This window comes from Acinetobacter sp. WC-743 (assembly GCF_000335555.1).
Lineage (GTDB): Bacteria > Pseudomonadota > Gammaproteobacteria > Pseudomonadales > Moraxellaceae > Acinetobacter > Acinetobacter bereziniae.
Window position 1 is genome coordinate 1 of the sequence record NZ_AMFQ01000031.1, and the last position, 52,116, is coordinate 52,116.

The following is a 52,116-nucleotide window of genomic DNA, read 5'->3' on the forward strand; positions in this document are numbered from 1 at the left end:
ATCCGCAGTCACTGCGAAGTCGCCTGCAACTGGTGGATTTAATGGATCAAGCGCTTCACTGTAGTTCAGCGTTAAGGTCGTACCCAATGGATCAACTGTCGCATTGACAAAGGTTGGTGCTGTGGTATCTCCACCTGGAACCGTCGAATCGTTGTTGACTGGTGTTGCAGGTAAGCTCGCTGCATCATTGCCTGCTGCATCCTGAATTGCATTGACATCATTGCCTGCCGTTGGATCGGTATAACCCACTTCAACCGCTTGACCTGCTGTCACTGGTGTACCTAAAGTAAGCACAACAGTTGAACCATTCACACTCACACCAGTCACTGCAACAATCTGACCATCTGCTGTTACAGCAAAGCTGTTGATCAAAGGTAAATTAGCACTATCCAGATCTTTATTATAAGTTAAAACTAATTGAGTTCCTGTATTGTCCACTGTAGCACTAACAAAAATAGGGGGTGTAGTGTCTGTACCTGGAACTGTCGAATCATTGGTCACTGTTGTTGCAGGTAAGCTCGCTGCATCATTGCCAGCTACATCTTGAATCGCGTTGGTATCATTGGCTGTCGTTGGATCGGTATAAGCTATTTGAACACTTTGCCCTGTTGTAATTGGTGGAGCTAAAGTCAATATAACGTTATTGCCATTAATTGATACGCCAGTAACAGTTACGGATTGCCCCCCCGCAGTTACAACAAAACTATCTGGTGTTGGTAAATTTGTTGAATCAAGAGCTTCACTATAGGTCAGCGTTAACTGTGTCCCACTATTATCAACATTTGCAGATTCAAATTGCGGGTTTGTTACATCCCCAGCAGTAATATCAATGGCTTTAGGATTACCTCCTCCATCTGTTACTGTGACTGTAACCTTTTCACCATCAGCCAATGGACGAGTCAGTTGAATATCATCAACCACGTTATTCCCAGTGATCGTGCCTGTACCAATCACATTACCGTTGCTGTCGGTAATTTTTACTTGCCCTGGTTCATTTGAGGTAACTTCGATATGCGTTGCATCTTGAACCGTAGAAGTGATGATTGGCGCGGTTACATCCCCAGCTGTGATTTCAATCGTTTTTGGATTACCTCCTCCATCTGTCACTGTCACTGTGACCTTTTCACCATCAGCCAATGGACGAGTCAGTTGAATATCATCAACCACGTTATTCCCAGTGATCGTGCCCGTACCAATCACATTGCCATTGCTGTCGGTAATTTTTACTTGCCCTGGTTCATTTGAGGTAACTTCTATATGAGTTGCGTCTTTAATATTTGATTCAATAATTGGTGGTGTTACATCTCCTACCGTTATTACTTTTTCTGTTTGATTACCTGAAGTATCAATAACATCTACAATAATTTTGCTGCCATCAGTTAATGTAGTATTTAAATCAACATTTAGCTCCCCATTAGAACCTATTACTCCCTCTCCAATTGTTTGACCAGCTTCATTTTTTATAATAACTTTGCTACCTGGTTCATTTGAAACAATATGAACAGTGTTATTATCAACAATATTTACTTCAACTTCTGGTTTTGTAACATCCCCAACATTTATTGTTTCTGTTGTTTTATTTCCAGCATTATCAATTGCTGTAATTGTAATTTTTTCATTATCGACCAATGGTCTTGTCAAAGTAATATCCAGCGAACCCGCCTGATTTAATTGACCACTACCAATTGTTTTTCCAGTAGAATCAACTATGGTTATCTTACTTGCTTCATCCGCAGTTATTTTAATTTTTTGATTATCTAAAATCTGATGTGTTATTTTAGGAGCAGTCTTATCACCATTTCCAGAATGATTTGAACTTCCACCACTACTTCCTGCAGCTGCGGCTATGCCTATAATTCCTGCTGCACCTGCAACCCATGCCCATACTGGTACTGCTGCATGCTCACCAACCAAATATTCATGAAAATCATTAATACCCAGATAATCAATTTTAGTCACAGTGCCATTTGCATCAAATTCAAGGAATTCAAGTAAATAATGTTTTCCATCTGAAGTTTCTATAGTAAATTCTTTTGGTTTTTCTCCAATAAAAAAGTCTTCAATAACAACTTTTTCTCCGCTTTGTAAATACACCTCCAGATTATTATTAACTTTAACAATTTTGGCTATTTCAGCACTATCTAAATTGACTTTATAAACAGCGTGATGTTTATTCACTAAATCCTGAGTCAGAATTTTAGCCGTTCCTTTTTCATAAATTGTGATGTTTTTCATAATAGTTCTTCCGTCTTATAATTCACTCTTATGCAAAAAAGATAAATAAGTGCGACAAAATTCACAAGTGTATAGTTTTAATAATAAAAATGAATAACATTATAAAAAATATTAGTTGTCTATAATAACTAATATATTTAAAAGAATTTCGTGATGTGCTTATCATTTATTTATTTTTATTCAATATTTTTAGACTGTCTATACGCAATTAAATTTAATTATCGTTTTATATTCATCATTTGCTGTTGCTTTCATCATTTTTACAAATTTATTAATCTTTTATTAATAATCTTATATTCTGATAAAAACCATCTACAGCGTAAGCTGATTAACCATGATTTTTATAGACAAGTGATTTCCATTTAAAATTTACGGGTATTATTGAAACTTAAAAATTATTGATAAATTAAATTTTATATAAAAAATGTAATTTTTTTTATCAATGTAAATAATATTGCAAAAAAAACATATTATGCAAATTTAATAAATTAAGAATTTATTTTTATTTAACCAATAGTTTGTATTAAAAAAAAAAATGGAGTATAAAACTCCATTCTTTTAATAATATTAATTAAACAGTAAAATCATCACCCAAATAAACTTGACGTACTGTTTCATTTGCCAATACTTCTTCAGGAGTGCCTTCTGCAATGACTGCTCCCTCACTCACAATATAAGCATGCTCACAAATTGCTAAAGTTTCACGAACGTTGTGATCTGTTATCAAAACACCAATACCGCGATCTTTCAACTGCCGAATAATATCTTTAATATCTCCAACAGAAATTGGATCTACCCCTGCAAAAGGCTCATCCAATAGCATAAACTTGGGATCTGCTGCCAAAGCTCTTGCGATCTCAGCACGGCGACGTTCCCCCCCCGAAACACTCATGCCTAATGAATCTTTGATGTGGGTAATTTTAAAGTCTTCCAACAATTCTTTTAGACGTTGTTGTCGCTGTTGTTTATTGAGATCTTTTCGAGTCTCAAGAATTGCCATAATATTATCAGCGATCGTGAGCTTTCTAAAAATAGAAGCTTCCTGTGGCAGATAACCAATTCCTTTACGTGCACGTTGATGCATGGCTAAGTCGGAAATATCTTCATTATCTAAATGAATTTCGCCTTTATCCATACGAACCAAACCAACAACCATATAGAAGCTTGTTGTTTTACCAGCACCATTTGGACCAAGCAATCCGACTATTTGCCCGCTTTGCATACTAAAAGAAACATCTTTTACCACCCAGCGTTTACTATAAACTTTGGCTAAGTGTTTAATACACAGTGTTTGGCTTTGATTCGAAGCTGTCATTAATCACGTGCTCCAGGGAAAGACTTAGCACTGTTTGGTGGAATAATAATTTGCACACGTCCTTTAGATGAACCTGTTGTATTCGATGAACCCGAAGCTTCAACATCACCTTTGTTCATACTATATTTTAAAGTGCTGCTTCGGATACTTGCTCCATCTTGGTATAGATAAGCATTTCCAATCAGGTTGATAATACCAGTCTCAGCATTGTAAACAATTTTTTGTGCTTCACCGCGCGCCACGCCTTTTGCACTGTCTACCTGCTGTTGAAATTTTGCTGGTCCACCTGTCGCAGTAATAGTGCTAATTTGTTTACTTTTATTCAATTGAGCAACAATTGAAGACGCTTGTAGCTTCATTGTACCTTGTTCAATAATGACATTGCCGGTATAGGTTGTCACACCTGTCGCTTCACTATACGTTGCTTTATCAGCAACAAGTGAAATAGGCTGATTACGGTCTGATGGTAATGCAAATGCCGTTGCTGACAAGCTCAACATACTGATCGTACAGATCGCTTTTCTCAGGAAAGATTGTTTCAGTGAAAAGATCTTAATTAGGTACATACTTTCCTCGAATATTTGCAAATTCATATTGACCTTGGTTTAAATCAGCTTTTAAACCCTGACTAATAAATTCTGCATCAGGTGCATTGACAGTAACTTGGTGAGTTGTTTCGAACTGACGAGTTTTAGGATAGCCTGTTAATTCATCTGTTTGAAATTCCATCGTCCCACGTTCACCAAGTTTAGTTGCTTTAACCTGTCCAGATAAAACAACCTTCTCATTGTCATTAAATCCTCTAGCTTCTTTGGCAAAAAAAGTTGAATCAACTTGATTTTGATTAAACATTGAAGCATTGAGATTGCTGAGTTTAGACGTTTTTCTTTGTAAATCTTGTTCTAGATGATCAACTTGAGCACGAACATAAAGATTGCCCTTTTCATCGGTCTGGACCAACTGAATACCTTCAGCAGAATAGGTCATGCTTTGTGCTGAATTTCCATCCAGCTTTTTACCTTTCCCGCTGTAATAGTAATAGCCACCACTAATTGCCGCAATGACAACAGCGGTCACATATAGAACCTTAGTATCCATAAATTATATTCAACATTTGATCAATCTGAATTTAAGCTATTAATGCGGTATAGCTGTATATTTTTCAAGTAGTTCTTGGTAAGTGCCTTTAGCCATCAGCAACATATCGCAAACTTCCCGTACCGCCCCACGTCCACCCATTGCTTGTGTGACTAAATCTGCTCGACGGCGAACTTCAACATGACCATTAGGTACTGTAACTTTCATTCCAGCCAGTGCAAATGCTGAAAGATCAGGCCAGTCATCGCCCATGTATAAACAATCTTCAGGATCTAAATTAAGTTGTGCACATGCTTCTCTAAGCGCAACACCCTTATCTTCTCGACCTTGGAAAATCAAATCGACACCGAGATCAGACATACGTTTTTCTACGATGTGACTTTTACGTCCAGTAATGATAATGACTTTAATCCCAGATTTTTGGACCAATTTCATGCCCAATCCATCACGAATATCAAATGATTTGATTTCGTCTCCAGAATTGGTCAAAGTCACAAAACCATCACTCAAAATTCCATCTACATCTAAAACCAATGCTTCAATATGACGCGCTTGTTCTAATAAAACATAAGAAGCCATTGATTAATTTACTCCAGCTTGAATCAAATCATGCATACTAATAACACCAATCACTTTATGATGCTCATCGACAACCACAAATTGACTAATTTTCTTTTCATTCATTTTTTCCAAAGCTTCCACAGCTCGTGCTTCTTTAGAAATCGTTGATGGGTTTTTAATCATCACCTCAGACACAGCTAAATTCACATCAAAACCTTGTTGCTTATCAATTAAACGACGCAAGTCACCATCTGTAAAAATACCCAATAAAGTGTCATTTTCATCGACAATCGTGGTTAAACCCAAACGTTTATTAGAAATTTCATACAGTACTTTATTCATAGGTGTATTGGGTAATACTTTGGGTAAGTCATTGCCTGTGTGCATTAAATGTTTCACATGCAATAACAGACGCTTACCTAACGCTCCAGCGGGATGAGACATCGCAAAATCATCCGCAGTAAAACCACGTGCATCTAACAATGCCACTGCTAAAGCATCACCTAATGCCAATGTTGCAGTTGTACTCGATGTCGGTGCTAAGCCCAATGGACAAGCTTCTTTAATATTTCCAAGTGTTAGCGCCACATCGGCATTTTGTGGCATCGGACCTTTATCATCACCACTGATGGTAATTAATGGAACTTCCAAATATTTAATGAGTGGCATCAGCATCATAATTTCATCACTCTTTCCAGAGTTTGAAATCGCAATCAGTACATCACCTTTAACCAACATGCCCAAATCACCATGACCAGCTTCGCCAGGATGCATAAAAAATGAAGGCGTTCCTGTAGAGGCAAAAGTTGCAGCCATTTTCCGTCCAATATGCCCTGATTTTCCCATCCCAGTAATCACTAGACGACCTTGGCATTGCAAAATAATTTCGCAGGCGCGGGTAAAACGCTCATCGATTTGGGTCGCTAAAATTTCTAAGGCATGCTCTTCAATGCGCAAGGTTTCAAGCGCAACTTTTTGAAAATCAACATGATTTGACTTATTTTCAGAATTCAAAATGGACTTACCTTAACTCTAGACGAGTTTTGAATATCAAACGGAATATTTTTGCTATTTTAGCATAGCAATACAATAGCCTGCTTTCCTAAATGTATAAATTTCATTTTCTTAGAAAATTAACGTATAAATCTTTATGAAATATGGAGCTTAGGTTAAGATAAATCACCCTTTTGTTGAAACATTTAGAAAACCTATGCAACCATTTGTTCTTTACAACTCTGAGCAACGTAAAAAAGTTGAATTTGTTCCCCGTAAAGAAGGACATATCGACATGTATGTGTGCGGTATGACAGTTTATGATTACTGTCATATTGGACATGCTCGAGTGATGGTTGCTTTTGACTACATCATTCGTTTTCTACGCAGCCAAGGCTGGAATGTAAAATATGTTCGAAATATCACCGATATTGATGACAAGATCATTGCACGTGCCAACGAGAATGGTGAAAGTATTACGGCATTAACAGACCGTTTTATTCAAGCGATGAATGAAGATGCAGAAAATCTGGGCTGTCTACATCCAGATGAAGCACCCCGTGCGACCGATTATATTGATCAGATGCAAAATATGATTGGTCATTTAGTCAATAAAGGTGCTGCTTACCCTTCTGCAAATGGTGATGTGTATTTTGAAGTTGAGAAATTTGCCAAATACGGTCGCCTTTCTGGACGTAAACTGGATGATATGCAAGCTGGCGCTTCTGAGCGTGTCGATGTAGACGTTGAGAAAAAACATCCATTCGATTTCGTGCTTTGGAAACATGCCAAAGAAAATGAACCTTCATGGGCTTCACCATGGGGTAATGGACGCCCTGGTTGGCATATTGAATGTTCAGCAATGTCGACCTGCTGCTTAGGCAATCATTTCGATATTCATGGTGGTGGTTCAGACCTTTTATTCCCACACCATGAAAATGAAATTGCACAATCAGAAGCTTCTACAGATGAACAATATGTGAATTACTGGATGCATGTTGGTTTTATCAATGTAGATGGTGAGAAAATGTCTAAATCATTAGGCAACTTCTTTACCATTCGTGATGTGATGGAGAAGTTCCACCCAGAAGTGATTCGCTATTTTATTGTCTCTTCACACTATCGCAGCCCGGTGAACTTTTCTGACTTTGCATTAAAAGAAGCAAAAACAACACTTTCTCGTTTCTATCATGCATTTAAGGCATATCAGCAAGTGTATGCTGATCTATCTACAGATGTACTTGATGAAACATTTGTGGAACGCTTTAATATCGCGATGCGGGATGATTTCAATACTTCAGAAGCAATTGCAGTATTGTTCGAAATCATTAAAGAACTGAATCGTGCAGTTAAAGAAGAAAATGCAGAGCAAGCAACGCTTTATTATTCGACTTTACGCCATTTGACCAATATTCTAGGTTTAGTTCAGTACAATGTTGATGAGTTTTTAAAGTCTGATATTGGGCAAGAAGCATTGGGCTTATCTGAAGCTGATATTACAGATTTTATCCAGCAACGTGTAGATGCCAAAAAAAATAAGGACTTTGCGCGTGCTGATGAAATTCGCCAGTCTTTACTTGCTCAAGGAGTGGTACTCGAAGATACTCGTCAAGGTACAATTTGGCGTCGCGCTGATTAATTCAGTCATGTAATATTTTCCAATAAAAAACCTGATTAAGATCAGGTTTTTTATTGGTTTTATGTTTTTAAGCAGATTTCATCGTTCCTGTTTCTTCAAACTGCGCATGCCAAGACAAAGCCTCACGTAAAAGATGTGGTGTTTGCCCACCTAATACACATGCCCGTTCAAAATAATCCGTCAATTCATTCCGATAAGATGGATGTGCACAGCATTGTATAATTTTAAGCGCACGCTCCCGAGGAGCTAACCCTCTTAAATCAGCCAATCCTTGTTCTGTCACTAAAACATCAATATCGTGTTCTGCGTGATCACAATGACTGACCATAGGTACAACTGAAGAAATTGCACCATCTTTGGCAATCGACTTGCTCACAAAAATAGCCAAATGGGCATGGCGAGTAAAGTCCCCTGATCCCCCAATACCATTCATCATTTTGCTACCTCCCACATGTGTTGAATTTACATTTCCATAAATATCAAACTCTAATGCGGTATTGATTGCAATGATTCCCAAGCGCCGAATGATTTCAGGATGATTCGACAGCTCCTGTGGACGTAACACGATTTTATCTTTATAGCGTTCAAAATTTGTCATCACATGCTTGGCACATTCATCAGACAAAGTCATTGAACAACCTGAAGCAAACTTCATTTTGCCAGAGTCAATTAATTCAAATGTACAATCTTGCAAAACTTCTGAATACATTTCTAAATCATGAAAGTTTGAATGTGCAAAACCAGCAAAAACAGCATTTGCAATTGAACCAACGCCAGACTGTAATGGACCTAAGTTTTCAGGTAAACGCCCAAGTGCTACTTCATTTTCAAAGAAGTGTATCAAGTGCTGTGCGATAGCAAGTGTTTCATCGTCTGCTTGATCCATCTTAAATGAAGTATCTGGAATATCATTCAAAACAATGGCTGAGATTTTACTAGGATCGATATGAATACCAAAAGTTCCAATGCGATCACTCACTTGAGTAAGAGGAATTGGATCGCGATAAGGTCGCTTCTTTGGAAGATAAATATCATGCACCCCTTCCAGTATCGGATGAATAGTTGTGTCAATTTCAACAATTACCTGATCTGCCATTTCAACAAAATTTGCTGCATTTCCACATGAACCTGTTGGAATGATTTGTCCATCTTCAGTAATCGCAGTGGCTGCAATAATCGCCACATTGGTTTTTGCTAAATTATGATGGCGAATATTATCTGCAACTTCAGATAGATGTTGATCAATATACATGACCTCGCCTGCATTAATTGCTTTACGTAAAATAGGATCAGCCTGATAAGGGTAGCGACGTGCCAAAGCATGCGCTTCAGTTAAGCGACCATCTATACGGTTACCTAAACTTGCACCAGTCGCCAAAGTAATTTTCAAAGGATGCAGTTGCGCATAATCTGCCAATGCTAAAGGGACTGCTTTTGCCTCGCCTGCACCGCCAAAACCACTTACACCGACCACTGAACCATCTTTGATTAAACTCACAGCCTGTTCAGCAGACATTATTTTACTGTGCAGGCAATTTAAGCGTACACGTTCCAAACCGTTAATCATTTAAATAAATCTCAAAAATATGAAAATAAAGCATGAAAGCGCCTCCCCCCCCTGCGAACAGGGATGGAAGAGATTTTGAATTATTCGTTTATGAAAGGGATAGGATTAAATTAATTCAATGGCAATTGCTGTAGCTTCACCACCACCAATACATAGTGCTGCAATACCTTTCTTACCACCAGTGCGTTTTAAAGCATGAATAAGCGTGACAATAATGCGTGAACCAGAAGAACCTAACGGATGCCCTAATGCACAAGCACCACCATGGATGTTGACTTTATTTGCATCCAGTTGGAAAGCATCTATCGCCAACATGGCAACCATTGCAAAAGCTTCATTCACTTCCCATAAATCAACATCTTCAACATTCCAGCCTGTTTTCTTTAATACTTTTTCAATCGCACCGACTGGTGCAATCGTAAATTCAGAGGGGTGCTGAGAATGTGTCGCATATGCTGATATTTGTGCCAGTGGCTTTAAACCACGTTGTTTGGCTTCTTCACTTGAGGTAATCACCAATGCCGAAGCACCATCAGAAATTGAACTTGAATTCGCAGCGGTAATGGTACCGTCTTTCTTAAATGCTGGACGTAAAGTTGGAATTTTATCTGCTTTGGCATTCAATGGCTGCTCATCTTGCTCAACCACAACTTCGCCTTTGCGAGATGATACTGTAACAGGCACAATTTCAGCTTTAAAATAACCATTATTAATCGCTGTTACCGCTTTATTCAAAGAACCAATTGCATACGCATCTTGCTGTTCACGTGTATAGCCCTTTTTATCTGCCATTTCTTGCGCAAGAATACCCATGGACAACCCTGTTTCAGCATCTTCCAAACCTTCCTGAAACATATGGTCAATGACCTTACCATGCCCCATTCGATAACCAGCACGTGCTTTTTCAAGCAAGTATGGTGCATTTGTCATAGACTCCATACCGCCCGCAACAACAATATTCGCCGAACCTGCCTGAATTGCATCAGCAGCTTGCATGACTGCTTTCATACCTGAGCCACAAATTTTATTGATCGTGGTTGCACCCGTTGAATCTGGCAATCCAGCTTGGCGCATGGCTTGACGTGCAGGACCCTGTTTTAGACCCGCAGGAAGCACACAACCATAAATCACTTCATCAATATCTGTAGGCTGTAAACCTGCACGAACAATTGCTTCTTTAATGGTAACTGCGCCTAAATCTGGGGCTGTACAAGATGATAAAGCACCTTGAAATCCTCCCATTGCTGTACGTACTGCTTCAACAATTACGATCATTTTTATCTCCCTGTCCATTGATTTTAAATCTTGTTTTAAACCACAAAGAAGTAAACAACCTTATGGTTTGCCATTGTCAATCTCAAATTTTAAGCCTGTGCTGTAAAATAATCTTCAGGCAGTTGCATAATGAGATCAGCACCAGCTTGGATACGCTGTATTCTTGTCGCTAAGTCTGGAAGCACTTTAGCAACATAATACTGTGCTAAGACCAATTTGTTTTGATAAAAAGTGTCTGATTTACTTTGAGCCGCTTGAGCTATTCGTGCAAACATATAAGTAAAGCTCAACAAGCCAACCACATGTAAATAATCTACGGCAACTGCACTCGGAAAATCTGGACTCACTTTTGACTGCTCAATAATTATTTTCGTGATTTCGTCGACTTGAGCACAGACATCCAATGTGACCGCCTTAATTGACATTGCGTCCTCCATACTATCGGCAAATTCACGTATTTCTGTCAGATAGTCTGCGATAAAGGCACCATTCGATTTAATTGTTTTTCGTCCAATTAGATCGAGTGCTTGAACACCATTGGTTCCTTCATAAATTTGGGAAATTCTCAAATCACGAATACATTGTTCCATTCCCCATTCACGAATATAACCATGCCCACCGAAGCACATTTGCGCTTCAAGTGCCGCATCCAGTGCCTTATCGGTCAGATATGCTTTTGCAATAGGTGTTAGCAATGCCACACGCTCATTGGCTTTTGTTATGCAATCAATGTCTGTTGAGAATTTGGTGATATCAAGTTGTTGTCCAACATACACAGCAAATGCACGTGATGCTTCATTATTGGCACGTGAGTTGAGCAACATACGGCGCACATCAGCATGAACCAGGATTGAGTCAGCAGGCTTATCTGGAGATTGTTGACCTGATGCAGGTCGCCCCTGCAAACGATCTGTGGCATATTGCGCTGCATTTTGATAAGCAAACTCTGACGCACCGATTCCCTGAATCCCCATAGAAAGGCGCTCATAATTCATCATAATAAACATGGCTGCTAAGCCTTCATTTTCTTTACCTACAAGATATCCTTGAGCAGCATCGAAATTCATGACACATGTTGCTGAGCCTTTAATTCCCATTTTATGTTCAATAGAACCTGCAGTAACCGTATTACGCTTACCCAATGAACCATCTTGATTGATAAGAAATTTCGGTACGATAAATAAAGAAATACCTCGGGAACCTGCTGGAGCATGCGGCGTTTTGGCTAATACAAGATGAATAATATTCTCACTGAGATCATGCTCTCCACTGGTAATGAATATTTTTGTTCCTGAAATATTGTATGAACCATCATTATTAGGTACTGCCTTTGTTTTGATAATCCCTAAATCAGTACCTGCATGGGGTTCTGTTAGACACATGGTCCCTGACCATTCCCCGGTATAAAATTTTGGTAAGTAAGTGGCTTTTTGTTCTTCTGATGCTGCTTGATCAATTGCCATCCCTGCACCCACAGTCAACAGTGGGTACAACATAAATGAAGGATTGCAACTCCAAATCATCTCATCTGCAAGCACGGTCAGCATTTTAGGCATGCCTTGACCACCCCATGCTTCATTGGCACCTAAACCAATCCAACCGCCTTGGGCAAACTGTTGAAAAGCTTCTTTAAAACCACGTGGAGTTTTAACTTCACCTTGGTTAAATTCAGCACCGCCTTCTTCATCCGCACTACGATTTAAATCCAGAATGACATTTTTAGAAAATTTTGCCATTTCTTCTAATATTGCATTGGCAGTTGCCATGTCCAAATGCGCTAAATTCTCGTTCTCTTGCCAGAACGTTTCAGCCTTAAACACATCTTGAAGAATAAATTGCATATCTTTCAGTGGTGCATTGTAAATTGGCATGATTGCTTTCCTTGTGACATGACTTTTCAGTTGCGACTAAAGCCGTGTATAAATCTTTTTGCATTAAAAAAAACAAACACCTCATTCATCAACCTTGCTATTTTATATATAAAACATATATAAATTTACAAAGATTGATCAACATTAGAAGTTTACTTTCTTTAAACACCCCTTAGCTAAAGCCTTATATAATTTGTAAAAATAAAGAAATTACAAGTTTTTTAAGACAAAATTAAGTCAAAAAACAATAATCCAATTCTTAAAATAATGGAAACATATTTACATAATTTGACCTCATAGGTTCAATTTTATTGACTTTAAAAAAGAAAATTCTTTATCTTTTGCCAATTGATAAATCAATGATTTTTGACTTGGAATCTCAGGGTTCTTTTGAAATATTTTCTTGAAAATGACGACTATAGTTTTATTGAATAACTCAAATAGCTGATATACTCTGATTCTAGTTCTTCATCAGTGGTTTTGGATTAATAGAATGAGTTCAGTGCGCCAACAAAATTTTCTTCTCCGTAAAGAGAAAATTTTAGCAATGGCAGAAACCTTATTGCTTGATAATAATCAGGATATTACTTTAAGTGAGCTTGCCGCAGAACTTGATATTGCTAAAGGCACGATTTACAAGCACTTTAAAAGTAAAAATCAACTCTACCTTGAACTGATTATCTTAAATGAAAAAAGACTCTTAGATATTTCCAAAGCCTACCATCACGACATTAAAATTTATGTCTCTCAATATATGCTGTATAACATGCTGAATTCGAATCGTACGATTCTATTACATGTGATCGAAGAGCGCTTAACCAACAATGAACGCAAGCTCAAAGATTTATTTGAAGAACTTTATTCAATCCGTGAGCAACGAATTTTAGAGATTAAAGACCTCTTTGGAGCACATCTCAAATCATTAAACAGCATTATGTCGATCCGTGATTATCTGTCTTATATTTGGACAGTCACCTATGGCGCATCCCTACTGTTAAATTCAACCCATTATCAAAAGTCAATTGGCTCTCGTGAACGCTTGATTAAACTTTACGTCAATCAAGCCCTGATGACACCTGATAAATTAACTGATTCAGAAACCTCAAATGACTGATATTCATTGTTTTCTGATCAGATTCACTGTTTAGTTAAGACATTATGATTTGCTATATATCTAATTCGTTTTGAGGACTGAGTAACTGACTAGGTAATGGCATGGAATTTACTTGACTAAAAATTTCATAACACATATGTCTGAGCCACTGATGGCTGGTTTTATGGTGACAGGACATATGCCAATACTGTTTAATCGAATAGGTCGGAAACGAGATAGGTGCAGGAAAAATCTGTAAATTTCCTCGAGACAACAAAACTTCGCTCAAATAATACGGAACGGTTGCAATCGAGTCAGTATCTTGTACCACCAAGCCCACACCGAGATAACTTGGAATGCGCATCAACACATTGCGTTTTAAATCCAAATTCAATAGCTCATTGGCAATGTGATAATGCCCTACTCCTGCATCAATATCGATGTGAGATTCACTCAAATACTGTTCAACAGTCATACTTTGTTGATTTAAACGTGGATGATCTTTTGAAGCAATCACCACATAGAACTGTTCAAATAATTTTTGTTGATAGAATCCATTTTCCAATTGCGGTAAAAAGCCAATGGCTAAATCAATTTCTCCATTTGCCATTTGATAGCTGGTTTCAGAAGTAATGGCACGAACATTTAATTTAACATGAGGTGCATGTTGTTTGAGGTATTGAGAAATCTTTGGAAGCAAAACCAAATGTGAAACATCCGTCATAGCAACAGTAAACTGTTGATGCGATGCTGTTTCGTCAAAGTTCACACTAAAGTTATTGATAATTTCAACTTTGCTCAGAGCCTCGCTCACCAGAGGATAAAGCTGTTTCGACAATTCAGTAGGCACCATTTCATTACCAATCCGTAAAAATAACGGATCGTTATAGTGAGCACGGATTTTGTTCAGAATATTGCTTACTGTAGGTTGGCTCATTGCTAAATGGTCTGCAGCAACAGACACACTTTTAAATTTGTAGATATAGTAAAAAATACTGAGCAACTTACAATCTAACTCAAACACGAAATTACAACTCTCACATTTTTTGTATTCGGTGCTATATCTTCTGCTTTTTTATAAAAATTTCCAATGTTTTAATGTACCGATTTTAAACAATCAGACCAGTGATGAAAAATAGGTACATTTGACTTGTATTCATTTCTATTCTTTTACAAATAAATCAACCATTAATTCATCGTCTGAATCTGTATAACGATATTCAGAAAAATCTGAGATGCCTGATTCTCGAAGAATATCTTCATCAATCAACAATCGCCCAGTCAATGCACGTTGTTGGCTATTCAATATATGATAAGCAGCATCCGCCATGATATTTGGTTTACGTGCCTTACTGAACAACGCCTTACCACCTAAAGAAAACTCAATTGCAGCAGTTGCAATGATCGTTCTTGGCCAAAGTGAATTTACACTGATTCCATAGCTAGCAAACTCTTGATTCATCCCCAAAGTCAACATACTCATACCATATTTAGTAATGGTATATGGTGCATAACTAGCAAACCATTTCTCATCTAGATTCAAGGGCGGAGAAAGATTGAGGATATGCGGATTATCGCTATTTTTTAAATAAGGTAAAGCAGCTTGGCTACATACCATCACCGCACGTGTATTGATTTGATACATCAAATCAAAACGATTTGGGTCAAGTAGTTCAACACCAGATAATTTAATTGCACCCGCATTATTGATTAAAATATCAATCCCACCAAATTGCGCGACGGCTTGCTGCATGGCTGCTGCCACAGCAATTTGATCTCTCACATCCAATTGAATTGCCAACGCCTTCCCACCTGCTGCTTCAACCTCTTTCGCAACAGTAAAAATCGAACCGCCCAATTTTGGATGTTCTTCTGCAGATTTTGCAGCAATCACGATATTCGCGCCATCTTGAGCAGCTTTTAGTGCGATTTCACGCCCTATTCCACGACTTGCACCCGTGATAAAAAGTGTTTTTCCTTGAAGTGACATAACATCCTCTTTGTATTTGTTTTACGGTTAGATCTGTTGACACTTCATAGATGCTGGAGAGATTCGACATTTTTAACCGACACAAGGCTTTTGAAACTCAATCGTTCTAAATCAACAAGAACTAAAGCTCGAGCAACAAAATATTCACGTCCCATGAGGTTATGATTAAAACTACAACAAACAATGCAATCCATGGTTGAGATGTCAACAAACTCTAATCTACTAAATTTTATTTTATTCTTATAGTATTAAAACTTCCAATTTATGTACTCACTAGTACATTAATTATTTTAATTTTATCTCGCCCAAAAAAAAGCTTGCATATGCAAGCTTTTGATATATTCCCATGAAAAATTTAAGCTGCCCCAACCTTTGGACTCGCGCCAATCTGCCATACAAAAGGTAAAGGCTCATGATTCACTTCCCAGTCTCCAATCACTTTTTCCTTATAAACTAAAGGATTATGTGAAGACACGACTCGTGCATTTCGCCAAAAGCGATCAAGCTGCTTAGATGTTGTACTGGCTGATGCACCCAATGCATTAAACAATTGACTGGTTAGCTCCAACACCAACGCAGAGATCACCACTTGACCTTGTGCCGACTCAAGTTCAGCATCATTATTCGCCTGAATATTTTTGATCTCAGACTCTCCAAAATGGCTAAGATACGCTTGTTGTAAAGCTTCTGCTGTTCGTAAGGTAATCGTTTCGCTGGCATAAGCTTGTGCAGATGCTTTACCGATCACTTGTAAAATTTGTGGATCATTACGAACCAGATCTGCATTGCCATGACTAAAGATACGATCACGCTTTTGTACTTCATGAATAAATGTTGCAACAGCTGATTGAGCAATACCCGACAAGGTCGCCAAATGAATGACTTGATAAAATGCTGTTTGGTATTTAAATCGTTGTTCAAAAGGCAATATATGATCACGCTCAATTGCAACATCAGTTAAGCTTAACGTACCACTACCCGTCGTCTTTTGTCCAAAACCATCCCAATCGTCCAATACCTGCACACCTGAAGCATGGCGCGAAATAGCAGCAATCACATGTTGATCTGTTGTTTCATCATAGGCGAATAAGTCTACCCAATCGGCAAAAATAGTGCCTGTTGAATAATATTTTTTCCCATTGACCAACAGTTGATTATTTTTTTGTTTTACCCTAGTGATCACATCCCCAATTTTGACTTGACCAATTTCAGTCCAAGCATTCCCCACCAGATCACCTTGAACAAAACGTTTAAACCACAGCGCTTGATCAGCAACTTTATGCGCGTTTAAACGATCTTCGACAAAGGCAAAATGCCCCCGTAATGCCTGCACGATATTAGAATCTGCTTTGGCAAGTTCGATAAGTAACTGGAACAATTGAGGTAGAGAAACACCATCGCCACCAAACTTCACAGGAACACGAAGTGCCCCAAAACCCGCTTGTTTTAACCAGTTGATTTGTTCATATGGCAATGAACGTTGCTGTTCACGCGCGAGAGTTCCTTCGGCGATTTTTTCGAAAATTGGACGATACTTTGCTGCGACTTTTTCATAATTGGCTGTGATTGATAAAGCATCATTAATATTGGTTTGAATATTTTGTTCACTCATACTGGCTCTCCATTATCCTATTCTTATCACTCTTAGCTCCACGCATGGCGTGGCAAGTGGATGTTATTTAAATAATAATTACCAACCAAGTTAAACTTCCAACGCACTGGGTCGTGTAGAGTATGGGTACGTGCGTTGCGCCAATGACGATCTAAATTCAACTCAGATAAAGTTGAACGAGTACCAGATAACTCAAACAATTTATTGGATGCCAAAATTGCAATTTCAGTAGTTAGCACTTTAGCCTCGGCGACCAACAATGTCGCTTCATTGGCGTGCTCTTCTGAAGGTTGAGCAATTGCTAAATCAATTGCATCACCTGCCAAGTCTAAAACGGCTTCAGCTGCTCTTAATTTAATTTTTAATTCACCAATATTGGCGATGGTATAAGGATCATCGGATGCTTTTTCCAAACCAGAGTCTACCCAAGGACGGGAATGCAATTTGACATATTGAATGGTTTCTTCAATCGCACCACGTGCAATTCCTGCATCGACGGCAGCTTGAATAAACTGAGAAATTGCTCCAGCCACTGTTGGTTTTTCAAATGCTTTATAGATCGGCACAATATATTGGGCATCCACTTGTACTTGTTTCAATACCACTGTGCCACTTGCTGTGGTACGTTGTCCAAAACCGGACCAATCATTAATCACCTCTAGTCCAGCTGTGGTTCGAGGTGTTAAAGCTACGACCGGCAAACCTTCTTCATTGACCGCAACTACAGGGACCCAATGCGCCAATAATGCACCCGTGGCAAAAAATTTTTGCCCGTTGATTTCATAGCCTTGTGCTGTTTGATGAATTCTCGTTTCCAAATCAGCCACTGTTTTGCTGCCTTTTTCTGAAAAGGCATTTCCTAAACGACGCCCTTTTAATATCTCTCCAAAGAAAAACTTTTGCTGTTCTGGACTTGCATCCAAACGTAAATGTTCAATGAATGCCCAATGGTTTTGTGCAATTTGCCCCAAGGATGGATCAACACTTGAAATCGTTTTGACCACTTCTGCTAAAGTTCGATATTTGACTTCAGCGCCACCAAAAGCTTTAGGAATATTGATTCCCCACAAACCACTTTGTGAATACTGTTGTATTTCAGCAAGAGGGAGACGGCGCTCATAATCACGTTGTGAAGCTTCTTTGGCAAACTCTTTCGCCAAAGCTTGAGCCACTTGAACAGCTTCTGCATCCGATCGAATCACATGTGCATCTTGATTAACTTCAAAAAAATGTAAAGGCACAGCCGTCTGAGAAGAAAAATTTTCTTGGTTTAAATCAGTCATTGTTATCACTCTTTAAAATAAGCATGCAGTTAAACTAGCATTATTTTTTTAGCTCATTTATATCAATAAATGCATTCATTATTCAAAACAAAATCATATGTTTATCATTAAAATTCATAATTAAGAAAATCAAAAAATAATGCCCACATGAAGTGGGCATAATATTGAATTTATCGTGTTGTATTTCTAAGAGATGCATCTCGCCTATTGTTTTATGGAACAGAAACATTTAAATATCACAGAAGCTTCAATAAAACCCTAAACACTCGCTTTAATTAAGGCAATTTAGAAACTAAATAGTCAATTTTAAAAAGACCTCTAAAACCAAGCAGAAACAGTTAACTGGCTTGTGCAAATTTGTCTTTAATTCCTTTTCTGAATTGTGCACCGCGATGACTTTCTGCCAGATGTGCGCCCTGTCCGAATAATTTTTCTCTTAATGTTCCAGTCCGATATTCAGTTTGATAGACCCCACGTCGTTGTAATTCGGGGACAATATACTCCACCACATCGATAAAAGTTTGATGTGCCAAAATATAAGCCAGATTGAAACCATCTACGTCAGTTTCTTCAATCCAGTGTTGCAATTCATCAGCAACCGTTTGAGCTGAACCGACAATTACAGGACCATTTCCACCAACACTATTCCATTGTGCAATTTCTTCTATCGTCCATACACGATTAGGATCTGCATTAACATAAGCATCTAACATTGATTGAATAGCATTGGTTTCAATATATTCCACTTTATCTTTTGCCTGATATTGTGAGAAGTCTACTCCAGACCAGCCTGAAACTAATGTTAGCGCCCCATCATAACTTCCATAACTTTGATATTCCTTAAATTTATCCTGTGCTTTTTGATCGGTTTCATCAGTCACAATAGACAATAATGTATAAATTTTAACAGCATAAGGGTCTCGCCCTTCCTCACGCAATTTCTGACGAATGCTCTGAACAATTTTCTTTGCAGCAATTTTTGAAGGTGGTGCAATAAAAATACATTCCGCATTTTGACTGGCAAATTTTTGTCCACGAGATGAAGCCCCTGCTTGGTACAATACAGGCGTACGCTGTGGTGATGGTTCACAAATATGAATACCAGGTACTTTAAAATATTTACCTTCATGCAAAATCGGGTGAACTTTGGTATGGTCTGCAAATTGACCAGCTTGTTTATCTCTTAAAACTGCTCCTTCTTCCCATGAGCCTTCCCAAAGCTTATACAGTACTTCTAAATATTCATCTGCAACGTCATAACGGTCATCGTGATTGAGTTGTGTGCTTAACCCCAGATTTTTAGAGCCACTTTCTAGATAAGAAGTGACAATATTCCAACCTACTCTCCCCTTAGTCAAATGATCCAAAGTACTGATTCTTCGCGCAAAGGGATAAGGGTGCTCAAATGAAATAGAGGTGGTGACGCCAAAACCTAAATGCTGTGTCACTGCTGCCATTGCTGGGACAATTTGTAACGGATCATTTACAGGAACCTGTACTGCTCCTGTTAAAGCATGCTCAGCACTTTGATGATATACATCATAAATTCCCAGCACATCTGCGATGAAAATCCCATCAAATAAGCCTTTTTCTAAAATCTTGGCGAGATCAGTCCAATATTCAATATCTTTGTATTCTGTAGAACGGTCTGATGGATGACGCCATAACCCCGGAGATTGATGTGCAATACAATTCATTTCAAAAGCATTAAAGCTAATTTGCTTAGTCATTTCTATTCAACATCGGTATTCATATTATTTTTATCCTATGCCATTTATGTCTATTCTTTTATCTTAATATCTTCGAAGATTATCATGAAATTTTTTATATTATTTTATGGCTTATTTATATTGTTTTCTCACATCTTTCCATATTGCTGTGTTTAAAACAAAAATAAATAACTTTGAAAGTAATACTACAATTTACTGAGTATAAATAATCAAGATGAAGTTTTGATTTTTTCAGCAAGTCTTCGACTGGCTTTAAAATCTTTATAGAAATATAAAAATAAACCACAAATTAATACGGCTGCACCAACAAATACCGTTATTGTCAGTTTTTCATTATTCAACATTGCCCCCAAAAACATGGCGATCATTGGTGTCATGACCGTTGTTAAGGATAAAGTCGTTGCTTTAATATTTTGAACCAATTTGAAGTAACAGAACATCGCCAACAATGATGCCATCAACACCGTATAAATCAGGGCAAATAAAGATTTAGTTTCTGGGATATGTGTTGGGGCATGTTGCCAGATAAAAGGAATAAGACAGCTTGCTGCTAAGGTTGAAACAAGAATTGAACCTGTTGCTTGTGCCATGGGTAGCACATCGGCATTGACCTTTTTGACCCAAAAAATTGACAAAGCATAAGTAAATACACTCATCAACATCAACCCGATACCGATAGGATGTACATGTTGACTTGCACTACCACTCATACAAATGATTGCCAAACCGCATACCGCGACCAGCATGCCTAACCATTGAATTCCAAGCAAGCGTTGACCAAAACCAAAACGACCAATCAATCCCGCCATAATCGGTGCTAAACCAAACATTAACGCAATAATTCCTGAACTCAAATAACTGGTTGCTGCATAAGTAAAAATCTGCGAACCAATCAAACTGAATGATCCTGCAAGGTAACTATGCAAAGCAATTTTATTGAGCGGTAGTTTGACTTTGAGGATTAAAAGTAAAAGTAATGCAATCGGCAATGCGATAAAAAAACGCAATACCAACGCCCACATCATATGCAAATCAGCCACACTCCAAACAATCGCCAAAGGCGTGCTTGCCCAAATGAAGACCAATAAAATATAGGTCGTCACTAGGTTAGATTTGGAAGGCATAATTTGTCCTGTAAGTCATCAGTTCAATTCAATGGATTGTCGAGTTAGAGATGATAAGATCAAACAATTATAAAAATTCAAAATAAAAAGCGAATGAAAATGGCTTAAATCGAAGTTTTCCGTTTCTGCTTTTGAATTGTTTGATCTAGGCTGCTCGAAAATTCACGTTTATCACGTTCAGAAATTGGCGGCGGTCCACCTGTTTGTACACCTGCTCCACGCAAAGTATCCATGAAATCACGTAAATGCAGTCGAGCTTTTACATTGGCTGAGGTATACACCTCTCCACGTGGGTGGATTGCAACACCCCCTTTCTCAATAACTTGAGCAGCCAAAGGAATATCTTGAGTAATCACAATATCATGCTCACCCATACGCTCAACAATCTCTTGATCGGCTTGATCAGCACCAGACATCGCCTGAATTGAATTAATTCGAACCGAAGGCGTGATTCCAACAGGTTGATTGGCAACAAAAGTGACTTCGAGTTGGTAACGATCAGAAGCGCGTAAAATCACTTCACGAAGAATTTTAGGAAGTGCATCTGCATCGACCCAAAGTTTAAATGGCAGCACAAAATATCTCTAATCAAGATTTTCAAGCATTTTAGCAAAATGCTTATGATGTGTCCTATGCTTATTATTTTATTTGTTCGTGCTACCTCAATATCATATTAATCTTCACAAGAAGATTCTTATATTGTTCATTTAAAATACAACCCGAGCCATTCTTGTCGAAAATTCGCTTTAATCTTCTGGTTTTTCTTATGATTTTACATTTCGTGACTTGAAATTTATACATCATCCTCGATTTAATAGAATAAGAGAGGCATTTAATACGTGAAAATGAACAATCAAAACAGACCTGAAACAATTATCATCGAAGATCAAAATTTTGGTAGCCATGTCGAACATTGGAATCTTTTAACTGAGAATCCAACAACAGAAGTGCCCAAATGGTTAGGTCTTGCTTTAGATGCGCCTGTTATGCCGATGGGTCTATGTTCACAAGAGTGCGATATGGATGTATCAACTTGGCTGATTCAAGGTCCAAATGGCTCTGCTGTGCAATTATGCCAAGTCATCGATGTTGAAAATAATAAGCCTAAAGCCGTCAAAACCGCATTTCCTAGTTTTGAAAGCCCATATCAATTAAATGCTTCTATTGATCGTATTATCACCTGTAAAACCAATACTCAAGCAGTACTGAGTTTAAAAGTTGGAACTAACAGTGTGGTCTACGCCTTTGATAGTTTATACAGTGTCAACAGTCATCAATACCTACAAGATCAGCAATATAGAGTTCAATTAAATGCATGGGCATATGAACTAGAGAAAGTTTCTGATCATGAACAAATCATTGTTGATGATCCTGCTTCAATCAAACATCATCGTGCATTGAATGATATTCTTTCACAAAACAATGGTGTTGCTCCAGAAAACTTGCAAGAGCAAATCGATGCATGGGAACCCAAATCTGAGGACGATAAAGCTCCTGTAACCGTTGATTTTTCAAAAATGGTAGCATATCTGTACGGTGAAACACTCGGACAAGAAGATGAAGCATGGTTCCAAGGCAAAGTCGTTGGAAAGACCCAAATGCAGTTTATGCAACAAGATTACACACTTTACGATGTGACCTTGATTCTTGAAGAAAATCAACCTGCGATTCTTGTTCGAATCGCAACCAAAGACCCTGCTTATAAAAATTTCGAAATTAGTCAATACATTCGTGGCAATATTTGGATTCAAGCCAATATTTATTCTGCTGCATAAACTTGTATAGCATTAAAAAAAGCATGATGAAGGTCCATCATGCTTTTTTATTACACGTTTTGTAACATTTTTGATATATTGAATTTTTGCTGTTCAATTTTTCTTGTTTTGAATTCAAAATAACGATTTATCCACAATTTAAATTCAAAATGAATTAATCTCCCCCAATTTGTTTGTTAATAAATTAAGCAATATAAGGAATTATTTTAATAATCAAGTGATCCCTATGTTTCTCAAAGTAGAGATTTATGAATTTATAAATAAATTTAAAAACAAACATTTAGACCTAAAAATTAAATTATTAAATATCATTGATTTGTATATAGGCTAAGCTCGTTTAGCATGCATTTCTGCGTATTTTTTCCGATAAAATTTTGAAACAGCCAAAGTTACCCACAAACCATCCACAAAACCCATGTTTTAAATTCATACTGTTTATATTTTTTTAAAGATAATAATTTCTCAAAAATTATAATAATTAGATTTAGCGCTTTATTTAACCAGCCAATTATGTTAAAAATACGACGAACCAGTAGGATTTAACAATAATTTAAAATCTAGGCTCAGTAATGAAAATTATACCTGAACAATCGACTAGTCTAATCAATCAAGTTAGTGGTTTTCACTTACGTTTGGATAAAGGAGCATGTTGCTTTTTTGTTCTGGGTATGTTTTTAGCTGCAATATTGATCCATATATTAGGCATCTTTCCAACGACTTAATGCGCAACATGATCTATTTACATAAAAAATCCCTCTTGATGATGATCAGAGGGATTTTTATTCGCTTTAATCTTCGCCCTTCCTTTCTCTAATCTTGAAGTTAAAGAAAGAATACCATCTCTAAAAGATGGCATGTTTTTATTCAGAACAGCCTATTAGCCATTACGTTGAGCGAAATCATCCATAAAGTTGACTAATGCCTGTACACCTTCTAAAGGTACAGCATTATAAATACTTGCACGCATTCCACCTACTGAACGGTGACCTGCAAGATTTAATAAATGATTTTCTTCCGCCTCTTTCAGGAACAATTTATCAAGTGCAGCATCAGCCAAGGTAAAAGGTACATTCATGATCGAACGGTTCTGAACTGCGATTGGATTGTTATAAAAATCGCTTGAATCAATATAACCATAAAGCAATTTAGATTTTTCAAGGTTGGTTTTATGCATTGCATCTACACCACCCTGTTCAAGCAACCACTCAAACACAAGACCAGACAAATACCATGCATAGGTCGCAGGCGTATTGACCATAGAATCATTTTTAGCTTGTGCACCGTATTTCAGTAAACTTGGAATTTCAGGTTTTGCTTGATCCAACAAGTCATCACGAACAATCACCAAAGTTAAACCTGCAGGACCAATATTTTTTTGCGCACCGGCATAAATCAGACCAAACTTTGAAACATCCAGTGGTGCAGATAAAATACTTGATGATAGATCTGAAACTAAAGGTTTATTGGTTTCAGGAATATTGGTAAATTGAATCCCACCAATCGTTTCATTGTCGGCATAATGAACATAAGCAGCATCATCAGACAAATCCCATGTACTTTGCTCAGAGATGGCTAATTTCCCCTCAATTGTTGTACCCGCCTCAACAATATGAATATCACCATAACGTTGCGCTTCTTGAGTAGCCTTTTCAGACCAAATCCCAGTATGGATATAATCTGCTTTTGAGTTTTTGCCCAATAAATTAAGTGGAATTGCAGAGAACTGAAGTGATGCGCCACCTTGCAAGAACAATACTTTGTAGTTCTCAGGAATGTTCATCAATTTACGTAAGTCTGCTTCTGCTTTTTCAGCGACAGCCACATAGTCTTTACTACGGTGGCTCATTTCCATGATGGATAAGCCTTTACCATGCCAATCCAATAACTCAGCTTGAGCTTTTTCTAAAACGGCAGTAGGTAATGCAGCAGGACCAGCACAGAAATTGTACGCGCGCATGATTTTTCCCTTTTATAAAGTGAAACGAATGAAATAGGCGCATTTAACCACAAATCGCCTTTTCTTGCAGTAGCTTTATCAGTCAATATTTCAATGTAATTGCATATTTAGAGCTAAGTTTTCAATAACAAAATTTGAATATTGTTTAAATTTTAGGGATCAAGTAGGTCACTGATTTATATTTTGGTTGTTCCGAACAATAGATGGGCGTTCCATTTAAAGATTCAGCGATACGACAGCTTGCATAGTTTTCAATTGCAACAGGATAAATAAAAGCTTCAAAATTAAAATGTCTTGAAGCCCAATCGGCAATTGCTGTCACGGCTTCTTTTCCATAAGCAAAGCCATGGCGATCTTCTCTAATCCAGATACCTAACTCAGGTCTTGATTGCTTTGCTTGATGAAAACCAACCAGACCCAAAAATTCATCATTCAATTGATCTCGAATGACAAAAACCCAATCTGACTCATCTTGAATGGTGATTAACCATGTTCGCCAAATATTTTCGAAAGCATTTTGATCTTGAGGTGGGTCCCAGGACATATACTTTGTCAATGTCGGCGTAATGCAGGCATAACACTCATCAGCGTCATCAGAAGTAAACGGTTTTAAACATAATCTTGTTGAACTGATCATATATTTGGGTTCTTTAGAGATATTGTTGGTTTGCAATCAAGTAGATGGATATAGCCATAAACCGTCTTGGCTTGTAGTAGACTTATTGGTCAAAATTGCCGTGTATTTTAAGTTTATAATCTATAATTCAATCAATTACTACTAGAGTCTGTTGATAATTCGTCTATGTTTGCGACTACACGTGTTTTTTAACTGATACTAGACACGAAATAAGAAATTTTGCCAGTTAATCCTGAATTTAACCCAATAAAATTGACTGGACCAGGGCTATACATCACACTCAAGGTATACAATAAGATTTCCAAAATAGTACCCAACTTCGATCTAAAATATTTTCAGATCATTAAGTTAAGTACTTTAAAATATTTTGTATTATACGTTTGTACAGCGCTAATTTTCGTTTTCCACATAGCGCGCAAAATTATCTAATATGGCTTGCCAGCCTGCACGCTGTTGTTCAACAGGGTATACAGTTTCAGGATCAAAGCTTATGCGAACCAATATAGCTTGGTCCTGTTGAGTAAAGGTAATTTCAGCTTGGCGCTCTCCAAATGAGTATGCAATTTTTTCATTTGGAATAATCTCTGTATAAGTGCCAGCAAAATCAAAGCCCATACTGCCATCCTTAGCTTCCATACGATTTGAAAACTCGCCACCGATGCGCAGATCATTTTTCGAATTTACCGTATGCCAATCAGGTGAAGCTGTATTCCACTGCTCTATATCCTGAGGGTTATTATAAATACGCCATACCACATCTATGGGTGCCTTAACTAAAGATTCCACGATAATTTTTGACATTTTCTTCTCCATAATTGTTTTTCGATTCGATTGTTATTTAAATATCGCCCCAGCGATTATAATTTAATCAACCCTATATACTGTATAAAACTACAAAACTACACATATTCTTAGGGCTATTTAGATTATTTACTCCAGCCTTTTCCATGTAAAATAGTTTTTAAATTTAGTCAGATGCAAAAGATTATGCTGATCAAATCACAACACCTTAAAAATAGAAAAGCATTATCCAAAACACTTCAACTTTCAACTTTCGGATATGTTTTTTACAGCCTGATCTTGGGGCAAATGAGTTTTGCTGAGAATTTAAGCTACAGCCAAGCAGAACAATATTTACTTGAAAATTCTTATACAACTCAAGCCAGTGACGCTTTAAATCGAGCATCAAAACTTCAAGCTGAGGCTGTAAAAAATATTGGTTTACCACGTGTAGACTTGAATGTCCGTGCTTATAAATTTCATACTGAAACAGACCTTCCATTAAACGGTGTGAAAAATAATCTCGAACAAACCTTATCGCAAGGTGTCAATGAACGTGTTGATCAATGGCAATCAGAACAAAATATTCCTTCCACGATCACGGATCCTTTAAAACAGGGATTAACACAAGGCATTCATAGTGGTATTGGTTTAATTCCAGATACAGCAAACGTTGTGTTAGAAGATGAAGTTGTTCGCCCAACAGTTTCAGTAATGATGCCAATTTATACTGGTGGTGTTACATCCAGCACCAAACAAATTGCAAATTTAAAAGCTGAACGTAGTCAGTTGGACGCTAAACAGCAACAAGATACGCAACGTTTTGAAGTGATACAGGCTTATTTTAATGTGCAATTACAACAACAACTTGCAGATGCCAGCCGTTTCAACCTTAAAGCAATGCAACAACACTATGACAATGCCCTCAAACTGGAGAAACAGGGTTTTGTCAGCAAAGGACAGCGTATGCAATTTGAGGTTGCACGAAATAATGCCTTGCGAACTGAACAAAATGCCACGGCGAATTTACAATCCAGTCAGTTTCAACTAAAAAATTTACTCAATAAATCCAGTATAGACCAACTAACAACCCCACTTTTTGTCAATCGTCAACAAAGCCAATCCCTAAATCAATTGCTTGATTCTTATCCTGAAACATCAAGTCTAGTTCGAAAGATGCAGATGGATACACAGTTGGCCAATCAAAATGTCAAAATTCAAAGTGCAACCAAAAAACCTACGTTATTTGCTTTTGGGGAATATAGTTTAGATCACAATCAAAACTGGATTGTAGGAGTTGCTGCCCGTTACAACTTATTCTCAGGCATTGATAAAAATAAAAATGTACAAGCTGCTGAATTGCAGCGATATGCGACTGAATTGATGACTGCACGTACCCAACAAGAGATTGAGAATATTATTTACAAATCTTATAGTGAGTTAAGTACAGCCCAACAATCCAACCAACTTTTACAACAAAATGAACAAGCTGCGCTCGAAAATCTCCGTATTCAGCAATTGTCATTTAAAGAAGATATGGGGACAGCGAGCCAAGTGATTGATGCACAGAATCAATTGAGTGTATTAAAAACTGAAAAAGCACTCAATGCTTATAAATATGTAATGGCTTTGGCGACCCTACTGCAAAGTCATGGCTCAATTTCTCAGTTCAAAGACTATGTTAATCAAACCAACACCGATTTTATTCGTTGAAGATGGAGCTAAAAATGTCACAAGAAAATAACCATCAGAATACGCATAATGATTCAACATCAGACGCTAAGGTAAATGCTGAAAGGTCGCATGACAACATCGCCAATACGCAAGCCTCAGATCAAGTTCAGGAACATCAGAACAACTCAAGGTCACAGGATGATCGTGTAACCAATGAGGCTGAAAACTCCACATTATCTCAGTCAACTGACGATCCAGCACAAGTAATTCAGCATTCTACAGTCAAGGAAAATGCCTTTAAAAAAAGAACTGTAATTGCAATTGGTTTGATTGTTCTCATCATTCTTATCGGATTGATTGCATTTGGATTATGGAAAAGTTACCAACCTAAAACTGTAGATGTGCAAGGTCGTGTAGAAGCAGAAACACTGCATGTCAGTACCAAAGTGCCCAGTCGAATTGAGGGTATCTTTGTCAGTGATGGACAAAAAGTGAATAAGGGTCAACTTCTAGTTACTCTGAGCAGTCCAGAAATTGAAGCAAAAAAACAGCAGGCTCTTGCCACCCTACAATCAGCTTTGGCATTGCAATCCACAACTGATCGTGGCTCGCAACAAGAAAATATTGATACCCTCTATGCCAATTGGCAAAGTGTAAAGGCACAAGAAAATCTTGCTAAAGCAACCTATCAACGTGGTTCCACTCTTTTTGCTCAGGGCGTAATTTCACGCCAACGCCGTGATGAAATGTTTGCTGCTGCCCAATCCGCCACGCAAATGAGTGAAGCTGCCTATCAACAATATGCGCGTGCCAAACGTGGCAGCACTGCTGAACAAAAATCAGGTGCTGATGCACAAGTTGAGATTGCTAAAGCAGCTGTTGCAGAAGCAAATGCGCTAGAAGCAGAAACCAAACTCTATTCACCTGTGAATGGCACTGTATCTAAAACCTATGGCAAACCATCTGAATTGGTTGCGATTGGTGTCCCTGTGGTGAGTATTATCCAAGATGAAGAAAAATGGGTCAGCTTAAATGTTAGAGAAGATCAATATGCACAGGTTTATCAAGCAAAATCACTCGATGGATTTATACCTGCATTAAACAAAACTATTTCATTTCACATTAAAAACATCGATGCAGAAGGTGAATTTGCAACCATTAAAACCACGCGTCAAACAGGCGGTTATGATATTCGTAGCTTTAAAATTAAATTGACGCCTGCTGAAGCATTGCCTGATTTGAAGGTTGGTATGAGTGTGATTTTTAAACTTCAAGAGCATCAATAAACATGTGGGCGAGCATGCGAAGAGAGCTTCGATATCTGTTTATACATAAGTGGGATTTATGCTTAGTCACACTCGCTCCTTTGTTTGTTATTGTTTTATTTAGTAGCATGTTTTATGCAGGCAAAGCAGAACATTTACCGATTGCCATTATTGATCAAGATCAAAGTGAGTTAAGTCGTAATATCGAGAAATATCTCAGTCACAACCACACACTTTCGATTCATACCGTTTCAAATGACCCAAATCAAGTTGAACATTTACTGAATCAAACCAAAATTTGGGGTTATGTACATATTCCTGTAGGTGCTGAACAAAGATTGGTACAAGCACAAGATGCGCAAATCAGCATTGCATTTAACCAGTCCTATTTCAGTATCGGAAATGGCATTTCATCTGCAATGCTACTCTCAACAGTTGAGGCAATCGGTGATTTTGCACAACACTCTTATTATCAAAACAAAATTCCTTATGCTGAAATCACGACACCGAATGTTAAAATCTCACCATTATTTAATCCAAATCTGAGTTATGAGTTCTATCTAGAACCTTTTATGATTCCAGCAATTTTGCACCTCTTGCTTTGTTGTTGCGTTGCTTTTGCAGTTGGTCAAGAACTGAAATACGCAAGTGTTAAGCAATGGGTTCAAGGACGATCTGTCTTTACAGCATTGCTGGCTAAAAATATGCTCTATGTATTGATCTTCTGTTTTTGGACATGGGTCTGGATGTTTTGGCTGGTTGAAATTAGAGGTTGGTTTATTGCTGGAAGTTTATGGATGATCTTGCTTGGACAATTTTTACTTTATACAGCTTATGCCCTAATCAGTAGCACAGTTGTTCTTGCAACCAAAAATTTATCTAAAACCTTTGGCTTTATTGCAGTCTATGGCGGTTCTTCTTTGAGTTTTGCAGGTGTCACCCTGCCTTTGAATAATGCCCCTATCTTCACTCAGTTTTGGGCCAATATTATTCCTTATACACCTTATGCAAAATTACAAACTGAACAATGGGTCGTGGGCAGTCCCATTTTTATCTCGATGCTTCCTCTCGGAATTTTAACCATTTATTGTATTTTATATGGTGCAATCTCTACTTTGCTCCTCAAAAAAGTGGTTCAAGGGGCGCAATATGATTAATTTCTTTAAAGCACTCGCTCAACACTATTTTGCCACTTTTAAAAATATAGCGAAAAATTCGTCCATATTGACCACGATGATACTCTCAGTATTTTTTTATAGTTTTTTTTATCCTACTGCCTATAAAGCCCAGACAGCAGAAAACTTACCGATCATTATTGTAGATGAGGAACAAAGCTTTCTCAGTCATCAAATTATTGTCGAAGTTTCTAAAAGCCCCAATGTAGCAATTACAGAAATTACGGGTAATTTTGAACATGCTAAACAAATGGTTCAACAACAAAAAGCCGATGGTATTTTATTGTTGCCTGAGAACTTGTCCAATAGTGTTGTACGAGGCGAAGAAGGCGGTATCGGTTTATATTTAAGTAGTGCTTATTTTCTTAAAACTAAACAAATTGGTTTAGGTCTAGCGACTTCGATTGAAAATACAATTGCAGAGCATGCAGAAAGGTTTGGGAAAATTTCACACTTTCAACCCTCAATTCCTGTTCATCAAATTCCACTATTTAATACTTTATCTGGATATGGCAGTTATATTTTTCCAGCAATTGCACCATTAATTATCCATCAGACCATCGTTTTAGGTTTATGCATGCTGCTTGCTGGTTATCGTGAACAATACTGGCGTGCTACCCTGCCTGAGTTTGTTGCGATTTATTTAGCCGCTTTAACCATCGGTTGTTTGGGTTGTTTTTATTTATTTGGTTTTACCTATTGGCTCAATGATTATCCACGAGGTGGAAACTTTTGGGGAATGCTATTTGCAGTACCCATCTTTATTAGCTGTGTAATTGCTATGGCAATGGTTCTAGCAAGTTATCTAGATATTTCAGAACGGGCTGGACATGTTATTGTTTTTACATCAATTCCTTTATTTTTATTATCTGGCGCTGCTTGGCCATTAGCGGCAATGCCGCATTGGATGCAAGCGTTTGCTCATATTTTACCATCCACACAAGGCATCAATTTGTTTATCCAACTCAATCAAATGGGTGTACCCACTTTCATCGTTATTCCTAAGTTGATCTATCTTGGATCGTTGTTTGCAATTTTGATGATATGGGCTTATCTCCGACTCAGCAAAAGACATAAACAAATAGAATGAATATGTAAAATATAATTTATATAATTAATAAAATTTCACAATAAAATCGAATAATTTAATCAAACTGAATTATTTTTAATCAATTAAACGCATTTTGAATAAAAATATTAGTATTACAGAGTCAAATAGCGTCAGAATACACCATTTTCAAAATACTCTGAATGTTCAGAATCTCCCACCCTAAAGTACCCACATACTTTAGCGGGATTTTTTTTTCATTTTTTTGATAGAGTTTTCTTTTCGCCAAAATCTGAATTTTAAGGGCTCAGTATGAAGAAAATGAGAATTAGCCTAGCTTGGCAAATTGTTATTGCGCTCTTCTTAGGTATCCTTGTTGGTGCATTCTTGCACAACTCTCCTGAACTTCGTAATGACATCGTTGCAAACTTTCTACAACCATTGGGTAAGATTTTTATTAATCTGATCAAAATGATTGTAATCCCACTTGTGCTTTCCATGCTGATTTTAGGGATTGCCAATGCAGGTGACAGTAAAAGTGTCGGTAAATTAGGTTTAAAAACCATTGTTTACTTTGAGATTATTACGACCGTCGCCATCATTGTGGGCTTGGTTGCTGCGAATGTATTCCAGCCAGGCGCAGGCATTGATATGTCTACACTGACAACTTCTGATATTTCTCAATATAAAGAAACGACACAGGAAGTCAGTCATGAAGCTCATGGTTTAGTGAATACCGTTCTTTCACTTATTCCACCGAATATCTTTGCTGCAATGAGCGATGGGCATATGTTGCCAATCATCTTCTTTGCAGTGATTTTTGGTATCGGTCTTGGATCATTATCTAAAGAAACCAAACAGCCTTTAATCGATGTATTAAAAGCTGTTTCTGAAACCATGTTTAAAGTAACGCATATGATCATGATGTTTGCACCGTTTGGTGTTTTCGGCTTGATCGCTGCCACTGTCGCAAACTTTGGTTTCAGTTCTTTATTGCCACTGATTAAACTGGCAGTATTGGTTTATGCAGCAATTCTATTCTTTATCTTTATCGTGCTTGGTTTTGTGGCTAAATTCTGTGGTTTCAGTATTTGGACAATTATCAAAATCTTAAAAGATGAATTGATACTTGCTTATTCGACTGCAAGCTCTGAAACCGTTTTACCTCGTATGATGGAAAAAATGGAAGCTTATGGTGCGCCTAAGTCAATCACCAGTTTCGTTGTACCAATTGGTTATTCATTTAACCTAGATGGTTCTACACTTTACCAAAGTATTGCGGCAATCTTTATTGCTCAACTTTATGGTATTGATTTAACCATCACACAACAAATTGTTTTAGTGCTTACACTGATGATTACCTCTAAAGGAATCGCAGGTGTTCCAGGCGTGTCTTTCGTTGTGCTACTGGCAACATTGGGAAGTGTGGGTATACCACTAGAAGGTTTGGCATTTATTGCGGGTATTGACCGTATCTTAGATATGGCACGTACAGTATTAAATGTGATCGGTAACGCACTTGCTGTTCTTGTGATCAGTAAATGGGAAGGCAAATTCGATACTGAAAAACAAAAATCTTATAATTTTGATGCCACACATTAATTTTTTAAGATGACTAAAACCACCTTTGGGTGGTTTTTTTATGCCTATAGTCAAACTGTCTAATGATTCATACAAGTACTTTGCGATCAATCATTGATATTCAATAACCTTTATACTCCTTAGAAGATTTTGATCATTCATATATTTTGCCCTTTTGAATCATAGATGGTCTTGATATCGTGAGGCGACATGGATGTCGCCATGTTGAGCGGGAGTATATGAGCAAAAAAAACAAAGCATTGCTTTGTTCGCAGCGCAAGCCCCCTGTTAAACGGAAGATTTTTGTTACTTTTCATCTCTGAAAAATAAAGTATCGCCTGCGCAAAACGGTTTAAACTTTGGAGGTAAAGCTTGGCAGTGCAAGCTTTAGGTCATCAAACAATATATCGATAGCATTCATTTTAGTGATCAAGAGAAATGATATTTTACTGTCTGAATTTTTCATCAAGTTGACTATATTTGTTAAATGCTCATGAGAGAACAAGCTTTATTATGAGTTATTTACCTTTAAGTATGATAATCAGCATTAATATTTAACATCTTAGCACTGATAAGCATACTGTCTTGATGGTGTATTACCCTGCTTTAAAATAATTTTAATCTGCTCATTTTTAGTGACATCAATAAAATCTTGAGTGATATAGCCTTCTTTTGCCACACATAAATGCCAATCGTAAAACTGCACACCATGAATCATTAGACTTTCAACTTTCCATTGCGCTTGCTTTTCAAAGTTTACGACGCCTATTTGGTTGCTATACTTTTCATCGTATTGGTCATCTATTTTTGCTGGACGTACACTGGTCACTAAGACGACTTTTACATTAGGAATAGCGACTCCCCGTTCATTTACAACATTTACAGTCAGTTGCGGCTTTTGTGTTTTATAAACAGGAAAACATCCTGTTAAAAAGATGAAAAAGGGAATTAAAAATATAGCTCTATTCATGATTTAACTTGTATAACCACAACTTAATTTTGAATTTCCTTGAGGTGTTTCATCTATAGCATTTTCAATATTCCATTCGTCACCTACAACCTTACGTAAATGATAAAGTACTGTGGTTGGCTCCCCTCGAAATACAAAATAATAGCCCTTGGATTGCGTATTTGCCAATTGATGTTTTTGTAATGCAATTTTGATTAGTCGAACCCCAAAAACATCAGTATCAACCGCTAAATCATCCTGTTCAGTATGTGCTGTTTTATAATACTGATGACCTTGTATTCCCAGATAAGTATGCCCTCCAATCGTCATCATTTGTTTTGATTTATTTAATTTGACCTGCTTTGGTCCATTTGCGCTAAAGTCACGCAATAATCCCGCAATTTTGCTTTCAGGCTTTTGAAAAATCATGTCGCAATTCAAAGCTTTGATGTCAATTAATGATCCAATTTGAACGCCTTGAGCATGCGTAAATTGCCACCCAAAAAGTATTGAAATCGCAAAGATTATTCTTGTCATATCGAAATCCTATTTTATTTACTTTCATTATTTTTTCAGCGCGATAAGCTTGTCTGATATTTAAAATAATATTAATTGTGAAAGTATAGCGTTAAATAATTTTTGAAATAAGATTAACTTTATAAATCATCATGTTTTTTATCATTTACATATACTTAGCATCATTTATAAAAATTATATGCAAAAAACCACAATCAAGTGGCTTTTGCGATTAAATGTGAATAAGAGTATTTGTTTAAGCAATAAAATATGCGCTCAAAATAATTACTATTTGTAGCAGTAAAACTGCACCAAACCATTTCCATCCTTTTTGGCGAAGGATGACCTTTTCTGCTGTTGAATAATTTACTGTTCTTATCATTTTATCACCTCATTCTTGCTACATGTTGGAACACCTTTAGGGCAAAACATTGGTCTTTTAATAGACAATTTATAACAAGCAAGAAATAAACCAACTTAAAAAATGTAACAAATTATCAATGCATTTATTGATGTTCACTCTAAGCTTCCCAGTAAAATTTTTTTTGTTCTAATGGCAATGAATCAATCAATTTTCTTTGTTGAATCCATTCAATGTGAGGACAACAATAGCCATCCAACTCAGCAATAAAATACTGACCTTTTTGATCTATAAGCTCGACTTGCACATAAAAATATCCCCATATAACGTTGAGGGCTTTAAAAGATGATCACGATCGAAGTCAATTTTAATCATAGCCAAACTTAAATCAGTCAGAAATTCATGATGAATACTTAAATAATGAACTAAATATTTAGAGAATTTTTGATGAACTTTCTCTAAAAAAACATTGTTAATGTCATGGTGTTGATTCAACAATTTAAAAGTAAAGCTCGATGTATTTAAATACTTTGTATGGCTATACAATACACCTATATCCCAGAACTCATCATAATCATGATAGCGATTGCTAAACTTATCCAAAATAACTCTTGTCACATCCAATAATCTTTTTTCATTTTTCATACATATTCAATTTTTTCAAACATCATAAACTAAAAAAAGCCCCTTACGGGGCTTTTACAATGCATTGGTATAGATCTAATTAACCAATAAACTTACGTGCATTACGGAACATACGTAACCATGCACCATCTTCAGTCCATTCTTCCGGTTTCCAAGAATGTTGAACTGCACGGAAATTCCGTTCAGGGTGTGGCATCATAATGGTGGCACGACCATCTTTTGAAGTTACACCAGAAATCGCTTCAGGCGAGCCATTCGGGTTCAATGGATACTGTTGAGTTGCATTACCCAAGCTATCAACATAACGTAAAATAACTTGATTACCCGCATTGAGTGAAGCAAAGTTTTCTGCAGAAGTTTCTGCACGACCTTCACCATGTGCAACAGCAATAGGTAAAATAGAACCTTCCATACCTTCTAAAAGAATAGAAGGCGTTTTTTCAACTTTGACATTGACTACACGTGCTTCAAATACTTCTGAAGTATTACGACGGAAACGTGGCCAGTTGTCTGCACCTGGAATCAGTGGTGCAAGCTGTGCCAACATTTGGCAACCATTACAAATACCTACGGAGAAAGTATTGTCACGATTAAAGAATTTTTCAAATTGATCACGCAACTTCGTATTGAACAATACAGATTTAGCCCAACCACCACCTGCACCTAAAACGTCACCATAAGAGAAGCCACCGCAAGCAACCAAACCTTCAAAATCATCTAAATCAACACGACCTGAAAGTAAATCACTCATGTGGACATCAACAGTATTGAAGCCGACTTTATCAAATGCAGCAGCCATTTCCACATGACCGTTAACGCCCTGTTCACGTAGAATCATCATGTTTGGACGACGTTCGTTGATATATGGCGCTTCAACAGGTTCATTTAAATCAAATGTTGGTAATGCGATTAAGCCTTTATGCTCACGGTCGCCAATCAATGCAAACTCAGAGTCAGCAGTTTCTACATTATCACGCAAGCGCTGGATTTGATGAGAAACTTCAGTCCAAGCTTGTTGTAATTCAGCACGCTCAAGCACTAGACCATTGACAGTGAGCTGATCAGAATCATCGACTGTACCAACTACAGCAATCGCATCTCTTAAGCTTGATACTGCAACCTCATCAGCCAAAGTAGCCCAATCTGCTTGAGAAATTTGCAATACTGCACCGATTTCTTCAGCAAATAAGCTTTCATTCGTTTGGTTTTCAAGTGACACACCTAAGCGTGAAGCAAACATCATTTCAGCAACAGTTGCCAATAGACCACCATCACCAATGTCATGATAAGCCTTGATTAAACCACGGTTATTCCAGTCTTGTACTAAAGCAAAGAATGCTTTGAAATCGTCAAAACTGTCAACATCTGGCGTTACAGAACCAATTGCTTTATATACCTGAGCAAGAATCGAACCGCCTAAACGGAACTGACCTTTAGATAAATCAATACGGACTAAAACAGAATCTTCATTTTTCAATTCAGGTGTTAAAGTTTTACGTACATCTAATACAGGTGCAAATGCAGTGATCACACCTGACATTGGTGAAGTGACTGCTTTATCTTCACCTTGATCATTCCAAGTGGTACGCATAGACAGTGAGTCTTTACCGACGGGGATCGCAATACCCAAGGCAGGACACATTTCCATACCAATGGCTTTTACACCTTCAAATAATGCTTGATCTTCACCTTTTTGACCTGCTGCCGCCATCCAGTTTGCTGATAATTTAATATCGCTGATCTGTTCAATATTGGCACACATGATATTGCTTATTGCTTCGGCAACTGCTAAACGTGCAGAAGCGGCAGGATTTAACAATGCGACTGGTGGACGCTCCCCCATTGCCATTGCTTCACCGGTATAACCTTGCAAACTGGTTGTGGTTACTGCGGCATCGGCAACAGGAACTTGCCAGCGACCCACCATTTGATCACGTGCAACCATACCTGTGATCGAACGGTCACCGATGGTAATTAGAAAAGATTTAGACGCAACAGTTGGATTTTTCAATACACGGAAAATTGCATCTTTCAAGTCAACTTTAGAAGCATCGAATGCATTGCCTTTACGTTCAATTGTTTCATATGAACGACTCATACGTGGTGTACCACCAAGCATGACTTGCATTGGCATATCCACCGCTTTGTTATCAAACAAAGGATCATTGACAGTAAGTTGACGTGCTTCTGTTGCTTCCCCTAGTACTGCAAATGGGCAACGTTCGCGTGCGCAGATTGATTCAAACAACTCTAATGATTCAGGTTTGATTGCCAACACATAACGTTCTTGTGCTTCGTTTGACCAGATTTCCATTGGCGACATGCCTGGTTCTAATGATGGAATCTTACGAAGATCAAGAATTGCACCTAATTCATGGTCGTTGACCAATTCAGGCATTGCATTGGAAATACCGCCAGCACCAACATCATGCACAGATACGATCGGGTTAAAATCTTCCATTCTCCAGCATGCATCGATCACTTCTTGACAACGACGTTCCATTTCTGGGTTTTCACGTTGAACCGAAGCAAAATCTAGGTTTTCACCCAATTTACCACTGTCTACAGAAGATGCTGCACCACCGCCTAAGCCGATCAGCATTGCAGGACCGCCTAAGACAATCAGTAAATCACCTGGTTGAATCGCATCTTTTTCGACATGATCAGGGCGAATATTACCGTAACCGCCTGCAATCATGATCGGTTTATGGAAACCTTTTACTTCACCATTTACGTTTTGTTCAAAAGTACGGAAGTAACCATTAAGTGCGGGACGACCAAATTCATTATTGAATGCGGCACCACCCAATGGACCATCAATCATGATTTGAAGTGGTGAAGCCATACGTGATGGTTTACCGTAATTCTCTTCCCAAGGTTGTTCAAAACCCGGAATATTCAGGTTAGACACTGTAAAGCCTGTTAAACCAGCTTTTGGTTTACCACCACGACCAGTTGCACCTTCATCACGAATTTCACCACCTGAACCTGTTGCCGCGCCAGCAAATGGTGCGATTGCAGTTGGATGGTTATGGGTTTCCACTTTCATTAAGATGTGGGCAGCTTGGCTCTTATATTTATAAACATAGTGCCCAGTTGCTTCATCTTTTTTAGGATAAAAACGTTGCGTGTCAAAACCAACAATCACCGATGCATTATCTTTATAGGCTGATAATACGTCTGTCGGAGATTCTTTATAGGTATTTTTAATCATTTGGAACAATGACAATGGTTGTTTTTCACCATCAATTGTCCATTCAGAACCAAAAATTTTGTGACGACAGTGTTCTGAGTTTGCTTGAGCAAACATCATCAACTCGATGTCGTGTGGGTTACGACCTAATTTATTAAATGCTGCTGTTAAATAATCAATTTCTTCATCTGATAATGCAAAACCGAATTCAGAGTTCGCTTTAACCAGTGCATCTTTACCTTGACCTAAGATATCAATTGAGTTTAACGACTTAGGTGCAGTTTCTGAGAACAATGCGGATGCATCATCAATTTTATTGAAAACGCTTTCTGTCATACGGTCATGTAAAACTTGTTTCACTTCTTCAGATACTTCAGAAATACCCTTTAAAGTAAACAAAACACCGCGTTCTAAGCGGTGTACAGGCGTATTACAATTGGCAAAAATATCGGTTGCCTTAGACGACCACGGCGAAATTGTACCGACACGTGGCGTGACTAAAATCTGTACTTCATCACTGGTTGCCTGATGTAGTTCAAACGATGCACCATCGTTTAAAAGCTGTAAAGCAGATTGCTGTTGTTGCTCGTTGAGCGCTTGGTCGAAAAGGTAAACCCATTGGCTTTCTATTGATTGAACAGAACTGATTGACGCAAGGCGTGTTAATAGTTGTGTTTGCTTAAAAGAAGAGTGTGCAGGTGCACCGGCAACGATAAACATGCTGTTTTTGGCTCCACGGGCAGGCTTTGGCAACCTACCTCAATGTGACTTGAAGAGAGCGCATATTCTACTGTGAAAGCAAGATTTCAGCTAGTCATATCCAACTTAAAAAATACTGAAATCTTGCTTTTAAACATTCGATTTACTTTGACTTTCGTCTTTAAACATGATTCGTAACAATTGAATTATTGAGCACTATATGTGTAGTCCCCTGTTTTCGGATCTTCTTTTGCAATGATTCCACTTTTTTGATAAAAAACTTTTCCACATGAAATATCTGGTTCAATTTCTCCATCAATTGCATAGGACAATTCAACATTTACATGTCTTAAATCGGCATTTTTGGGCACAGAATCTATAAAAAATACATCTAAACTTTCCATGTTATAGCAAACATAAATTTTTTCAGGATATGCGTTTTTATTCAGATCAATTGTATAAAGGTGGTCTGCTGTTTCTGTCATCCTGTCTAATTTGAGGGCAATCGTATTCACTAGATCACCATCATGATCTATCGCATAAGCATATTTTGCTGTTTCATTTTGATAACCTTCATTGCAGTTTTTTATTGGTTGTCCAATTTTTACTTTGCTTGGCGTAATATCCTCTGCAGTAAATTTAGATTTTCCATTCAACATACTGCTCGGTATGATGCTCCAATACACTTTTCCTTGTGCATCTGGATCATCTGTCCAGATACAATTATTGGTTAGATGACCATCTGAGGTTTTCTGAAAAGCAAAAGTTGCAATCGGCTGATCTATAGTAACTTTAGGTTTTCTTGAATCATTTTTCTCTTCATGCTTTGCTTTTGGGTTGTCATACTGCTGCGTATTTTCTTTTATTGTCCCCTGTTTGTTTTCATGCGATTGACTACATGCTGTAAATAAAATAGCTGCTGTGTATAAAAATAATTTTTTTTCATACTTTACTCTAATTACTCAATGATATTAAGTTAAATTTTTCACTGCTTATACGTGTAAACACCTGAATTTTCAACCATTGAAATTTTCCAGAAATTTAAGTTTTTTTGATTATGCATGGGTTTAGTGACGAATGCTCGATTTCCTAATTGATCCACAAAAGTATAATCTACTTGGTCTAATTGATAAGGTCGATCCCGGTCAGTTTGAATCAACTCCCATCCAGCATGATTAAATTTAGCAATAAAAATATCTTCAAATTGCTGTTGTGATAAATCTAAACTTGAAATTTCAAAGTGATAACGTTTATAAGTTGATTTTTGGTAGACCCATAGAAAATCATCATATTTTATCAATGGTAATTTTTCTGCAAAAATTAATTTTGATTGCCTGTAAAAATAATAAAAAATTTTAGGTGAGTTGCGAAGTCTCTCCTCTACAGTTACATCCGCATACTTCAAACGAGTTTTAGGTTCAAAGGAAGCTAAAAATTGTACGAATCCGTATAAAAATAATCCAATCACACCTATGATTGTTATTGCGAATACATTTGCTAGAAAACTCTCTAACAGTTGTTTCATTTCATCTTGTTGTTGTGGCTCTTTTGGGTTAACCAATTTGAACTCCTAAAAACGCAAGCTACTTTTATTTTATTTCCTAAATATATAAAATTAAAAATAAAATAAGTTGAACATATAAGACTAATGAATGTAAACATGTATAAAAATTTGATTTCACACTATCAACGACAATTTCTATTTCCTCAAAGAACTTAAATACCAGCCCTGACCTAACATTTGTGAAGTATCAACAGACTTCAAAAATTAGGGCGAAAAAAAATTTGGAAAAACGCGCCCAAATATAAATATAGTGGGACAACTTATGTCGCCCAGCTCTAGTACATCTTCCATAAATTTGGCATCATACAATTAACGAAAAAATGATAAATGATAAATGACTCAAATGCGTTGGTTAGAACTTCTCTCAACTGTTCGTTTAGGAAGTAAGAAACAAAGTACAGAACAAGCACGAAGCCCTTTTCATAAAGACTATGACCGCATTATATTTTCACAAAGTTTTAGACAACTGAATCGTAAAACTCAAGTCCATCCACTGACTCAACACGATGGTATCCATACACGACTCACGCACTCTCTAGAAGTTTCATGTATTGGTCGTTCATTGGGTATGCTGGCAGCCGAAAAAATACAAAAAGAACTTCCAATCTGGATTTCCCCAGCCGATGTTGGCGCAATCATACAAGCAGCATGTTTAGCACATGATATTGGCAATCCACCTTTTGGGCATGCTGGTGAATATGCCATTCGTGAATGGTTTGACGATGCAGCGCATACTGATTTTTTAAAAGACTTAAGTTCTGAACAACAAGCAGATGTTCGTCAGTTTGAGGGTAATGCGCAAGGATTACGTTTGCTGACCAAAATTGACTACCATCCTCATGATGGAGGAATGCGCTTAACTTACGCAACGTTAGGAGCTTACTTAAAGTATCCATGGTTATCCCAAACCATAGAATCTCAAGGTAATACACCTGCTAGTAAACGGGCAAAATTTGGCTGTTATCAAGCTGAGAAAGAAATCCTCAAACAAATTGCAGACCAACTTGGCTTAATTCAATTAGGTGAATATCGCTGGTGTCGCCATCCTTTAACCTATTTATTAGAAGCAGCAGATGATATTTGTTATGCCTTAATTGATTTAGAGGATGGGATTATTCTCAACATGCTTTCTTATGAAGAAGTTGAACCTATTTTTCTTGATTTATTAGGAGATTTTGGTGTACCTGCTGAATTAAATATGCCCTACACCACTTGGCAACAAAAGATTGCAGCATTACGTGGTCGTGTGATGAAACGTTTAGTTGAAGAAGTCACGACTGCTTTTGCAAAGCAACATTTCCAAATTATATCAGGACAACTCAAAGGCTCTTTATTGCAATACTGTTCTGAAGATATTGAACTGGGAATAGATCGTGCCAAAAACCTCGCTCGTGAAAAGATCTTTGAACATCCACAAAAGTCAGGGTTGGAAATTATTGCACATCAAAGCCTGCAACATATCTTAGATGCATTTATTCCACTGACCACACCACATAAAACTTTAAGTTTTAAAGATGGTCGCTTGATGTCCATTTTAGAACGTTTTGGCGCACGCTTTAGTGATAATCACTATGACAATATTATGCAAGTTCTTGATATTGTCAGTAAGTTTTCAGATCACCAAGCCTATAATTTGGCGCAAGAACTTCAAGGGAATAAGGTAGGGTTTTTCTGATGACATCACGCTATATTGATGATGGGGTGTATAAATCTCAGTTTATTTTTGCCGATCAATGGGTGCATTGCCCTGACTGCGAAACCCCAGGAATCATCCATTATCAAAAGTTAGACAAAACAACGTTCAGTTGTGAATGCACTTCGCATTTTGTATTTACGTGTCGTAAATGCAACCGTCACTTAGACAGTCATTCTAAAGAATACAATAAAGAATTTAATGGTCATTACTATGTTTATGTTACCGAACGCTGTCATTTTTGTGGTGGAACTCAACTCAGTGTAAACCAGAAAATATATCATCTTAAAAATCCAGTGACACATGTAAAGGCAATTTGTCCTATATGCAATAAGACTTCTCAACTCAGCGTAAAACCACGAGATATCGACTATGCCAACGCAAATCGACTTAAGCATACGCAATTTGGGCTTAAACTGTATTTGACTGCGCATACCCGACTTGGCAATCTCTACATACACAATCCTGAGCATTTACAAGTACTCAAATCCTTTATTCTCGCTGATTTACGTGAAAGAACACAAAATACAGGAAATTCCAGTTATTTTTCTCGCTTACCTGCTTGGATAAAATCTGCACGAAATCGTAAAGAAATCCTCAAAGCAATTTTGCGTTTAGAGCAAATGGCATCTACTATTCAACCATGAACAAAATTAAGTGAACCAATGCAATGATCGGATGTCTTATCGGTGAAGTCTTCGCTTTAGAAGCACCAACAGTACTTTTAAATGTTAATGGAGTGGGCTATGAAATTGACACCCCACTTTCAACATTTTGCCAACTGCAAAAAGGACAACAGGTCACCTTATGGACGCATTTAGCTGTTCGTGAAGATGCTCAATTGTTATATGGCTTTTCAAACGCGCAAGAAAAAACCATTTTTCGTACCCTACTCAAAGTAAACGGTGTGGGTCCTAAAATGGCTTTGGGTATTCTTTCTACCTTAAGTGTAGAAATGTTAGTGCATACTGTTGAAAATGGTGACGTCAAAACTTTGGTTAAAGTTCCAGGTGTCGGTACCAAAACAGCGGAACGCTTAATGATTGAACTTCGTGATCGTTTTAAGGCATTTTCGACAGGCAGCACTTCAAATAACTCGACTACAGCTCAAATACAATTTACAGGTAATTCTGCTGTTGCTGAAGCTGAAGCAGCATTACAATCGTTAGGTTATAAACCTTTAGAAGCACAAAAACTGATTAATGCCGTGAAAGCAGACTATACTGAAGCAAGCGACATCATCCGTGCTGCACTCAAATCCATGAATAAATAAGACAGATCAAAATACTCATGCAAGACCGTTTAATTAGTGGGACTGAAAAACCTGAAGATCATTTTGATCGTGCCATACGCCCAACATCATTGGATGACTACATCGGTCAGCCTGTAGTCCGTGAGCAAATGGAAATCTTTATTGGCGCTGCACGTGGTCGTGGTGAAGCACTTGATCATACTTTGATATTTGGTCCACCGGGTTTAGGTAAAACCACTTTAGCCAATATCATCGCACGTGAAATGGGAGGTAATCTAAAATCAACCTCTGGTCCTGTTTTGGAGCGCGCAGGTGATTTGGCAGCCATGCTGACCAATCTTGAAGAAGGCGATGTGCTCTTTATTGATGAAATTCATCGCCTTTCGCCTGTAATTGAAGAAATCCTTTATCCTGCCATGGAAGATTATCAGCTTGATATTATGATCGGTGAAGGTCCAGCCGCACGTTCAATTAAGCTAGATTTGCCACCATTTACCTTGGTTGCCGCAACAACTCGTGCAGGTCTACTCACTTCTCCATTACGTGATCGTTTTGGGATTGTGCAACGTCTTGAGTTCTATTCCGTTGAAGATTTAACCCACATTGTGGCTCGTTCAGCACATTTAATGGATGTGCCTACTACACCTGATGGTGCAAAAGAGATCGCTCGAAGAGCACGTGGAACACCTCGTATTGCCAACCGTTTATTACGTCGTGTGCGAGACTATGCACAAGTCAAAGGAACAGGTGAAGTCACTCAAGAAATGGCGCAACGTGCCTTAGATATGCTGAATGTTGATAAAGATGGGTTAGATACACTCGATCGTCGTTATTTGTCGATGTTATTAGAACGCTTTGATGGTGGTCCAGCAGGTGTTGAAGCTTTAGCCGCTGCGATGGCTGAAGATTCTGGTACTTTAGAAGATGTGATTGAACCTTATTTGATTCAGCAAGGCTATGCGATGCGTACAGCACGCGGACGTATTGCGACTAATCAAGCTTATTTGCAATTTGGTATGACGCCCCCCGAATCCAAGTAAGTTAGATCGGGAATATTAAATATTCCCGATCCCTATTGATGGTTTTGTATCCATCAAGATAAAAATTCTTTGGATTAATTTTAAATACAAAAAATCAATGCTTTAATTTATAAAATATCGAAACTCTATCAGGATAAAGTTTCGATATAAGCTCATGCTAGAATTTAAAGGTAGTACTCAATTGAACTCGACGACCTTCTTGCGTGTTGCTGTACTGATTATAATAAAGTGAACCTACTTTTTGATAATCAATAAAGTTTTTATCAAATACATTGTATAAGCCTACTCCGATATCCAACTTCTCATTTACATTAAAGTTTGATCCTACGTGCATTAAAGCATAGGCTTTAAAATCACCGAGGGCATCATATACCCCCTTTTCGGTTGCTGTTAAATTATTATAGCTAGACGTATAACGCGCACGTTCACTTCGGTATTCACCCCTCGCCCATAATTGAATTTTATCATCGGCTTGCCATTTCATTGATGCATTCACAATATGTTTAGGCGTATCGTTTAAAGGTGGATTTCCCAGTGCTTTATCCTGAATTTCCGTTTCAGTCCATGTATAGTTCAATCCCAATTTCCAAGTCGGCACGAACTCCCAATTTAAACCAGTTTCAATACCATAAATATCAGCTTTTTGCGCATTGATTGGACGTCTAACACTCCAAGTACGTGAACCTGTATCACCAGATTGCATTAACCATGGTGTACCAATGCTTGCCATATATTTTTCACAATCAGCTTTTATTATAGCGTCCTTGGCATCACAGGTTCTCTCTGTAGGACCAATAACAATCTTATCTTTTACCTGACTGTAAAATGCAGTGATATTGGCATCAAAATTGGATTGATTATTAAAATAAGTACCGAACTCAAGATTACGACTTGTTTCTGGTTTTAGATTAGGGTTACCAAAAAGTGGCGTTCGCCCTTGTCCACCAACATTATAAATCCCATTGGTCAAACGTTCTAAGCGAGGTGCTTTATATCCCTCACTATAACCACCTTTAAGGGTCCAATTATCATTTGCATTCCATACCAAATAGGTTCTAGGTGTCCAAAAGGAGCCAAAGGTATCATGATTATCAAAACGCAAACCCGTTGTGAGAGCCAAACTTGGAGTAAGTGCCCATGTATCTTCTGCAAAAACACCAATCTGTTTAAAAGAAACGTCTTTATTTACCCTTAATCCATCTTTAATACTGGCATCCCACCATTGTCCACCGAGGGTAATGTTGTGTGCATCAAAATATTGCGTCGCTAATTTAGTATCAAAAATCGTATCTTTACTCTCTAAAAGTCGAGGGTTAATTGCGTTTGAACCTGCTTGTGCACGGGATGGAATAAGTCGACCTATTGTTTCGGTCTGGGTATTACTAATACTCGAATCTAAAGTCCCTATCTTATTACGCCATGTATGCGCAAGTACGATTCGATTTCGGTTAAATTCTTTTGCTTTGTCGTAGCCACCATTTGCACCAAGCGTACCCAGTTGGGCTTTACTGTTATCGTACCATTGCTCTGTTTTTTCATACTCTAAAGAAAGATCATGCTGCTTGGTTGGTGTTAGTGTTAAACGAGCACCAATCGTATCAATATCCGATTTAGTCGGATTATTCCCCATTCCTAGCTCTACAACGTTATCATTCTGATCGAGATAGCCTACATTGGACTGGCTCCGTTCAGCTTTACGGGTGCGAAGTTGTATACCTAGTAAGTCTTTAATAATTGGACCAGTAATAAAAGAATCTACAGCACGTTGATTACCAAAATTAGAACTGTTTGGCAGTAAGGTTGCTTCTATGGTCGAACTACCTGTCCATTCATTGGATACTTTTTTAGTAATGATATTGACCACACCACCCATTGCATCAGACCCATAAAGTGTAGAAGCAGGTCCTCGAATCACCTCAATCCGTTCAATTGCTGAAATCGGTGGGATAAAACTATTGTTGGATTCACCGAATCCATTGGGAGTAATATCTCCTGTACTGTTTTGACGGCGACCATCGATTAGCACCAAAGAATATTCAGCATCCATTCCTCGAATTCGAATATTCAGTCCCCCTGTTTTTCCAGCTTGAGGGCTAATATCAACACCTTCAATATCGACTAACGCGTCTGCAATAGAGTTTATACGTTTATCTTTTAAATCTTTTTCGGTAATCACCGTAATACTGGCTGGTGCATCTTTTAACTTTTGCTCATAGCCTGCAGCTGAAACAACAATAGTGGCAAGTTGTTGAGCAGAATTCACTTCTGCATTGTTATTTGCATAGACTGTGCTTGTTGTAATACCTAAAAGCGCTATCGAAACAGGACGAAGATTAAACTTTCTCATACATAAAATTCCATGGGATGGACGAGATCAGATTTGAAAAACATGCAAACATAAATAATAAGTATTCTCATTTGCATTAAAAGCCGTACAAAACTTATCAGAAATAGTAAAGAATTAATACATTTAAAATTAAATATTACTTAAATGTAATTTTCAGAATCATAAATAGACTGCAATCAATGCTTATCTTTCTTGTTATCTACAACAGATCATATTCCAAGTTATGACAGCTTGATGAGCAATAGCCTCATCACGCTTATAACAGCGATTTAATAATCAATGCCGCTTGATGAATTGCCAGACTTGCTCCATGGGATTCAATTCTGGGGAATAGGGAGTTAATTTTAATCAGATAACATTGTCTTAATTGAGTGAAGGTTGATGCTTGATGATCCACCAAAAAAATTTTTAACAGTCCATATTTAGGCTGGATATACTGTTAAATTTATGTTGTGCTTAAGTGTTAGGCTCGCTGTATTTTTTATGGAGATACCATAAAAATCATTGCAGAAACTGAACTATTATGCTCTTCTTCAATAATCATTAAGATTTTTTTTTCATTATTCACTTTTTCAAAACAGTGAAAAGCCTATCTATGTCCTAATTCTGGTTGCTGACGCTCAATCCATTTCTGATAGCTAATACTGATATTAAAAAAATTCATACCAACCGCAAGCCCTATAGATAACAAACTAATTGATATTGCTTTTGTGTTTCTGAGTAATAGTGCTAATGCAAATAAAACAACTGATGCACCTACAAAAAACATATCTATAGATATGGCATAGTGATTATTTCTTGTCATAAATGAAAGTATATAAACTAAAAATATACCAAACAGATTTAAAGTAAAAAGCCAAAATAATATTTTTAATTTCATGAAATTACTTCTTTTTCTCAACAATTAAGGCAGGGATTTTTTCAGCACCAAAGAAGTATTAAAACTTATACTTTTTCTTTAATAAAATTTCTATGATTAAAACTATGGGAGTCGTTATATAAAGCTTTAAAATTACAATTAAATATCCCATTACTAACGCATAATCAATAGGTCTTAACTCTATCTCAGGTTTATTAATTTTAAGGGTGATTAAAGCCATTAATACACTTGCAAAAGCAATAGAAATAAAAGAATTAATGCCAATATACTTTATACGTATAAAAATGAAAAAAAATGACGTTTGAAAAAATCACAGCGGCTAATATAAAAAAAAAGACGTTAGTGACAATTAAATGTCTATTCAAATATCCATAAGATGTTGAAAAGCCAAAAAGCAATTGAATATTTAGAATGAGATATCCAACTTTTCCAGAAATGTTCTTCATCTATTTAACCTTTAGAATTTTCAATGGCTTTCCTATCTTATCCATCTCTTTTTTTTAAGTTTGAGGGTAAAAACATTCCTGATGGTAGGTTTTTAAATATTCCAGTCCAGATATGGCACTAGATGTATATTGATATTTGCATTTTTTCGTCATATATCATCAGCATCACTTTCATAATCTTGTTTTTTCGGAGAAGCAGAGTAACTTAATAGAAAATAATGAATATTTTTAACTATAGAAATTATCAAGAAGTAAAAACTTATAGCATTTAAAATAATCAAAAAATCTGCAATTTAATCAAAAATTATATGCAAAGTGTGCCCATATTTAAGTTTATTCTAAACTTGATGATTCAACTCAAGCCTTTTCCAATCTACTACAAGCTCATCCCTTATTACATTTTGTTTACCTAGATTGGTTGCATATACTGGTAATGCTTTAGCATCAATAATCATGATTTACAGTAAGTTATTTTGAAGCTCGCTTAATTGGTCTTTAAGATCGATATCAGTTTTTTAAGTCAATCCCGCCCTGTCTAAGTTGCAAAAACAAGTCTGCGGTTTGTTCAATGATTTGGCATCCATCGGCTTGATTGGTATAAGTGGAAGTGCTTAAAAGTAGTAGTAATAGTATTTTGAATATCTACTATTAGAAATACTAACTCCCACATAGAGAGTTAGTAATTAGTAAAAGGGTATTTGGTTAAATAGTATTGCCGCAGACATCTTTTGCGCCTGTAGGATATGTTTGGGTCATTTTCGTGGCGTCTGTTATTAACTCCACTGAGAATTGCTTATTAGCATCTTCAATAGCGATATTTTGAGAAAGGGCGGTTAACATCACTCCGAAATTATTCGCCTTACTAGGAAGTGTATAAACATATCCCTGATTTACCCCATTTACAACTAAACCAATTTGATTTGATGCTTGATTAATGTAGATACCTATTTTTTGTAACTGTGTAGCATTTATAACTTGCGAGCCATTTAAATTATTGAGATTAACTTGTGATGTACCTTCAGCTAATAATGAAAACCAGAATTTGTTAGAAGAATTATTGCCATCATTGCCATTCATGTAAAATGTTCCTACTTGAAACACTTTACCATTTTCCATATTTCCACCAAAACCAATTGATGTGGACAGTCCCCCTTGACTGAGTGTTGATGGAACTTTGTAGTTAAACTCTATCGCAATCATACCATTTGATGGAAGTGTTTTATCTCCTAGTGTTCCACTTTTAGTTTTTACATATTCAATAGTGTTATTAGCATAAGTACTACTTGTACTATAATGCATCATAACATCTCCTGATGATCCAATAGGCATTCCTGATTGTAGAGTTAGACCAACTTTTTGATTTGAATTTTGAGGAAAAAGTGCCAGGTTGGGTACTGAGTACCCTGTTATAGTCTGTATTTGAATCAGGGAAGCATCAAAATTATAAGTACAAGCACCCCATCCACTTACACTCAACAGCCCTGTTAGTATTGCTATTGTTAATTTTTTCACTCTAATCTCCTTTTAATTATGAAGCTAGAATATAGAATAAAAAATGGACAATGAATGTAAAACCCGATGAAATGAGTTTTCAAATTGAGGAATATTTGAATGCTCTGTGAAATGAACAGCTTCTATTGTTAATTTAAAGTATCTCAAATATAGTTCACAATATAATCAAGGCAGAATAATTAACATTTTATAAAGGGCTTAACATGAAATATTTATGTGTTTTATTAATAGTTATAGCTTCAAGTGCAATTGCAGCTAATTTTAAAAATGATATGTCCTATTTGGTCGGTAAGCACCCTTATATAGCCATTCAAAACAAACTTGCTTTACAAGCTCTTCCAAATAACATTCCCAAAAAAGACTTCCAAAAGCTTAAAGACAGACTGTCTGTAGGTGCAAAAGTTACAACAGATGGTCAATATGTCGTATTACAAGGTTGTAAAGCACACCTATGTGATACTGATGCTGCAATTGTGGTTTTTGACAACTTAAATAAATATTCTTATGCCGCATACATAGAAAACATTGATGGAACATTGGGCACCCCAAATGTCCAAATTTATCAAAATACAAGATCAGACCCAAATACAATAGCACCCATTTATCAATTTATGACTGATCATAAAGTTTCAATGACTACAGAATTTGACAAATAATAAAGAAATGCTCATGTTTCCACCTGACAAAAACTAACCCACTAGTAAGTGGGTTCAAGTTTAAAGAATTAAGAAAAATCAATATAGTGGTTTATACATTTCCATACACCCTAGATAATATTTAGATGAAAAGTTACTTAATTGTCTATTCTTATCTGCGCTTTCTGATTGAGTAAATGCATCTCTAATTATTAACTGAATCATCTCATACAAATATTGATTACTTTCAGATTCATTTGCATGATCATTTCTTTTAAAGACATTCCTTTTTGTTTTTCCTGCATAACTGTATGAGCTATCTCCATTAAATCACGACAATTTGATTCATGCTCCTTGTCGCTTACAGGCTGTCGTGGTGCAGCATTGGAAAAAGATATTGAGGCAAAAAATACAAAAATTAGTGTTATTTTTTTCACTTTTATCTCAGTTATAAAAATTAGCTTTCTTACTTCATTTTTATAGGGTCTGTTGACATTTAGGGTTCATAATTTAACCTACAAGGGGAGCCATATAAATATACAAGCTAATGCAACAGAACTTTCATAGTTCCGTTTTAACTTGTCATATCGTGTGGCTATTCCTCGAAATTGCTTTAACCTACAAAACATATTTTCTACTAAATGCCTGATTTTATATAAATACCAATCCATATGGTCATTGTTTGATTGGCTATTGGATTTTTTAGGTATATTTGCTTTTGTTCCAGTTGCTCTAATCTGCTGTCTTAATGGCTCTGAATCGTAACCTTTATCTGCACATACAATCTCTGCCTCATTTAAATCGAGTTTTGAAATTAAATCAGGTGCGACCTTAACATCATGTGTGGTTCCATCAGTAATAATGAAATCAATAGGATTCCCATTTGAATCTACAACTAAATGTATTTTGGAGGAGTTTCCTCCTGCACTTTTAGAGATTGCCTGATCAGCAATACCCGCAGAATGTTGATGAGCACGAATATGGGAACCATCGATGAATAGCCATTCCATATCGGTATTCAGTGATAATAATTTGAATATAGTGAGTAACTTACCACTACTTGACCAGCGATTAAAACGTTTAAAAATAGAGTTCGGTTGTCCAAA

General features: G+C 37.1%; 44 protein-coding genes and 1 pseudogene. 13 read left to right on the forward strand and 32 right to left on the reverse strand.

Translation table 11 applies throughout. From position 1 onward, the window contains the following. The 6 genes from ACINWC743_RS04375 to ACINWC743_RS04400 all read right to left on the reverse strand — a co-directional run. On the reverse strand, positions 1-2,235 hold a 2,235-nt coding region (locus tag ACINWC743_RS04375), incomplete at its 3' end, for a SwmB domain-containing protein (RefSeq protein ID WP_009584528.1). Positions 2,236-2,806: 571 nt separating this feature from the next. After that, positions 2,807-3,550: an LPS export ABC transporter ATP-binding protein gene (gene lptB / locus ACINWC743_RS04380; RefSeq protein ID WP_004824561.1), complete on the reverse strand. Its 744-nt coding sequence runs from the start codon at positions 3,548-3,550 to the stop codon at positions 2,807-2,809. Beyond that, a complete protein-coding gene (gene lptA / locus ACINWC743_RS04385; RefSeq protein WP_004824563.1) occupies positions 3,550-4,116 on the reverse strand; it encodes a lipopolysaccharide transport periplasmic protein LptA in 567 nt (188 codons plus the stop codon). The genes lptB and lptA overlap by 1 nt, the downstream gene beginning before the upstream one ends. After that, on the reverse strand, positions 4,103-4,648 hold the full coding sequence (gene lptC / locus ACINWC743_RS04390; protein WP_004824565.1) for an LPS export ABC transporter periplasmic protein LptC: 546 nt from the start codon (positions 4,646-4,648) through the stop codon (positions 4,103-4,105). Before lptC ends, lptA begins: the two co-directional genes overlap by 14 nt. Before the next feature lie 39 nt (positions 4,649-4,687). Beyond that, a complete protein-coding gene (locus ACINWC743_RS04395) occupies positions 4,688-5,227 on the reverse strand; it encodes a KdsC family phosphatase (RefSeq protein ID WP_004824568.1) in 540 nt (179 codons plus the stop codon). A gap of 3 nt (positions 5,228-5,230) precedes the next feature. Further along, positions 5,231-6,223 (reverse strand): KpsF/GutQ family sugar-phosphate isomerase, encoded by a 993-nt coding sequence (locus ACINWC743_RS04400; RefSeq protein ID WP_009584531.1) that lies wholly within the window; start codon positions 6,221-6,223, stop codon positions 5,231-5,233. Between the two features lie 196 nt (positions 6,224-6,419). Here ACINWC743_RS04400 and cysS point away from each other — a divergent pair, with 196 nt between their 5' ends. Next, positions 6,420-7,841, forward strand: a complete 1,422-nt coding sequence (gene cysS, locus ACINWC743_RS04405; protein ID WP_009584517.1) for a cysteine--tRNA ligase — start codon at positions 6,420-6,422, stop codon at positions 7,839-7,841. A gap of 67 nt (positions 7,842-7,908) precedes the next feature. Here cysS and ACINWC743_RS04410 read toward each other — a convergent pair whose 3' ends face one another. The 3 genes from ACINWC743_RS04410 to ACINWC743_RS04420 all read right to left on the reverse strand — a co-directional run bounded on the left by ACINWC743_RS04410 (position 7,909) and on the right by ACINWC743_RS04420 (position 12,554). Continuing rightward, on the reverse strand, positions 7,909-9,408 hold the full coding sequence (locus tag ACINWC743_RS04410) for a succinate CoA transferase (protein ID WP_009584536.1): 1,500 nt from the start codon (positions 9,406-9,408) through the stop codon (positions 7,909-7,911). Between the two features lie 105 nt (positions 9,409-9,513). Continuing rightward, positions 9,514-10,689 (reverse strand): thiolase family protein, encoded by a 1,176-nt coding sequence (locus ACINWC743_RS04415; protein WP_171064864.1) that lies wholly within the window; start codon positions 10,687-10,689, stop codon positions 9,514-9,516. 83 nt (positions 10,690-10,772) lie between these two features. Then, positions 10,773-12,554: an acyl-CoA dehydrogenase C-terminal domain-containing protein gene (locus ACINWC743_RS04420; RefSeq protein ID WP_009584516.1), complete on the reverse strand. Its 1,782-nt coding sequence runs from the start codon at positions 12,552-12,554 to the stop codon at positions 10,773-10,775. Between the two features lie 493 nt (positions 12,555-13,047). Between ACINWC743_RS04420 and ACINWC743_RS04425 the strand changes: the two genes are divergently transcribed. Beyond that, entirely contained in the window at positions 13,048-13,668 is a 621-nt protein-coding gene (locus ACINWC743_RS04425; RefSeq protein ID WP_004824579.1) for a TetR/AcrR family transcriptional regulator, read from the forward strand. Positions 13,669-13,720: 52 nt separating this feature from the next. Here ACINWC743_RS04425 and ACINWC743_RS04430 read toward each other — a convergent pair whose 3' ends face one another. From ACINWC743_RS04430 to ACINWC743_RS04460, 7 genes are all read right to left on the reverse strand, one after another. Further along, positions 13,721-14,671, reverse strand: coding sequence for a LysR substrate-binding domain-containing protein (locus ACINWC743_RS04430; RefSeq protein WP_005032325.1), 951 nt, complete (start codon positions 14,669-14,671; stop codon positions 13,721-13,723). Positions 14,672-14,809: 138 nt separating this feature from the next. After that, positions 14,810-15,637, reverse strand: a complete 828-nt coding sequence (locus ACINWC743_RS04435; protein WP_009584535.1) for an SDR family oxidoreductase — start codon at positions 15,635-15,637, stop codon at positions 14,810-14,812. 355 nt (positions 15,638-15,992) lie between these two features. Next, positions 15,993-17,249, reverse strand: a complete 1,257-nt coding sequence (locus ACINWC743_RS04440) for an acyl-CoA dehydrogenase family protein (protein WP_009584509.1) — start codon at positions 17,247-17,249, stop codon at positions 15,993-15,995. A 32-nt stretch (positions 17,250-17,281) separates the two neighbouring features. After that, entirely contained in the window at positions 17,282-18,532 is a 1,251-nt protein-coding gene (locus tag ACINWC743_RS04445) for an SfnB family sulfur acquisition oxidoreductase (protein WP_009584527.1), read from the reverse strand. A 338-nt stretch (positions 18,533-18,870) separates the two neighbouring features. Beyond that, a complete protein-coding gene (locus ACINWC743_RS04450) occupies positions 18,871-20,262 on the reverse strand; it encodes an LLM class flavin-dependent oxidoreductase (protein WP_009584506.1) in 1,392 nt (463 codons plus the stop codon). Positions 20,263-20,471: 209 nt separating this feature from the next. Then, positions 20,472-21,386, reverse strand: coding sequence for a DMT family transporter (locus tag ACINWC743_RS04455; protein ID WP_005032330.1), 915 nt, complete (start codon positions 21,384-21,386; stop codon positions 20,472-20,474). 104 nt (positions 21,387-21,490) lie between these two features. Next, on the reverse strand, positions 21,491-21,961 hold the full coding sequence (locus ACINWC743_RS04460) for a YaiI/YqxD family protein (RefSeq protein ID WP_004824594.1): 471 nt from the start codon (positions 21,959-21,961) through the stop codon (positions 21,491-21,493). A gap of 270 nt (positions 21,962-22,231) precedes the next feature. Between ACINWC743_RS04460 and ACINWC743_RS04465 the strand changes: the two genes are divergently transcribed. Further along, on the forward strand, positions 22,232-23,161 hold the full coding sequence (locus ACINWC743_RS04465) for a hypothetical protein (protein ID WP_035300301.1): 930 nt from the start codon (positions 22,232-22,234) through the stop codon (positions 23,159-23,161). Positions 23,162-24,038: 877 nt separating this feature from the next. On the opposite strand, the gene serC is transcribed toward ACINWC743_RS04465, so the two are convergent. From serC to ACINWC743_RS04480, 4 genes and pseudogenes are all read right to left on the reverse strand, one after another. Next, on the reverse strand, positions 24,039-25,118 hold the full coding sequence (gene serC, locus ACINWC743_RS04470) for a 3-phosphoserine/phosphohydroxythreonine transaminase (protein ID WP_009584520.1): 1,080 nt from the start codon (positions 25,116-25,118) through the stop codon (positions 24,039-24,041). Positions 25,119-25,263: 145 nt separating this feature from the next. Continuing rightward, on the reverse strand, positions 25,264-25,755 hold the full coding sequence (locus ACINWC743_RS04475) for a GNAT family N-acetyltransferase (RefSeq protein WP_009584537.1): 492 nt from the start codon (positions 25,753-25,755) through the stop codon (positions 25,264-25,266). Between the two features lie 218 nt (positions 25,756-25,973). Continuing rightward, positions 25,974-26,060: pseudogene (locus ACINWC743_RS24255) on the reverse strand (LysE family translocator); the annotation flags it as partial. Between the two features lie 85 nt (positions 26,061-26,145). Continuing rightward, complete coding sequence (locus ACINWC743_RS04480; RefSeq protein WP_005032334.1) at positions 26,146-26,556, reverse strand: SRPBCC domain-containing protein; 411 nt, start codon at positions 26,554-26,556, stop codon at positions 26,146-26,148. A 186-nt stretch (positions 26,557-26,742) separates the two neighbouring features. On the opposite strand from ACINWC743_RS04480, the gene ACINWC743_RS04485 reads away from it, so the two are divergent. From ACINWC743_RS04485 to gltP, 5 genes are all read left to right on the forward strand, one after another. Next, positions 26,743-28,248 (forward strand): TolC family protein, encoded by a 1,506-nt coding sequence (locus tag ACINWC743_RS04485; RefSeq protein WP_005032336.1) that lies wholly within the window; start codon positions 26,743-26,745, stop codon positions 28,246-28,248. 14 nt (positions 28,249-28,262) lie between these two features. Further along, positions 28,263-29,495, forward strand: coding sequence for an HlyD family secretion protein (locus ACINWC743_RS04490; RefSeq protein WP_009584540.1), 1,233 nt, complete (start codon positions 28,263-28,265; stop codon positions 29,493-29,495). A 2-nt stretch (positions 29,496-29,497) separates the two neighbouring features. Continuing rightward, positions 29,498-30,631, forward strand: coding sequence for an ABC transporter permease (locus tag ACINWC743_RS04495; RefSeq protein WP_035300303.1), 1,134 nt, complete (start codon positions 29,498-29,500; stop codon positions 30,629-30,631). Continuing rightward, positions 30,624-31,739 carry an ABC transporter permease gene (locus ACINWC743_RS04500; protein WP_009584518.1) on the forward strand — a complete coding sequence of 372 codons (1,116 nt, stop codon included), beginning with the start codon at positions 30,624-30,626 and terminating at the stop codon, positions 31,737-31,739. Before ACINWC743_RS04495 ends, ACINWC743_RS04500 begins: the two co-directional genes overlap by 8 nt. A gap of 270 nt (positions 31,740-32,009) precedes the next feature. Further along, positions 32,010-33,299, forward strand: a complete 1,290-nt coding sequence (gene gltP, locus ACINWC743_RS04505) for a glutamate/aspartate:proton symporter GltP (RefSeq protein ID WP_004824615.1) — start codon at positions 32,010-32,012, stop codon at positions 33,297-33,299. 541 nt (positions 33,300-33,840) lie between these two features. On the opposite strand, the gene ACINWC743_RS04510 is transcribed toward gltP, so the two are convergent. The 7 genes from ACINWC743_RS04510 to ACINWC743_RS04535 form a co-directional block, all read right to left on the reverse strand. Beyond that, positions 33,841-34,248 carry a hypothetical protein gene (locus tag ACINWC743_RS04510; RefSeq protein ID WP_009584541.1) on the reverse strand — a complete coding sequence of 136 codons (408 nt, stop codon included), beginning with the start codon at positions 34,246-34,248 and terminating at the stop codon, positions 33,841-33,843. Positions 34,249-34,251: 3 nt separating this feature from the next. After that, positions 34,252-34,764 (reverse strand): hypothetical protein, encoded by a 513-nt coding sequence (locus tag ACINWC743_RS04515; RefSeq protein ID WP_009584514.1) that lies wholly within the window; start codon positions 34,762-34,764, stop codon positions 34,252-34,254. 235 nt (positions 34,765-34,999) lie between these two features. Beyond that, entirely contained in the window at positions 35,000-35,125 is a 126-nt protein-coding gene (locus ACINWC743_RS25060) for a KGW motif small protein (protein WP_009584508.1), read from the reverse strand. 267 nt (positions 35,126-35,392) lie between these two features. Next, a complete protein-coding gene (locus ACINWC743_RS04520) occupies positions 35,393-35,749 on the reverse strand; it encodes a hypothetical protein (RefSeq protein ID WP_009584511.1) in 357 nt (118 codons plus the stop codon). A gap of 79 nt (positions 35,750-35,828) precedes the next feature. After that, a complete protein-coding gene (gene purL / locus ACINWC743_RS04525; protein WP_009584507.1) occupies positions 35,829-39,662 on the reverse strand; it encodes a phosphoribosylformylglycinamidine synthase in 3,834 nt (1,277 codons plus the stop codon). Positions 39,663-39,847: 185 nt separating this feature from the next. Further along, the gene (locus tag ACINWC743_RS24740; RefSeq protein ID WP_228129100.1) at positions 39,848-40,327 is read right to left on the reverse strand and encodes a hypothetical protein; all 480 of its coding nucleotides are present in this window, start codon (positions 40,325-40,327) and stop codon (positions 39,848-39,850) included. Positions 40,328-40,626: 299 nt separating this feature from the next. After that, a complete protein-coding gene (locus tag ACINWC743_RS04535; protein ID WP_009584524.1) occupies positions 40,627-41,202 on the reverse strand; it encodes a hypothetical protein in 576 nt (191 codons plus the stop codon). Between the two features lie 337 nt (positions 41,203-41,539). On the opposite strand from ACINWC743_RS04535, the gene ACINWC743_RS04540 reads away from it, so the two are divergent. The 4 genes from ACINWC743_RS04540 to ruvB are packed head-to-tail and all read left to right on the forward strand — an operon-like array spanning position 41,540 to position 45,190. Further along, positions 41,540-42,880, forward strand: coding sequence for a deoxyguanosinetriphosphate triphosphohydrolase (locus ACINWC743_RS04540; protein WP_009584529.1), 1,341 nt, complete (start codon positions 41,540-41,542; stop codon positions 42,878-42,880). Further along, positions 42,880-43,545, forward strand: a complete 666-nt coding sequence (locus ACINWC743_RS04545; RefSeq protein ID WP_009584539.1) for a hypothetical protein — start codon at positions 42,880-42,882, stop codon at positions 43,543-43,545. The genes ACINWC743_RS04540 and ACINWC743_RS04545 overlap by 1 nt, the downstream gene beginning before the upstream one ends. Positions 43,546-43,568: 23 nt before the next feature. Next, on the forward strand, positions 43,569-44,171 hold the full coding sequence (gene ruvA / locus ACINWC743_RS04550; RefSeq protein ID WP_005032363.1) for a Holliday junction branch migration protein RuvA: 603 nt from the start codon (positions 43,569-43,571) through the stop codon (positions 44,169-44,171). Positions 44,172-44,188: 17 nt separating this feature from the next. Then, the gene (ruvB, locus tag ACINWC743_RS04555; RefSeq protein ID WP_004824631.1) at positions 44,189-45,190 is read left to right on the forward strand and encodes a Holliday junction branch migration DNA helicase RuvB; all 1,002 of its coding nucleotides are present in this window, start codon (positions 44,189-44,191) and stop codon (positions 45,188-45,190) included. Between the two features lie 157 nt (positions 45,191-45,347). On the opposite strand, the gene ACINWC743_RS04560 is transcribed toward ruvB, so the two are convergent. From ACINWC743_RS04560 to ACINWC743_RS23505, 3 genes are all read right to left on the reverse strand, one after another. Then, a complete protein-coding gene (locus ACINWC743_RS04560) occupies positions 45,348-47,537 on the reverse strand; it encodes a TonB-dependent receptor domain-containing protein (protein ID WP_009584533.1) in 2,190 nt (729 codons plus the stop codon). A 589-nt stretch (positions 47,538-48,126) separates the two neighbouring features. Further along, on the reverse strand, positions 48,127-48,417 hold the full coding sequence (locus ACINWC743_RS04565; RefSeq protein WP_035300310.1) for a hypothetical protein: 291 nt from the start codon (positions 48,415-48,417) through the stop codon (positions 48,127-48,129). 1,148 nt (positions 48,418-49,565) lie between these two features. Further along, positions 49,566-50,375: a DUF4882 family protein gene (locus tag ACINWC743_RS23505; protein WP_009584534.1), complete on the reverse strand. Its 810-nt coding sequence runs from the start codon at positions 50,373-50,375 to the stop codon at positions 49,566-49,568. Between the two features lie 203 nt (positions 50,376-50,578). Between ACINWC743_RS23505 and ACINWC743_RS04575 the strand changes: the two genes are divergently transcribed. Next, a complete protein-coding gene (locus ACINWC743_RS04575; protein ID WP_009584519.1) occupies positions 50,579-51,031 on the forward strand; it encodes a hypothetical protein in 453 nt (150 codons plus the stop codon). A gap of 200 nt (positions 51,032-51,231) precedes the next feature. On the opposite strand, the gene ACINWC743_RS24745 is transcribed toward ACINWC743_RS04575, so the two are convergent. Next, positions 51,232-51,447 carry a hypothetical protein gene (locus ACINWC743_RS24745; RefSeq protein ID WP_035300313.1) on the reverse strand — a complete coding sequence of 72 codons (216 nt, stop codon included), beginning with the start codon at positions 51,445-51,447 and terminating at the stop codon, positions 51,232-51,234. 78 nt (positions 51,448-51,525) lie between these two features. Then, positions 51,526-52,116: IS5-like element ISAbe13 family transposase (locus ACINWC743_RS04585; RefSeq protein WP_009584513.1), on the reverse strand; the 591-nt coding region annotated here is incomplete at its 5' end.

What these genes read in the sequence shown, in the direction of transcription:
- ACINWC743_RS04500 (WP_009584518.1), top strand. Translation starts at nt 30,624, where the DNA reads ATGATTAATTTCTTTAAAGCACTCGCTCAACACTATTTTGCCACTTTT.
- ACINWC743_RS04410 (WP_009584536.1), bottom strand. Translation starts at nt 9,408, where the DNA reads ATGATTAACGGTTTGGAACGTGTACGCTTAAATTGCCTGCACAGTAAA.
- ACINWC743_RS04420 (WP_009584516.1), bottom strand. Translation starts at nt 12,554, where the DNA reads ATGCCAATTTACAATGCACCACTGAAAGATATGCAATTTATTCTTCAA.
- ACINWC743_RS04490 (WP_009584540.1), top strand. Translation starts at nt 28,263, where the DNA reads ATGTCACAAGAAAATAACCATCAGAATACGCATAATGATTCAACATCA.
- lptC (WP_004824565.1), bottom strand. Translation starts at nt 4,648, where the DNA reads ATGGATACTAAGGTTCTATATGTGACCGCTGTTGTCATTGCGGCAATT.
- ACINWC743_RS04565 (WP_035300310.1), bottom strand. Translation starts at nt 48,417, where the DNA reads ATGAAATTAAAAATATTATTTTGGCTTTTTACTTTAAATCTGTTTGGT.
- ACINWC743_RS04560 (WP_009584533.1), bottom strand. Translation starts at nt 47,537, where the DNA reads ATGAGAAAGTTTAATCTTCGTCCTGTTTCGATAGCGCTTTTAGGTATT.
- lptB (WP_004824561.1), bottom strand. Translation starts at nt 3,550, where the DNA reads ATGACAGCTTCGAATCAAAGCCAAACACTGTGTATTAAACACTTAGCC.
- ACINWC743_RS04520 (WP_009584511.1), bottom strand. Translation starts at nt 35,749, where the DNA reads ATGAAAAATGAAAAAAGATTATTGGATGTGACAAGAGTTATTTTGGAT.
- ruvB (WP_004824631.1), top strand. Translation starts at nt 44,189, where the DNA reads ATGCAAGACCGTTTAATTAGTGGGACTGAAAAACCTGAAGATCATTTT.
- ACINWC743_RS25060 (WP_009584508.1), bottom strand. Translation starts at nt 35,125, where the DNA reads ATGATAAGAACAGTAAATTATTCAACAGCAGAAAAGGTCATCCTTCGC.
- ACINWC743_RS04485 (WP_005032336.1), top strand. Translation starts at nt 26,743, where the DNA reads ATGCTGATCAAATCACAACACCTTAAAAATAGAAAAGCATTATCCAAA.
- purL (WP_009584507.1), bottom strand. Translation starts at nt 39,662, where the DNA reads ATGTTTATCGTTGCCGGTGCACCTGCACACTCTTCTTTTAAGCAAACA.
- ruvA (WP_005032363.1), top strand. Translation starts at nt 43,569, where the DNA reads ATGATCGGATGTCTTATCGGTGAAGTCTTCGCTTTAGAAGCACCAACA.
- ACINWC743_RS04480 (WP_005032334.1), bottom strand. Translation starts at nt 26,556, where the DNA reads ATGTCAAAAATTATCGTGGAATCTTTAGTTAAGGCACCCATAGATGTG.
- ACINWC743_RS04540 (WP_009584529.1), top strand. Translation starts at nt 41,540, where the DNA reads ATGACTCAAATGCGTTGGTTAGAACTTCTCTCAACTGTTCGTTTAGGA.
- ACINWC743_RS04395 (WP_004824568.1), bottom strand. Translation starts at nt 5,227, where the DNA reads ATGGCTTCTTATGTTTTATTAGAACAAGCGCGTCATATTGAAGCATTG.
- ACINWC743_RS04515 (WP_009584514.1), bottom strand. Translation starts at nt 34,764, where the DNA reads ATGACAAGAATAATCTTTGCGATTTCAATACTTTTTGGGTGGCAATTT.
- ACINWC743_RS04445 (WP_009584527.1), bottom strand. Translation starts at nt 18,532, where the DNA reads ATGACTGATTTAAACCAAGAAAATTTTTCTTCTCAGACGGCTGTGCCT.
- cysS (WP_009584517.1), top strand. Translation starts at nt 6,420, where the DNA reads ATGCAACCATTTGTTCTTTACAACTCTGAGCAACGTAAAAAAGTTGAA.
- ACINWC743_RS04425 (WP_004824579.1), top strand. Translation starts at nt 13,048, where the DNA reads ATGAGTTCAGTGCGCCAACAAAATTTTCTTCTCCGTAAAGAGAAAATT.
- ACINWC743_RS04450 (WP_009584506.1), bottom strand. Translation starts at nt 20,262, where the DNA reads ATGACTAAGCAAATTAGCTTTAATGCTTTTGAAATGAATTGTATTGCA.
- ACINWC743_RS04495 (WP_035300303.1), top strand. Translation starts at nt 29,498, where the DNA reads ATGTGGGCGAGCATGCGAAGAGAGCTTCGATATCTGTTTATACATAAG.
- lptA (WP_004824563.1), bottom strand. Translation starts at nt 4,116, where the DNA reads ATGTACCTAATTAAGATCTTTTCACTGAAACAATCTTTCCTGAGAAAA.
- ACINWC743_RS04545 (WP_009584539.1), top strand. Translation starts at nt 42,880, where the DNA reads ATGACATCACGCTATATTGATGATGGGGTGTATAAATCTCAGTTTATT.
- ACINWC743_RS04435 (WP_009584535.1), bottom strand. Translation starts at nt 15,637, where the DNA reads ATGTCACTTCAAGGAAAAACACTTTTTATCACGGGTGCAAGTCGTGGA.
- ACINWC743_RS04575 (WP_009584519.1), top strand. Translation starts at nt 50,579, where the DNA reads ATGAAATATTTATGTGTTTTATTAATAGTTATAGCTTCAAGTGCAATT.
- ACINWC743_RS04455 (WP_005032330.1), bottom strand. Translation starts at nt 21,386, where the DNA reads ATGCCTTCCAAATCTAACCTAGTGACGACCTATATTTTATTGGTCTTC.
- ACINWC743_RS04440 (WP_009584509.1), bottom strand. Translation starts at nt 17,249, where the DNA reads ATGAGTGAACAAAATATTCAAACCAATATTAATGATGCTTTATCAATC.
- ACINWC743_RS04510 (WP_009584541.1), bottom strand. Translation starts at nt 34,248, where the DNA reads ATGAATAGAGCTATATTTTTAATTCCCTTTTTCATCTTTTTAACAGGA.
- ACINWC743_RS04475 (WP_009584537.1), bottom strand. Translation starts at nt 25,755, where the DNA reads ATGATCAGTTCAACAAGATTATGTTTAAAACCGTTTACTTCTGATGAC.
- serC (WP_009584520.1), bottom strand. Translation starts at nt 25,118, where the DNA reads ATGCGCGCGTACAATTTCTGTGCTGGTCCTGCTGCATTACCTACTGCC.
- gltP (WP_004824615.1), top strand. Translation starts at nt 32,010, where the DNA reads ATGAAGAAAATGAGAATTAGCCTAGCTTGGCAAATTGTTATTGCGCTC.
- ACINWC743_RS04465 (WP_035300301.1), top strand. Translation starts at nt 22,232, where the DNA reads ATGAACAATCAAAACAGACCTGAAACAATTATCATCGAAGATCAAAAT.